Annotated in this window: 41 protein-coding genes; 22 read left to right on the forward strand and 19 right to left on the reverse strand. The window is 73.9% G+C overall.

Annotated features, from left to right (window positions below; genetic code table 11):
• Positions 1-426: 426 nt before the first annotated feature.
• The 6 genes from ACZ5WG_RS40035 to ACZ5WG_RS40060 all read right to left on the reverse strand — a co-directional run bounded on the left by ACZ5WG_RS40035 (position 427) and on the right by ACZ5WG_RS40060 (position 8,390).
• Positions 427-1,293, reverse strand: coding sequence for an ECF transporter S component (locus tag ACZ5WG_RS40035; protein WP_468729574.1), 867 nt, complete (start codon positions 1,291-1,293; stop codon positions 427-429).
• Positions 1,290-3,392 (reverse strand): ABC transporter ATP-binding protein, encoded by a 2,103-nt coding sequence (locus ACZ5WG_RS40040; protein WP_468729575.1) that lies wholly within the window; start codon positions 3,390-3,392, stop codon positions 1,290-1,292. The genes ACZ5WG_RS40035 and ACZ5WG_RS40040 overlap by 4 nt, the downstream gene beginning before the upstream one ends.
• Positions 3,389-4,486, reverse strand: coding sequence for an energy-coupling factor transporter transmembrane component T family protein (locus tag ACZ5WG_RS40045; protein WP_468729610.1), 1,098 nt, complete (start codon positions 4,484-4,486; stop codon positions 3,389-3,391). The genes ACZ5WG_RS40040 and ACZ5WG_RS40045 overlap by 4 nt, the downstream gene beginning before the upstream one ends.
• A 578-nt stretch (positions 4,487-5,064) precedes the next feature.
• Positions 5,065-5,706 carry an SCO2322 family protein gene (locus ACZ5WG_RS40050; RefSeq protein WP_468729576.1) on the reverse strand — a complete coding sequence of 214 codons (642 nt, stop codon included), beginning with the start codon at positions 5,704-5,706 and terminating at the stop codon, positions 5,065-5,067.
• Complete coding sequence (locus ACZ5WG_RS40055; protein ID WP_468729577.1) at positions 5,706-6,941, reverse strand: prenyltransferase/squalene oxidase repeat-containing protein; 1,236 nt, start codon at positions 6,939-6,941, stop codon at positions 5,706-5,708. The genes ACZ5WG_RS40050 and ACZ5WG_RS40055 overlap by 1 nt, the downstream gene beginning before the upstream one ends.
• A 315-nt stretch (positions 6,942-7,256) precedes the next feature.
• The gene (locus ACZ5WG_RS40060) at positions 7,257-8,390 is read right to left on the reverse strand and encodes an MBL fold metallo-hydrolase (RefSeq protein ID WP_468729578.1); all 1,134 of its coding nucleotides are present in this window, start codon (positions 8,388-8,390) and stop codon (positions 7,257-7,259) included.
• Between the two features lie 214 nt (positions 8,391-8,604).
• Here ACZ5WG_RS40060 and ACZ5WG_RS40065 point away from each other — a divergent pair, with 214 nt between their 5' ends.
• Together ACZ5WG_RS40065 and ACZ5WG_RS40070 are read left to right on the forward strand one after the other, a co-directional pair.
• Complete coding sequence (locus ACZ5WG_RS40065) at positions 8,605-10,068, forward strand: aldehyde dehydrogenase (RefSeq protein ID WP_468729579.1); 1,464 nt, start codon at positions 8,605-8,607, stop codon at positions 10,066-10,068.
• Complete coding sequence (locus ACZ5WG_RS40070; RefSeq protein WP_053785199.1) at positions 10,068-10,301, forward strand: ferredoxin; 234 nt, start codon at positions 10,068-10,070, stop codon at positions 10,299-10,301. Before ACZ5WG_RS40065 ends, ACZ5WG_RS40070 begins: the two co-directional genes overlap by 1 nt.
• 77 nt (positions 10,302-10,378) lie before the next feature.
• Here ACZ5WG_RS40070 and ACZ5WG_RS40075 read toward each other — a convergent pair whose 3' ends face one another.
• Positions 10,379-11,050 (reverse strand): TetR family transcriptional regulator, encoded by a 672-nt coding sequence (locus ACZ5WG_RS40075; RefSeq protein WP_468729580.1) that lies wholly within the window; start codon positions 11,048-11,050, stop codon positions 10,379-10,381.
• A 260-nt stretch (positions 11,051-11,310) separates the two neighbouring features.
• Between ACZ5WG_RS40075 and ACZ5WG_RS40080 the strand changes: the two genes are divergently transcribed.
• Genes ACZ5WG_RS40080 through ACZ5WG_RS40090 form a run of 3 tightly spaced genes read left to right on the forward strand, consistent with a single transcriptional unit; the run spans position 11,311 to position 14,499 of the window.
• Complete coding sequence (locus ACZ5WG_RS40080; protein ID WP_468729581.1) at positions 11,311-12,627, forward strand: glycosyltransferase family 4 protein; 1,317 nt, start codon at positions 11,311-11,313, stop codon at positions 12,625-12,627.
• Between the two features lie 58 nt (positions 12,628-12,685).
• Positions 12,686-13,420 carry a class I SAM-dependent methyltransferase gene (locus ACZ5WG_RS40085; RefSeq protein ID WP_468729582.1) on the forward strand — a complete coding sequence of 245 codons (735 nt, stop codon included), beginning with the start codon at positions 12,686-12,688 and terminating at the stop codon, positions 13,418-13,420.
• A complete protein-coding gene (locus ACZ5WG_RS40090; protein WP_468729583.1) occupies positions 13,417-14,499 on the forward strand; it encodes a prenyltransferase/squalene oxidase repeat-containing protein in 1,083 nt (360 codons plus the stop codon). Before ACZ5WG_RS40085 ends, ACZ5WG_RS40090 begins: the two co-directional genes overlap by 4 nt.
• Before the next feature lie 79 nt (positions 14,500-14,578).
• On the opposite strand, the gene ACZ5WG_RS40095 is transcribed toward ACZ5WG_RS40090, so the two are convergent.
• A complete protein-coding gene (locus tag ACZ5WG_RS40095; RefSeq protein WP_468729584.1) occupies positions 14,579-14,881 on the reverse strand; it encodes a hypothetical protein in 303 nt (100 codons plus the stop codon).
• Between the two features lie 287 nt (positions 14,882-15,168).
• On the opposite strand from ACZ5WG_RS40095, the gene ACZ5WG_RS40100 reads away from it, so the two are divergent.
• Positions 15,169-15,663 carry a hypothetical protein gene (locus ACZ5WG_RS40100; protein ID WP_468729611.1) on the forward strand — a complete coding sequence of 165 codons (495 nt, stop codon included), beginning with the start codon at positions 15,169-15,171 and terminating at the stop codon, positions 15,661-15,663.
• Between the two features lie 89 nt (positions 15,664-15,752).
• Positions 15,753-16,172, forward strand: a complete 420-nt coding sequence (locus tag ACZ5WG_RS40105; RefSeq protein WP_468729585.1) for a hypothetical protein — start codon at positions 15,753-15,755, stop codon at positions 16,170-16,172.
• Here the strand turns inward: ACZ5WG_RS40105 and ACZ5WG_RS40110 are convergent.
• From ACZ5WG_RS40110 to ACZ5WG_RS40135, 6 genes are all read right to left on the reverse strand, one after another.
• On the reverse strand, positions 16,169-17,179 hold the full coding sequence (locus tag ACZ5WG_RS40110) for an LLM class F420-dependent oxidoreductase (protein ID WP_468729586.1): 1,011 nt from the start codon (positions 17,177-17,179) through the stop codon (positions 16,169-16,171). The two genes, ACZ5WG_RS40105 and ACZ5WG_RS40110, sit on opposite strands and share 4 nt — an antisense overlap.
• Before the next feature lie 148 nt (positions 17,180-17,327).
• Entirely contained in the window at positions 17,328-18,143 is an 816-nt protein-coding gene (locus ACZ5WG_RS40115) for a hypothetical protein (RefSeq protein ID WP_468729587.1), read from the reverse strand.
• Positions 18,144-18,279: 136 nt separating this feature from the next.
• A complete protein-coding gene (locus ACZ5WG_RS40120) occupies positions 18,280-19,230 on the reverse strand; it encodes an N-acetylmuramoyl-L-alanine amidase (RefSeq protein ID WP_468729588.1) in 951 nt (316 codons plus the stop codon).
• A 213-nt stretch (positions 19,231-19,443) separates the two neighbouring features.
• On the reverse strand, positions 19,444-20,085 hold the full coding sequence (locus ACZ5WG_RS40125) for a class I SAM-dependent methyltransferase (RefSeq protein ID WP_468729589.1): 642 nt from the start codon (positions 20,083-20,085) through the stop codon (positions 19,444-19,446).
• A gap of 229 nt (positions 20,086-20,314) precedes the next feature.
• Entirely contained in the window at positions 20,315-21,319 is a 1,005-nt protein-coding gene (locus ACZ5WG_RS40130; RefSeq protein ID WP_468729590.1) for a polyprenyl synthetase family protein, read from the reverse strand.
• A gap of 74 nt (positions 21,320-21,393) precedes the next feature.
• Positions 21,394-21,858: an ATP-binding protein gene (locus tag ACZ5WG_RS40135; RefSeq protein WP_468729591.1), complete on the reverse strand. Its 465-nt coding sequence runs from the start codon at positions 21,856-21,858 to the stop codon at positions 21,394-21,396.
• Positions 21,859-21,942: 84 nt separating this feature from the next.
• On the opposite strand from ACZ5WG_RS40135, the gene ACZ5WG_RS40140 reads away from it, so the two are divergent.
• The 8 genes from ACZ5WG_RS40140 to ACZ5WG_RS40175 all read left to right on the forward strand — a co-directional run bounded on the left by ACZ5WG_RS40140 (position 21,943) and on the right by ACZ5WG_RS40175 (position 31,793).
• Positions 21,943-22,791: a helix-turn-helix domain-containing protein gene (locus ACZ5WG_RS40140; RefSeq protein ID WP_468729592.1), complete on the forward strand. Its 849-nt coding sequence runs from the start codon at positions 21,943-21,945 to the stop codon at positions 22,789-22,791.
• Positions 22,751-23,011: a DUF397 domain-containing protein gene (locus ACZ5WG_RS40145; RefSeq protein WP_468729593.1), complete on the forward strand. Its 261-nt coding sequence runs from the start codon at positions 22,751-22,753 to the stop codon at positions 23,009-23,011. The genes ACZ5WG_RS40140 and ACZ5WG_RS40145 overlap by 41 nt, the downstream gene beginning before the upstream one ends.
• 2 nt (positions 23,012-23,013) lie before the next feature.
• Complete coding sequence (locus ACZ5WG_RS40150; RefSeq protein ID WP_468729594.1) at positions 23,014-24,543, forward strand: serine/threonine-protein kinase; 1,530 nt, start codon at positions 23,014-23,016, stop codon at positions 24,541-24,543.
• A complete protein-coding gene (locus ACZ5WG_RS40155) occupies positions 24,543-26,105 on the forward strand; it encodes a serine/threonine-protein kinase (RefSeq protein WP_468729595.1) in 1,563 nt (520 codons plus the stop codon). The genes ACZ5WG_RS40150 and ACZ5WG_RS40155 overlap by 1 nt, the downstream gene beginning before the upstream one ends.
• A 35-nt stretch (positions 26,106-26,140) precedes the next feature.
• Positions 26,141-27,790: a serine/threonine-protein kinase gene (locus tag ACZ5WG_RS40160; RefSeq protein WP_468729596.1), complete on the forward strand. Its 1,650-nt coding sequence runs from the start codon at positions 26,141-26,143 to the stop codon at positions 27,788-27,790.
• A gap of 82 nt (positions 27,791-27,872) precedes the next feature.
• Positions 27,873-30,005, forward strand: a complete 2,133-nt coding sequence (locus tag ACZ5WG_RS40165) for an acyl-CoA dehydrogenase (RefSeq protein WP_468729597.1) — start codon at positions 27,873-27,875, stop codon at positions 30,003-30,005.
• Positions 30,006-30,019: 14 nt separating this feature from the next.
• Complete coding sequence (locus ACZ5WG_RS40170; RefSeq protein WP_468729598.1) at positions 30,020-31,234, forward strand: lipid-transfer protein; 1,215 nt, start codon at positions 30,020-30,022, stop codon at positions 31,232-31,234.
• A 43-nt stretch (positions 31,235-31,277) separates the two neighbouring features.
• On the forward strand, positions 31,278-31,793 hold the full coding sequence (locus ACZ5WG_RS40175; protein WP_468729599.1) for a YcxB family protein: 516 nt from the start codon (positions 31,278-31,280) through the stop codon (positions 31,791-31,793).
• Positions 31,794-31,991: 198 nt separating this feature from the next.
• On the opposite strand, the gene ACZ5WG_RS40180 is transcribed toward ACZ5WG_RS40175, so the two are convergent.
• Together ACZ5WG_RS40180 and ACZ5WG_RS40185 are read right to left on the reverse strand one after the other, a co-directional pair.
• Positions 31,992-32,420 carry a hypothetical protein gene (locus tag ACZ5WG_RS40180; RefSeq protein WP_468729600.1) on the reverse strand — a complete coding sequence of 143 codons (429 nt, stop codon included), beginning with the start codon at positions 32,418-32,420 and terminating at the stop codon, positions 31,992-31,994.
• A 117-nt stretch (positions 32,421-32,537) separates the two neighbouring features.
• Complete coding sequence (locus ACZ5WG_RS40185; protein WP_468729612.1) at positions 32,538-32,954, reverse strand: response regulator; 417 nt, start codon at positions 32,952-32,954, stop codon at positions 32,538-32,540.
• Positions 32,955-33,213: 259 nt separating this feature from the next.
• Here ACZ5WG_RS40185 and ACZ5WG_RS40190 point away from each other — a divergent pair, with 259 nt between their 5' ends.
• Genes ACZ5WG_RS40190 through ACZ5WG_RS40200 form a run of 3 tightly spaced genes read left to right on the forward strand, consistent with a single transcriptional unit; the run spans position 33,214 to position 36,129 of the window.
• Entirely contained in the window at positions 33,214-34,068 is an 855-nt protein-coding gene (locus ACZ5WG_RS40190; RefSeq protein ID WP_468729601.1) for a MaoC/PaaZ C-terminal domain-containing protein, read from the forward strand.
• 25 nt (positions 34,069-34,093) lie between these two features.
• On the forward strand, positions 34,094-35,173 hold the full coding sequence (locus ACZ5WG_RS40195; RefSeq protein WP_468729602.1) for a Zn-dependent alcohol dehydrogenase: 1,080 nt from the start codon (positions 34,094-34,096) through the stop codon (positions 35,171-35,173).
• Positions 35,174-35,187: 14 nt separating this feature from the next.
• The gene (locus ACZ5WG_RS40200; protein WP_468729603.1) at positions 35,188-36,129 is read left to right on the forward strand and encodes a 3-oxoacyl-ACP reductase; all 942 of its coding nucleotides are present in this window, start codon (positions 35,188-35,190) and stop codon (positions 36,127-36,129) included.
• Here ACZ5WG_RS40200 and ACZ5WG_RS40205 read toward each other — a convergent pair.
• Together ACZ5WG_RS40205 and ACZ5WG_RS40210 are read right to left on the reverse strand one after the other, a co-directional pair.
• A complete protein-coding gene (locus ACZ5WG_RS40205) occupies positions 36,126-36,716 on the reverse strand; it encodes a hypothetical protein (RefSeq protein WP_468729604.1) in 591 nt (196 codons plus the stop codon). The two genes, ACZ5WG_RS40200 and ACZ5WG_RS40205, sit on opposite strands and share 4 nt — an antisense overlap.
• On the reverse strand, positions 36,713-36,994 hold the full coding sequence (locus tag ACZ5WG_RS40210; RefSeq protein ID WP_468729605.1) for a hypothetical protein: 282 nt from the start codon (positions 36,992-36,994) through the stop codon (positions 36,713-36,715). Before ACZ5WG_RS40210 ends, ACZ5WG_RS40205 begins: the two co-directional genes overlap by 4 nt.
• Positions 36,995-37,065: 71 nt before the next feature.
• Here ACZ5WG_RS40210 and ACZ5WG_RS40215 point away from each other — a divergent pair, with 71 nt between their 5' ends.
• On the forward strand, positions 37,066-38,244 hold the full coding sequence (locus tag ACZ5WG_RS40215) for an ROK family transcriptional regulator (protein ID WP_468729606.1): 1,179 nt from the start codon (positions 37,066-37,068) through the stop codon (positions 38,242-38,244).
• Between the two features lie 87 nt (positions 38,245-38,331).
• Here the strand turns inward: ACZ5WG_RS40215 and ACZ5WG_RS40220 are convergent, their stop codons facing one another.
• Positions 38,332-39,390 (reverse strand): hypothetical protein, encoded by a 1,059-nt coding sequence (locus ACZ5WG_RS40220; protein ID WP_468729607.1) that lies wholly within the window; start codon positions 39,388-39,390, stop codon positions 38,332-38,334.
• A gap of 294 nt (positions 39,391-39,684) precedes the next feature.
• On the opposite strand from ACZ5WG_RS40220, the gene ACZ5WG_RS40225 reads away from it, so the two are divergent.
• The 3 genes from ACZ5WG_RS40225 to ACZ5WG_RS40235 are packed head-to-tail and all read left to right on the forward strand — an operon-like array spanning position 39,685 to position 42,664.
• Positions 39,685-40,542, forward strand: a complete 858-nt coding sequence (locus tag ACZ5WG_RS40225) for a Nif3-like dinuclear metal center hexameric protein (RefSeq protein WP_468729608.1) — start codon at positions 39,685-39,687, stop codon at positions 40,540-40,542.
• Entirely contained in the window at positions 40,539-41,282 is a 744-nt protein-coding gene (locus tag ACZ5WG_RS40230) for a zinc ribbon domain-containing protein (RefSeq protein ID WP_468729613.1), read from the forward strand. Before ACZ5WG_RS40225 ends, ACZ5WG_RS40230 begins: the two co-directional genes overlap by 4 nt.
• Positions 41,282-42,664, forward strand: coding sequence for a bifunctional RNase H/acid phosphatase (locus ACZ5WG_RS40235; RefSeq protein ID WP_468729609.1), 1,383 nt, complete (start codon positions 41,282-41,284; stop codon positions 42,662-42,664). The genes ACZ5WG_RS40230 and ACZ5WG_RS40235 overlap by 1 nt, the downstream gene beginning before the upstream one ends.
• Positions 42,665-42,804 lie beyond the last annotated feature (140 nt).

Genomic DNA, 42,804 nt, shown 5'->3' on the forward strand with positions numbered 1-42,804 from the left:
CTTGGAGGCGGCGATGCGACGGATGACAGCGTTGGACACGGATGAACCTTCCGCAGGGGACAAGGGCGGTCGCCGCATGTCGAGGACATGCGTGAACCACTCACACGATGGAGAGGGGTTCGTCGGGCGGGGGGCGAAGGCCCCGGCCGCCGTAGCGACAACACCAGTTAGCCAGGTCCCCGAGGCTCTGGCAACGACCCCGATTACTAGCCGTCCTCGCAGCCGGGGGCCCTCGGGCCCGGGGCGGGGGCATCGGCGTTCTTGCTGGTGAGATCCGGTTTCCGGGTGGTGGGAGGCGGCCTGTGAGGGCTACTACCCCGCGTCGTATGTGACGTGGGTCCTATGGGGTGAGTCACCGGGGCGAGGCCCAAATGTCACTTTCTGTGGTGGTTCATTACACGAAATGGTGTGTGCGCCGGGCCACTTTCAACCCGAACCGAAGGAAACGGGCGCCTCGAACGCCGCTTTTCGCACCGCTCGCCGCAGCGCCTTCAGCAGCGTGCCGCCGACCGCGAGGGTCAGTACGACGGTCAGCACGGCCCGGCCCAGGTCCCAGCCCAGCGAGGTCGCCGCGCAGTACGCGAGGAAGCGGGCCAGGTTGGCGGCGACCGGATCCCCCGGGTGGAAGGAGACGCCCTGGCCCATGCCCTGCAGGAGCACCCAGCCCTGCAGGTTCATGATCGTGCCGTACGCGAACGAGCCCACGAAGCCGTACGCCGCCAGCATCAGCAACTCCGCCCGGCCCCGGATCCTCCCCCGAGCTCTCGGCTCCGCTCGAGCAGGGGGGACCCCCATCGCGCCGGGCAGCAGCCCGGCGCCCAGCGAGAACCAGCCCATCGCCAGCATCTGGAACGGCATCCACGGTCCGACCCCGCCGGTGAGCAGGGCCGAGGCGAACATCGTGACCGAGCCGAGGACGAAACCGAAGCCCGGGCCGAGGACGCGGCCGCTGAGCACCATCAGGAAGAACATCGGCTCCAGGCCGGCCGTGCCGGCGCCCAGCGGCCTGAGGGCGGCCCCGACCGCGGCGAGTACGCCGAGCATCGCCACCGCCTTGGCGTCCATGCCCTGGTCGGCGATGGTCGCGACGACGACGGAGACGAGGAGGGGGAGCAGCGCCGCGAAGAGCCAGGGGGCGTCCTGGGAGTGGGCGAGGCCGGACTGGCGGTCGGCGAGGAGCGGCCAGCCGAAGGCCGCGATGCCGATGAGGGTGACGAGGATCAGGGCGGCGGCGGCGCGGGGGCCGATGCGGAGGGGGCGGGCCGTGCCGGTGGGGCGGGAGGGGTGGTTCACGGGGTGCCCCCGTCGGCGGGCGGGGTGGGGTACGGGGTGCTCCCGGTTGCGGGCGGGGTGGGGTACGGGGTGCTCCCGGCTGCGGCGAGGGCTCGGGCGACCTGCGTCACCGTGAGCCAGTGGCCCGGGGCCAGGATCTTGGCCACCTGGGGGGCGAAGGCCGGTGAGGACACGACGACCTCGGCGGTCGGGCCGTCCGCGACGATCTCGCCGCCGGCCAGGATCACCACCCGGTGGGCCAGCTCGGCGGCGAGCTCCACGTCGTGGGTGGCGAGGACGATGGCGTGCCCGTCGGCGGCGAGGCCGCGGAGGATCTCGATCAGGCGGGCCTTGGCGGCGTAGTCCAGACCGCGGGTGGGCTCGTCGAGCAGGAGCAGCGCGGGGCGGCCGGTGAGTACGAGGGCCAGGGCGAGGGCCAGGCGCTGGCCCTCGGAGAGGTCCCGGGGGTGGGTGTCGTCGGGGACGTCCGGGAGCAGGGCGGAGACGAGGTCACGGCAGGTGCCGGGGGCCGCGCCGGCGTCGGCGTCGGCGGCGGAGCACTCGGCGGCCACGGTGTCGGCGTAGAGGAGGTCGCGGGGCTCCTGCGGGACGAGGCCGACGCGGCGGACCATCTCACGCGGGGCGGTGCGGTGGGGGGTGCGGCCGCCGACGGTCACCGTGCCGGTGGTGGGGGCGAGCGTGCCGATGAGGGTGGCGAGCAGGGTGGACTTGCCGGCGCCGTTGCGGCCCATGAGGGCGATTGTCTCGCCGGGGGCCACGGAGAGGTCGATGCCGTGGAGGACCTCGGCGCGGCCGCGGCGGAGGGAGAGGGCGGCTGCCCTGGCCACGGGTTGCGGATTGCCGCTGCCGCCACGGGTGCCTGTGCCGGCACCGGCTCCCGTCGCGGGCGCGGGCGCGGGCGCGGTCGCGCTGTCGGTTCGGGTACCGGTGGCGGGTCCGGGCCCGGTGGTGGTCCCGGTCGTGGTCCCGGTCGCGGGGCCGGGGGTCGGCTCGCTCCGGCGGAGCAGGAGGTTCAGGAGGCCGGGGCCGCTGCGCGGGGCTCCTTCCCCACCCCGCCCCTTCCCGGTCCTGGGGCTCCGCCCCAGACCCCGCGCCTCAAACGCCGGCGGGGCTGGATGGTGTGGCGGGGCCGGGGCCGGGGCCGGAGCCGGCGGGTGGGAGGGGGCGCTGCCGCCGGCCTCCGGCGCCTCGAACGCGGGCTGGGCCGGTGGCATGGTCTCCGACCCGTCGGCCTCCGGCGCCTCGAAGGCGGGCGGGGCCGGGGGCATGGCCTCGGACGGGGTGAGGGACAGGCGGGTCAGGAGTGGAGCGGACCGGCGGCGGGCGTCGCGGATCGACAACGGGAGAGGGGACCAGCCCGCCAGGCGGCCCAGGGCCACCACCGGGGGGTGGACCGGCGAGACCGCCATGATCGAGGACGGGCTGCCGAGGACCGGCGCCGCGCCCGGGGCCGGGAGGAGCAGGACCCGGTCCGCGTACTGGACCACCCGCTCCAGGCGGTGCTCCGCCATCAGCACGGTGGTGCCCAGGTCGTGGACCAGGCGCTGGAGGACCGCCAGGACCTCCTCGGCGGCCGCCGGGTCCAGCGCCGACGTGGGCTCGTCCAGGACCAGGACCTTCGGGTGCGGGGTCAGGACCGAGCCGATCGCGACCCGCTGCTGCTGGCCGCCGGAGAGGGTGGCGATGGGGCGGTCGCGGAGTTCGTTCAGGCCCAGCAGGTCCAGGGTCTCCTCGACCCGGCGGCGCATGACGGCCGGCGCCAGGCCCAGGGACTCCATGCCGTAGGCGAGCTCGTCCTCGACCACGTCCGTCACGAAGTGCGCGAGCGGGTCCTGGCCGACCGTGCCCACGACGTCGGCGAGCTCGCGCGGCCTGTGGGTGCGGGTGTCGCGGCCTGCGACGGTGACGCGGCCCCGCAGCGTGCCCCCGGTGAAATGCGGGACCAGGCCGGAGACCGCACCGAGGAGGGTCGACTTCCCGACGCCCGACGGGCCGACCAGGAGCGTGAGCTCGCCCTCCGGGATCACCAGGTCGGCGTCGCGCAGGGTGGGCTGCGCGGCGCCGTCGTACGTGACCGACACCTGCTCGAAGCGGATCACTGCGATGCCTCCTTCGGAGGTACGGGCGCCACGAAGGCGGGGAGCAGGCCGATCAGGACCGCCGCCGCCGGCCACAGCGGGAGCGTGGGCGCCACGAGGGGGACGACGCCGGGGAGCAGCGCGTCCGGGTCGACGGCCGCGGCGTGGACGAGGACGGCGGCGACCGCCGCACCCGACCCGGAGACCACCCACGCACGCCACCCCCAGCGGTCGGGCCGGTAGCGCGTCCGGATGCTGCGCCGGCCGCCGAGGCGCAGGCCCGCGAGGGCCAGGAAAAGGCCGATGAGCAGGACCGGCAGCCCGTACGCGGCGCCCTCGGCGGCGAGCAGCCCGTACGTGCCCGCGCACATGCCGAGCAGCCCGCCGAGGGTGAGGACGTTGGTGGTGTGCCGCACGGCCGGCGGGACCTGCGCGGTACGGCCGTAGCCGCGGGCGTCCATCGAGGCGGCGACGGCGACGGAGCGCTCGAGGGCGCCCTCCAGGACGGGCAGGCCGATCTGGAGGATCGCCTTGACGCCGCCGGTGGGGCGGCCGCGCAGGCGGCGGGCGGTCCGCAGACGGGCGACGTCGGCGACCATGTTCGGCGCGAAGGTCATGGCGACGACGACGGCGACGCCGGCCTCGTAGAGGGCGGCCGGGAGGGATTTCAGCAGGCGCGCCGGGTTGGCGAGGGCGTTCGCGGCGCCGACGCAGACGAGCAGGGTGGCCAGCTTGGCGCCGTCGTAGAAGGCGAAGACGAGCTGCTCGGCGGTGACGCGGCCGCCGATGCGGATGCCCTGGGCGGCCCAGGCGGGGAGCGGGAGCTCGGGGAGGGTGAGCAGGACGTGCGCGCCGGGGATCGGGGAGCCGAGCAGTACGGAGAAGAGGAGGCGGAGCCCGATGACGAAGAGGCCGAGCTTGAGGAAGGCGCCGTAGGAACGGGCCCAGGGAGCGGAGGTCCGGCGGGCGGCCACGACGTAGCCGGCCACGCCGACGATCAGGCCGAGGAGAAGGGGATTGGTGGTGCGGGAGGCAGCCGTGGCGAGGCCGAGCGCCCAGAGCCACCACGCCCCCGCGTGCAGGGCGTTCCCCCGACGGGCCTGAGGCGCCGCCACTCGGCGGACCCGGCTTTTCTCGTACGTCGGCCAGGACCCGGGGTCGCCCGCCCCGGCGGGCCCGAGCCCGGCCGGGGTCCCGTCGCCGACTGCGGGCCGGCAGGTCCGGCGCCCGCCCGCACCGCCCGGGCGTGCGGCCCCGTCCGCCTCCGGGCTCCGGGGCCGGAACGGACCGCGATCGGCACCGGACCATGCGGTGGCCGGGCGCGCCTGCGCGACCGACGGCCGGCCGTCGGTCGCCGACGACGGCCCCTCGACTGCCACCGGACGGCCCGGGCCGAGGCCCCCGGCGGAGCCGTCCTCCGTCGGGTGCGGGGTGGCGGCCGGTGCCGGTATGGCTCGGACCGGCTGCCCGGCGGTATGCGAGGTTGCCGAGCGGGAGCCCTCGGCGGAGCCGTCCTCCGCAGGGCGCGGGGTGGCGACCGGTGCCGGTGCGGCCGGGGTCGGACCGTCTGCGGCGGGCGGGTCCGCCGGGCGGACACCGCCGGCGGAGTCGGCCGCCGCCGGTGGCGGGGTGGTCCGGGGCGGCCGCCCCGGGGTCGTCGGCTGGGCCGGGTTGAGCCCGTCGGCGGGGGGTGTCATCGGCGGCGGCGGGACTGCCAGATCGCGGCTGCCGCCAGGGCGGCCACCGCCGCCAGGCCTGCCAGCAGGCCCGTCGAGGGGCCTCCGCCCTCGGGCGCGGTGTGCGTCGGCTCGGATTCCGCGTCGGCGATCTGTTCGCCGCAGCCCTGCTTCGGGTAGCCCGACACCGCGCACAGCAGCGCCGCGCTGTTGTAGCGGAGCGGCTTGGCGACCGCGGCCAGGGCCTCGGCCGCCGTGGCGTCCGGGGCGACCTGGGCGCAGGCCGTGCGCGGGGTGTCCTGCGGCGGATTGTCGCCCGCCGGGGCGTCCGCCGGGACGCCGAAGTCGACCACCACGGCGATCCGCTTGCGGCCCTCCACGGCCGCAGTGGCTGCGCAGACCGACGCGAAGTCGGCCGCCGCGCGCGGCTTCGCCGCCTCGGCCGCCGCGTCCTGACTCACCGCGAAACGGAAGCCCAGGGCCGCACCGTCCGCCGGGCGGGCCGTCGAGGGGCCCTGCGTGGCGTACTGCCACTGGCCTCCCGGGCCCTCCCAGAACGACCAGTAGCGGTAGCCCGCCGCCAGCGCGGGCGAGGTCGCCAGGAGGGTGAGGAGGATGCCGGACACGAGGGCCGGCAGGGTCAGGCTGCGGCGGCGCATCAGAGCTGGTTCTTCTTCCGGCGGCCGCTCAGCAGGACGCCGATGCCCATGCCGGCCGCCAGGCCCGCGCCCACGATCCACCACACGTTCTGGTTCGACGACTTCGAGTCCGCCTCGGGCTTCGGCGCTGCCGACTCACCCGTCTGCGGGGCCGGGCCCGTTGCGTTCAGGGCCGTCACCAGGTCCGTGCCGCCGAACGACTTCGGGTCCGTGCCCGTCGCGTGTGCGGCCAGCACCAGGGTGCCCAGTGCCGCGGGGCTGCCCTTGGCCCAGTCCGCCGAGTTGGCCTTCAGCCACTCCAGCGCGCCCGCCGCCGACTGCGTGTGCCCGGCCGCGGCCAGGGCGATCACCGCGTCGGCGGTGTTGCCGGTGTCCGCGGTCGGCTGGTCGGCGCCCGGGGTGACGGCCGTGAGGTGGCCGTCCTTCTTCAGCGTCTCGGCCAGGTAGCCGGCCGCGCCCTGGGCGGCGGTTGCCGGGTCGGCGGCTGCCGGGCAGGCCAGTGCGGCTGCGGGGGTGTCCGTCGGGGCAGGGGGCACGACCGACCCCTGGCCGAGGCCGGCCAGGACCGCGGCGGCCGTGGCGTCGGCGTTGGCCGGGAGCTTGCCCTCGGCCGGCTGGTACCCGAAGGCACCCCGGTCGGCGGCCGGCTCGGCGGCGCAGCCCAGCTGGAAGGCGAGCAGGCCCTCGTACGCGGACTTGCCCGCCTTCGACTTCACCTCGGCCGGCGTCTCGCCCGCCACGGCCAGCGCACTGATGACGAGGGAGGTGGAGTTGCCCTCGCTCGGGGTGCCGGGGACGAAGGCCCAGCCGCCGTCCTCGTTCTGGACGGACTTCAGCCAGTCCACGCCCTTCTTCACCGCCGCGTCCTGGCCGCCCAGCGCCTGCAGAGCCTGCACGGCCATCGCGGTGGCGTTCGTGTCGAACATCGTCTTGTCGTCGCAGGCAGCCCCCGCGTCCGAGCGGAAGGAGGCGAAGCCGCCGTTCGCGCACTGCTGGCCGACGAGCCAGGCAACGGCCTCCTTGGCGGGCTTGACGCCGACCGTGTGCTGGGCCAGCAGCGCGAAGGACTGTCGCCACACGCCGTCGTACGTCGGGTCGTTCTTGCCGTACAGCCCGGACGGGATCACCGGGGCCGGCGGGGCGGACGGGGAGGGCGCGGCGAGGGCTGCGGGGGCGGCGCCCACGCAGAGCACGGCGGAGGCGGCGAGCGCGGCGGCGCTGCGGCGGACGTTCATGGGGGCGGGTGCCTCTCGTGCTGGGGAGCAGGAGGCAGGCGCGCGCAGGGCACCGGGCTCCGGCTCCGTTTACCTCGACGGTGCCGGCCGCCGGGGGCCCCGGCGGCGCGAGCCGCGCACCTCGCGTACGGGGCGGTCCGGCTCCCCGCCCGGCAGGGCCGGGGCGGGTCACGGTTGCGGGTCAGCGCCGGAATCGCACCGGCTTCTTCCCGTACGGAAGGGTGGACGACGGGCTTACTGTACCGGCCCGTAGCAGTCCGGACGGGTGGCGTCCGGCCGCAGCGCCCCTTACCGCCGGGGCAGGCGGTCCCGCCGTCACAGTGCGCGGTACGCGACCGGGTCGCTGCCCGGGACGGCCTCGGCCCTGCCCTGTTTCACCAGCCGCCGCAGGTGGGCCTCCGCTTCGGAGACGGCGATGTTGCGGGAGCCGTACGGGATCTGCTCCCAGGGCCGGTTCCACTCCATGCGCTCCGCCAGCCTCCACGGGGTCAGCGGTTCGGCCAGCAGCTCCCACAGCCCGGTCAGCCGGTCCTCGTGGTGGCGCAGCAGTTCGCGGACCCGGGCCGGGGCGTCGGTAAAGGCGTGCTGGTGGGCCGGGAGCACCTCGGCGGGGTCGAGGCGGCCGATCCGCTCGAGGGAGTCGAGGTAGTCGCCGAGGGGGTCGGTGACCCGGGTGACCCCGAATTCGTCGGGGGACTCGTACAGTCCGATGTGCGGGGAGATCCCGGGCAGCAGGTGGTCCCCGGAGAAGAGGCGGCCGTTGCCGGGGAGGTCCGCCGGGTGCCGTTCCTCCAGGTGCAGGCAGACGTGGCCGGGGGTGTGCCCCGGGGTCCAGATGGCGCGTAGCCGCCGGCCGGCGAGGGGGAGCAGCTCGCCGGGGACGATCTCCCGGTCGGGGACCGCGGCCCGCAGGCCGGGCAGGGTGCGCAGGCGGCCGCTCGCGCGGGCCGCCCGCAGGGGTGCGACGTGCTCCTCGGGGGCTCCGGCGGCGGCGAGCTTCCCGCTCATGTAGTCGAACCAGACGCCGGGCTCGGCGGAGCGGGTCCGTACGACGACCTCGGTGTCGGCGGCGTGCATCGCGATCCAGGCGCCGGAGGCCTCGCGGACCCGGCCGGACAGGCCGTGGTGGTCGGGGTGGTGGTGGGTGATGACCACGCCGTGGACGTCGGCGACCGCGATGCCGAGGGCGCCGAGGCCGGCGACGAGGGTGTCCCAGGACTCGGAGTCGTCCCAGCCGGTGTCGACGAGGACGGGGCCGCGGTCGGTGTCGAGGACGTGGACGAGCGTGTGGCCGAGCGGGTTGTCGGGGATCGGGACCTTGATGCCGTGGACGCCGCCGCCGTGATCGGTGACCTGCGGGGTGACGGCCGGGGTGACGGCCGGGGTGACGGGGCGCGTGGCCCCGGGTCCGGTGGGCGGTACGGCCTGCGGCGGCGTGTCCTGCGGCATGAGGGCTCCCTGTCCGTGCCCGGCCGCGCCTGCGCCGCCCGGCTCACTCTCACGAGAACGTGTTGCAGTAGTCGCCCAAGTCGACCATCTGCGGCCCGTTCTGACTAGTCGTAACCGCCCGTTGGATCTTCCGGGCCGTTCCGTCCTGGCCGTGGACTCCTAGAACTAGAACTGGTATCAGTTCGGGAACGCCAAGCCGCAGGAGGCAGCAGCCATGACCGAGCTCGTGGAACACGGACACCTGTTCATCGGCGGGGAGTGGACGGATCCGCTGGGCACCGACACGATCGAGATCGTCTCCCCCCACACCGAGCAGGTCATCGGCAGCGTCCCGCACGCCTCCCGCGCGGACGTGGACCGCGCCGTCGCCGTCGCCCGCCGGGCCTTCGACGAGGGTCCCTGGCCCCGGATGTCCCTGGACGAGCGGATCGCCGTCGTCACCCGGATCAAGGACGCGATCGCCGTCCGGCACGAGGAGATCGCCCGGTCGATCAGCTCCCAGAACGGCTCCCCGTACTCCTGGAGCATCCTCGCGCAGGCGCTCGGCCCGATGATGGTCTACGACGCCGCGATCCAGGTCGCGCGCGCCTACCCGTACGAGGAGCACCGCCAGGGGGTGCTCGGGCCGATCCTGGTGCGCCGGGAGCCGGTGGGCGTGGTCGCGGCCGTCATACCGTGGAACGTGCCGCAGTTCGTGGCGGCCGCCAAGCTCGCGCCGGCGCTCCTGACGGGGTCGACGGTGATCCTGAAGCCGTCCCCCGAATCGCCGCTCGACTCGTACATCCTCGCCGACATCGCGCGGGAGGCCGGGCTGCCGGAGGGCGTGCTGTCGATCCTGCCCGCCGACCGGGAGGTCAGTGAGTACCTGGTCGGCCACCCCGGCGTCGACAAGGTGGCGTTCACCGGCTCGGTCGCGGCCGGCCGGCGCGTGATGGAGGTCGCCGCCCGCAACCTGACCCGGGTCACGCTCGAACTCGGCGGCAAGTCCGCCGCCGTGATCCTGCCGGACGCCGATCTGGATTCCACGATCGCCGGGATCGTCCCGGCGGCCTGGATGAACAACGGGCAGGCCTGCGTGGCCCAGACCCGGGTGCTCGCCCCGCGCAGCCGGTACGAGGAGGTCGCCGAGGCGCTCGCGGCCGCGGCCGGGGCGCTGGTGGTCGGCGACCCGCTGGACCCGGCGACGCAGCTCGGGCCGCTGGTGGCCAGGCGGCAGCAGCAGCGGTCGCTGGACTACATCCGGATCGGCCAGGAGGAGGGCGCGAAGGTCCTGGCGGGCGGCGGCCGCCCGGCCGGGCTGGAGCAGGGCTGGTACGTGGAGCCGACGCTGTTCGGGGACGTGGACAACTCGATGCGGATCGCCCGCGAGGAGATCTTCGGGCCGGTCGTCTGCCTGATCCCGTACGGGGACGAGGCGGAGGCGGTACGGGTCGCCAACGACTCGGAGTTCGGACTGAGCGGCAGCGTCTGGACGGGGGACGTCGAGCACGGCATCGACTTCGCGCGGCAGGTGCGGACGGGCACGTTCAACGTGAACACCTTCAGCCTGGACATGCTGGGGCCGTTCGGCGGCTACAAGAACAGCGGTGTGGGGCGGGAGTTCGGGCCCGAGGGGCTGAGCGAGTACCTGGAGCACAAGATGATCCACCTGCCGGCGGGCTACGCGGCGGGTGCCTGATGGGTGACCGCTGGGTGGTGGAGGTGGACCGGGGGGTCTGCATCGGCTCGGGGATGTGCGTGAACCACGCGCCGGAGGGCTTCGCGCTGGACTCGGCGCGCCAGTCGCATCCGCGGGATCCGGAGACGGACGCGAACGAGCCGGTCCTGGCGGCGGCGGAGGGCTGCCCGGTGGAGGCCATCATGATCACCCTGGCGGCCACCGGCGAGGCGGTGTTCCCCCCGGAGGAGTGACCCGAGGGGTGCCGAGCGGCGGCGGCGCGGCGGCGGACACCGGCCGCCGCCGGGGCCGCCGCGCACGTACGGCGGGATCAGGCCTTTCGCGCGGTCCCGGCAGCACCGGCAGCACCGGCGGCCCCGCCGGCAGCCGGCGGCGCCGTCATGTCGATCAGGCGGCAGACCGTCTCGATGTCGATCTTGACCTGGGCGATCGAGGCGCGCCCCGAGAGCCAGGTGATCAGTGCCGAGTGCCAGGTGTGCTCGATCACCCGGACCGCGGAGAGCTGCTCCGCCGTCGGCGGGGCGTCCAGGCCCATCGCGTCCAGGATGATCGCCGTGGTCAGCCGGGACACCGTGTCCACCTCGGGGCTCACGCTCCGGTCCGCGAACGTCAGGGCGCGGACCATCGCATCGGCGAGCTGCGGCTCCCGCTGCAGTGCGCGGAAGGCCCGCATCAGCGTCTCAGCGACCCGCGCCGCCGGGTCCTCGCCCGCCGGGGGCCGCTTGCGGAGCGTCGTGTGCATGTGCTGGAGCTGGTCCTGCATCGTCGCGACGAGCAGGTGCACCTTGGACGGGAAGTACCGGTACAGGGTGCCCAGCGCGACCCCGGCGGCCTCCGCGACCTCCCGCATCTGGACGGCGTCGAAACCGCCCCGGCTGGCCAGCTGGGCGCTGGCGTGCAGGATCCGGCGGCGGCGCGCCTCCTGGCGCTCCGTCAGGGGAGGGGAGGCCGTCGTGGCGACGGCTTTCGCATCCGCTGTCATCTGTCCCGTTCCATGGCGTTCCGTGTCGTTGCGGTGCTGATTTCCGGGCTGTTCACATCGTGATCGGCAGGCGATCGGCCGGTGATCGACAGCCAGCATGTCAGGCGCCGGAGCCGTGGCGTGAATCACCTGCTCCGCCTCTTACGGTGTGGTTTCCGGCCGGTAGATTCAATGGTCTTCGACGGATCAAGTCTGAAACTTGTTCTACATTATGCGAGCGGTTACGCTCCGGCGAAAGTGCAGGGAGAAGGGGGCCGAGAGTGACCGCTGAGGCCATGGTGACGAGCCCTTTCGCGGGTTCCGCCACCGACGGCGACCGCCCGTTGCGCATCGCACTCCTCACCTATAAGGGGAACCCGTTCTGCGGCGGCCAGGGCGTCTACGTCCGGCACCTCTCGCGGGAGCTCGTGAGGCTGGGGCACTCCGTCGAGGTCATCGGCGCGCAGCCGTACCCGGTCCTCGACACCGGCGCCACGCTCACCGAGCTGCCGAGCCTCGACCTGTACCGCCACCCCGACCCGTTCCGTACGCCGAAGCGCGACGAGTACCGGGACTGGATCGACGCGCTCGAGGTCGCCACCATGTGGACCGGCGGATTCCCCGAGCCGCTGACCTTCTCGCTGCGTGCCCGGCGCCACCTTGCCGCCCGCGCGGGCGACTTCGACGTCGTCCACGACAACCAGACGCTCGGCTACGGCCTGCTCGCCGACCTCGGCGCCCCGCTGGTCACCACCATCCACCACCCCATCACCGTGGACCGGCAGCTGGACCTGGACGCCGCGCAGGACCGCAAGAAGCGGCTCTCCGTCCGGCGCTGGTACGGCTTCACGCGCATGCAGGGGCGCGTCGCCCGCCGGCTGCCCTCCGTGCTGACCGTCTCCGGCTCCTCCAAGCAGGAGATCGCCGAGCACCTGGGCGTGCGCGACGAGCGCATCCACGTCGTCCACATCGGCGCCGACACCGACCTGTGGTCGCCCGACGCGTCCGTCGCCGAGGTGCCGGGGCGGATCGTCACCACCTCCAGCGCCGACGTCCCGCTCAAGGGCCTCGTCCACCTCGTCGAGGCGCTCGCGAAGCTGCGGACCGAGCAGCCCGACGCCCACCTCGTCGTCGTCGGCAAGCGGGCCGAGAAGGGCCCCGTCGCCCGCGCCATCGAGACGTACGGGCTCCAGGACGCGGTCCGCTTCGTCAAGGGCATCACCGACACCGAGCTCGTCGACCTGGTGCGCAGCGCGCAGGTCGCCTGCGTGCCCTCGCTGTACGAGGGCTTCTCGCTGCCCGCCGCCGAGGCGATGGCCACCGGCACCCCGCTGGTCGCCACCACCGGCGGTGCGATCCCCGAGGTCGCGGGCCCCGACGGCGAGACCTGCCTCGCGGTGCCGCCCGGCGACGCGGGCGCGCTGGCCGCCGCGCTGGGCCGCCTGCTGGGCGACCCGCAGCTGCGGGCCCGCCTCGGCACCGCCGGACGCGAGCGGGTGCTGTCCCGGTTCACCTGGGCCAGAGCCGCCGAGGGCACCGCCGCGCACTACCGCGCCGCCATCGAGCAGGCAGCCGGCCGCACCCGCCGCGCGCGGTGACCTTCCGCCTTTTCCACACCACCCCCGATCACCCCCGCGACCGCGAAGGCAGGACCCCGTGCTGACCGTCGATTTCTCCCGGTTCCCGCTCGCCGCAGGCGACCGTGTGCTCGATCTGGGCTGCGGCGCCGGCCGGCACGCCTTCGAGTGCTACCGGCGCGGCGCCCAGGTGGTCGCAGTCGACCGCAACGGCGAGGAGATCCGCGAGGTCGCCAAGTGGTTCGCCGCCATGAAGGAGGCCGGTGAGGCCCCGGCAGGCGCCACCGCCACCGCCATGGAGGGCGACGCGCTGGCCCTGCCCTTCCCCGACGAGTCCTTCGACGTCGTCATCATCTCCGAGGTGATGGAGCACATCCCCGACGACAAGGGCGTGCTCGCGGAGATGGTCCGCGTCCTCAAGCCGGGCGGCCGCATCGCCGTCACCGTGCCGCGCTACGGCCCGGAGAAGATCTGCTGGGCGCTCTCCGACGCGTACCACGAGGTCGAGGGCGGCCACATCCGCATCTACAAGGCCGACGAGCTGCTCGGCAAGATGAAGGCCGCGGGCCTCAAGCCGTACGGCACGCACCACGCCCACGGGCTGCACTCCCCGTACTGGTGGCTCAAGTGCGCGTTCGGTGTGGACAACGACCAGGCGCTGCCGGTGAAGGCGTACCACAAGCTGCTGGTCTGGGACATCATGAAGAAGCCGCTGGCCACACGGCTCGCGGAGCAGGCGCTCAACCCGCTCATCGGCAAGAGCTTCGTGGCGTACGCGACGAAGCCGCACCTCCCCGTCGGCGCGGCGAAGTGAGCTCGCCCGGGCGCACCGAACGCCTGGTCCTGGACGGGGTGCTGACCGCCGAGGAGGCCGCCGGGACGGTGGCCGGCATCCTCGCCGCGCAGCGCTCCGACGGGGCCATCCCGTGGTTCCGCGGGCACCACCTCGACCCGTGGGACCACACCGAGGCCGCGATGGCGCTGGACGCGGCCGGCGAGCACGAGGCGGCGGAGCGGGCCTACGACTGGCTGGCCCGGCACCAGAACGCCGACGGCTCCTGGTACGCGGCCTACGCCGACCGGCCGGACGGGGTGGACACCGCCGAGCCGCAGGACGCGAGCCTGGAGAGCAACTTCGTCGCGTACATAGCCGTGGGGGTCTGGCACCACTACCTGGCCACCGGCGACGACCCGTTCCTGGACCGCATGTGGCCCGTCGTCTTCGCGGCGACCGAGTTCGTGCTGGGGCTCCAGCAGCCGGGCGGCGAGATCGGCTGGAAGCGGGAGGCCGATGGCACGCCCGTCACGGACGCGCTGCTCACCGGCTCCTCCTCGATCCACCAGGCACTGCGGTGCGCGCTGGCGATCGCCGAGCACCGCGAGGAGCCCCAGCCGGACTGGGAGCTGGCGGCGGGGGCCCTCGGGCATGCGATCCGGCGGCACCCGGAGCGGTTCCTGGACAAGTCCCGCTACTCGATGGACTGGTACTACCCGGTGCTGGGCGGCGCGCTCACCGGCACGGAAGCGAGGGCGCGGATCGAGGAGCGCTGGGACGAGTTCGTCGTCCCGGACCTCGGAGTGCGCTGCGTCCTGCCGAACCCGTGGGTGACGGGCGGGGAGTCCTGCGAGCTCGCCCTCGCCCTGTGGGCGACGGGTGAGTCGGACCGGGCGCTGGACATCCTGCGCTCCATCACGCACCTGCGCGCCGACAACGGCATGTACTGGACGGGCTACGTCTTCGAGGACAAGGCGGTGTGGCCGGTCGAGCAGACGACCTGGACGGCCGGGTCGCTGCTGCTGGCCGTGGCCGCGCTGGGCGGCGACGAGGCCACCGGAGCGGTGTTCGGGGGGCTGGAACTGCCGTCCGGACTCGAGCCGGACTGCTGCGGTTAGAGGGTGTCCGGCGCAGAGCCGGACGGATGCGAGCGGGGCAGGCCGCCACGGAGGCGGCCTGCCCGTAGGTGGCCCGCGGTCAGCGGCGGTAGAGCCGGCCCGCGATGAGGTGGCCCAGGACGAGGTATGCCACGGCCGCCACGCCGTAGCCCACCACCACCTGGACCCATTCCCGGTCGAAGGTGAACAGGTCGTAGGACCAGCCGGCCAGCCAGCCGGCGGCGTCGTGGATGAACTCCACCAGGCCGTTGCCCCGGTTGGCGTCGAGGAAATAGAGCAGGATCCACAGGCCGAGCGTGAAGGCCAGCACGTCCGCCACCGCGGCGACGACCCGGCCGGCCTGAACGCCTCCGCGGGCATGTACTCCGGTGTGTGTGCGCATGCACCGCGTGTTGCCCCGTCGGGGTGAAGCAAACCCGAATGGGTCATCCAAGTGGCGCAGTGCCGGGGCCCGGGTGACGCTGCGGGAGACACCTCACTCCCCGGAGGCTCACCGTGTCGAAACCCAGCGTGTCCATATCCGGTACCACCCGGTTCCGCCGCGCCTTCACCGCCCTGGTCCTGTCCGGTGCGCTGCTCGCCGGCGCCACCGCCTGCGGCAGCGAAGGCGCCAGCAGGGGCCGGGGCGAGGACGTGGCCCTGTCCGTGCCCGCGGCGCCGGCCGCCGAAGTGGGGGCGCCCGAAGCGTGGCGGGCGGCGGAAGCGGCGGAGGTCGCAGCACTCGCCGAGCCCTCGCCCAGCACCTCCGCCGAGAAGCAGAAGTTCGCCAAGGCGCGCTTCGTCGCCAACGCGGGTCTCGCGGCCGGGGCGACGTACCAGTGGATCATCAAGCCGTACCGCGCGGGCAAGTTCAAGAAGGGCGCCAAGGGCCGTACGTTCGCGCTCATCAAGGCGGGCCTCGCGGGCGCCTTCGCGTACAACCGGCTGAAGGCGGCGGTGGACAACGCCAAGGGCGACCCGCTGCTGTCGAAGGCGGTGGCCCCGCTGACGGCGGGCATCGCCTCCCTCAAGGGCCTGGGCAGCAAGCTGCGCAAGGGCGATGCGGGCGACGGCGACATCAGCTCCTACGAGGACGTCATCAACGGGGTCAAGGACGCCGGCAAGAGCGCGGGCGCCACGGTGACCGACAAGGTCCCGAGCGCCGGCCAGCTCAGCGGTGGATAGGCCTCCGGATCCCACGGGCAGGCCGGACGGGCAGCGTCGCCCGTCCGGCCTGCCGCCCTGCCCGTCCGGCCGCCTGCTTCAATGGGCGGATGATCGAGTTCCTGGCCGTTGCGGCCGCCGCCGTCGGCGTCGGGTGGCTCGTCCGGCGCAGGCACCGGCAGCGGGTCACCGCCGGGAGCCCGGACGGGGTCCCGGACGGGCTCCCGTGCATGGCCCGGCACCCGGCAGGCGCGGGCCGCTGGCGGATGGGCCGGGTGTTCCCCGGACCGGGCGGGGCCCGCTGGGTGCCCCGGCGCGGTGAGCCCGTACCGCTGCCCGACGGCCGGGCCACCGGGGTGCGGGCGCCGTCCGTGAAGGAGGGCATGTCCATCAACCCCGGATCGCGGATCGTGCTCTGCACGTACGGGACCGGCGCGGGCGGCGAGGACGGCGGGAGCATCGAGATCGCCGTCATGCCGCTGGACCTGCGGGAGCTCCTGGAAGCCGTCCCGCAGGCCGAGGCGGGTTAGCCGTTGAGTTCGGCCAGGACGCGCAGGGTGTGCGGGTCAGGGGCCGTCAGGAGGAGGTCGGTGACCGGGCCCTCCCGCCACAGGTCGAGGCGTTCGGCGATCCGCTCGCGCGGCCCGATCAGCGAGATCTCGTCCGCGAAGGCGTCCGGGACGGCGAGCACCGCCTCCTCCCGGCGCCCGGCCAGGAACAGCTCCTGGATGCGGCGGGCCTCCTCCTCGTAGCCCATCCGCGCCATCAGATCGGCGTGGAAGTTGCGGGCCGCGTGGCCCATCCCGCCGATGTAGAAGCCGAGCATCGCCTTGACGGGCAGCAGCCCCTCGGCGACGTCGTCGCAGACCTTGGCCCGGGCCATCGGGGCGATCATGAAGCCTTCGGGAACGTCGGCCAGGGAGGCCTGGTAGACGTCGGTGCGGGTCGGCGACCAGTACAGGGGCAGCCAGCCGTCCGCGATCCGGGTCGTCTGGGCGATGTTCTTCGGGCCCTCCGCGCCCAGCAGGACCGGCAGGTCCGCGCGCAGCGGGTGGGTGATGGGCTTCAGTGGTTTGCCGATGCCGGTGCCGTCCTCCCCGCGGTACGGGTGCTGGTGGAAGCGGCCGTCGAGCGCGACGGGGGCCTCGCGTCGCAGCACCTGTCGGACGACGTCGACGTACTCGCGGGTCGCGGTGAGCGGGCTCGAGGGGAAGGGGCGCCCGTACCAGCCCTCGACCACCTGGGGGCCGGAGAGGCCCAGGCCCAGCATCATCCGGCCGCCGGAGAGGTGGTCCAGGGTCAGGGCGTGCATGGCGGTGGCGGTGGGGGAGCGGGCGGCCATCTGTGCGATGGCGGTGCCGAGGCGGATCCGCGAGGTGTGTGCGGCGATCCAGGTGAGCGGGGTGAAGGCGTCCGAACCCCAGGCCTCGGCGGTCCACACCGAGTCGTAGCCGAGGTTCTCGGCCTCGGTGGCGAGGTCGAGGTGGGCCGGGTCGGGGCCGCGGCCCCAGTAGCCGAGTGCGAGTCCGAGGCGCATGTGCGTCCCCTCCGCGATGCCGTGGTGGCGCCGTGCGTGCCGCGCCACAGCCATATCTGACGATGCGTCAGGTGACTGTAGGGCAACGGCCCCCCGCCCGGAAGGGCGGGGGGCCGTCGGGGCGCTGCACCGGCCGTCGGGCGCGGGGTCAGCCGCGCTGGATGCCCGAGGTGTCGTTCAGGACGCCGCGGCGGCCGTCCTGGGTCTGCGCGATCAGCGTGGCGGAGCCGCGCTGATCCACCGCCAGGTACCAGGTGCCCGGCGCGAGTTCGGCGATCGGGGTGGGCGAGCCGTCCTCGGGGAAGAGGGGGCGGGCCACCGGCACCGCGAACCAGAACGGGGTGAAGTCCCCCGCCGGGGCGGGCGCCTGGTCCTGCGGAGCCGGAGCCGGTGCCGGAGCCGGGGTCGGGGTGCCGCCGTACGGCGGGACCGGCTGCGGGGTGGCCCCGTACGGCTGCGGCTGCTGGCCGCCCGGGTAGCCGTACCCGGCTCCGGGCTGGGGCTGCGCCCCGTACGGCGCGGGGGCGACGGGCTTGGCCTCCGGCACCAGCGCGCCGGCGAGCGCCGGGACCTTGCTGCCCGCGACGGCCACACCGGCCAGCGCGAGGGTGGCCAGGAAGGCGATGATGCAGCCCGCGCCGAGGTCGGCGCCGCTCGGGCTGGTGATCAGGGACCAGAGGGAGGACCAGGCGGCCGCAACCGCGAGAACCGTCCCCCACGCGGCCAGGGGCAGGCCCGCGAGCTTGCGGGTCTCCGGCTGGAAGCGGGCCGCGATGATCAGGCCGGCCGCGATGAAGCCGAGCAGGAAGATGGTGGGGAGCGCCAGACGGTAGACGTCGGTGTCCCACACGCTCGGCAGGTCGAGGCCGGTCGCGGAGTAGAAATCGAGGAACGAGGCGATGAACAGCAGCGCCGCTGCTCCGATCACCACGCCGTCGCCTCGAGTGAGGGAGCGGATGTTCACGTCTTAGGTGTCCTTCTCGGTCTCGGTCGTCTCGTGGTGCCGCGGTCGCACGTGCAGGAGCGCGGGGCGGGCGGGACCATGGTACGGAGGTTCCCCGCGGCCGAGAGGATCGGGGCGGCAGGCTGTCCCGGTGGGACTACCCGCCCAAGAAGCCGACGATGCCGTCCGCGATGCCCTGGGCGGCCTTCTGGCGCCACTCCGGACTCGTCAGCAGCGCCGCGTCCTTGGCGTCACGCATGTTGCCGCATTCGATGAACACCTTTGGCTGCGTCGAGAGATTGAGTCCGCCGAGATCGTCGCGGACGACCAATCCGGTGCCGCTGCCGAGGTAGTTGGCGGGGGCGGAGCCGGTGGTCCGGGCGAAGTTCGAGGCGATCCGCTCGCCGAGGTCACGCGACGGGCCGACGATCTTGGCGGTGTCCGCGGCGCCGCCCTTCACCTTGGCCGGGAGGATGATGTGGTAGCCGCGGTTGCCCTCGGAGACGCCGTCCGCGTGGACCGAGACCACGGCGTCGGCGCCGGCCTCGTTGCCGATGCGGGCGCGCTCGTCGATGCAGGGGCCGAAGGGGCGGTCGGCCTGGTGGGTGAGGACCACCTTCAGGCCCTTCGCCTCCAGGACGGTCCGCAGCCGGCGGGACACGTCGAGGGTGAAATCGGCTTCCATGTAGCCGGAGTTCGTGGTGGTGCCGGTGGTGTCGCACTCCTTGCGGTTGGTTCCGATGTCGACCTTCTTGTCGATCTCGGAGGTGTGCTTGAAGTTGCCGGTGTTGTGGCCGGGGTCGATGACCACGGTCTTGCCGGCGAGCGGACCCTTGGCGGGGCTCTTGGCGGGGTCATCGGCGGGGGCGGAGCTCGGGGTGGCCGCCGCGGCGTCCGTGGGGGAGGCGGCCGGCATCACGATCCGCGGCGGGCGGGCGTCGTCCGCCCCCGCCCCGGTCGTCACCTGTACGAGGACCCACCCCGCCAGGGCGGTCGGGGCGAGCACGGCGGCTCCGACGGCGAGCCCGGAGCGGCGTGCGAACCACCGCCGCTCCGGGCTGACCGAGGAGGCGGACTCGGGGGATGGGGGACTGTCGTCGTAGGGCACGTCGCGATGCTAGACCGGCCGCCGGCCGCCGGCGCGGACCGTGGGCCATCCGGGGGCGTGGTGTGGTTATCCCCTTATATTCCTGGATGTATCGAATGGTCCTGGCAGGCCGCCGACAGCCCGGCCTGCGGGTTCCCGAGCGCCCGGGGTGGTGGCGCCGGGGTGGTGGCGCCGGAGCGGCGGCCGGGCCGTCGGGGCCCGGCCGCGCCGCCCTCAGATACCGGGGGCGATGCGGCGCAGGACGCGCAGGGAATCGGTCACCGAGACCTCCTCGAAGGCGCCGGAGGCCAGGGCGCGCAGGTAGATCCGGTACGGGGCCTGGCCGCCGTCGGCCGGGTCCGGGAACACGTCGTGGATGACGAGCGTGCCCCCCTCGGCGACGTGCGGGGCCCAGCCCTCGTAGTCGCCCGTGGCGTGCTCGTCGGTGTGGCCGCCGTCGATGAAGACGAGGCCGAGCTTGCCGCCCCAGGCCGCGGCGACCTGCGGGGAGCGGCCCACGATCGCGATGACGTGGTCCTCGAGGCCCGCCCGGTGGAGGGTGCGGCGGAAGGTCGGGAGGGTGTCCATCAGCCCCACCTCCGGGTCCACCACGGTCGGGTCGTGGTACTCCCAGCCGGGCTGCTGCTCCTCGCTGCCGCGGTGGTGGTCGACCGTCATGGCGGCCACCCCGGCCTCGCGGGCTGCGTCGGCCAGCAGGATGGTGGAGCGCCCGCAGTACGTGCCGACCTCGAGGAGGGGCAGCCCCAGCGCCGCTGCCGCGGCGGCGGCCTCGTACAGGGCCAGGCCCTCGCGTACGGGCATGAACCCCTTGGCGGCCTCGAAGGCGGCGAGGGTCTCCGGCTTGGGGGTGGCCATGCGTTCCTCCGAGGGGGTGGGGCGTGTTGCGGTGGGCTTGGGCGGCCCATGGTGCCTTACCGGCTGGTAGGGCACCATGCCGGGGCCCTCCGGGGTGGGGGTGGGGTGCCGCTGCGCGGGGCCGTCTCCCCGCCCCGCCCTTTCACCGCTTCCCGGGGGCACCGCCCCCGGGCTCCCGCGCCTCAAACGCCGGCGGGGCTGGGTTTGCCGGCGGGCCCGGGACGGCGACCTACGCGGAGACCGGGACGAGGTGCGTCCGCAGGAGCATCTGCGCCGCGTGGTCCACGAGATGCCGCAGGCCCGGTACGTGGTGCTCGTCGCCGTCCAGGGTGGTGAGCAGGCGCTGCGCCTCGGCGCGGTACGCGTCGAGGTCCGCGGTGTACCGGTCGAGCACGGCCGGCGCGAGGAGGAGGCGGGTCAGCTCGGCGCGCGCGTCCTCGGAATTCCGCGCGGCGGCGCACCAGCCGAGGACTTCCTTCCGGGCCCGGGGCGTCGGGGTGTCGTCGAGGACGCACGTGAGGAGATAAGTGACCGTCCCGTTGAGGAGGTCCTCATTGCGGCCGGACAGGATGTCTTCCTGATCGTTGAACAACTGCCACAGGATGCCGAATATGTAGCCGAACTCCCGCCACAGTTCTACTCTTTCGTCACTCGCGCCCGACAATATCGCTGCCATCGCCGTGATCATCGAGAACGGCCCGCCGGATTTCCCGCGGTAGGCCTCGATCACCGAGTTCCGGGTGGCGCCGTCGGCATCTCCGTCGATGTCGGCCAGCTGCCCCTCGGTGCCCACCACCCAGCCGGTCGCGATCTCGGCCGTCAGCGCGCCCTGGACCGCCGCCGACACCGGGAGGGACCGGATGATCTGGATCGGGAGCACCGACCCGCTGAGCACCGAGGCCAGCAGCGCCTCGTTCTGGCTCAGGCTGTCGGAGGCGGTCGTGCCGTGCCCGTCGGCCAGGTCGTCGAGGTAGCAGGCCGAGGTCCACCACAGCACGTGCACGGCGGACAGCGGGACGGCCGGTCCGGGATCACCCGTCTCGATGGCGTGCACCATCATCGGGAGCACGGACAGCGGATGCCTCAGTTTTTGGTGCCGGAGGAGTCTGCTCACCGCGCTCCGGGCGGCGCTCGTACCCGAGGCCGGGGCGAGCCGTAAGAGGGCGGTCGCCAATTCCGCCTCGATGTCCAAGGACACTTGCCGGTGCAGGTCCACGTACGTAACGCAATTCACAGGCGATTTCCTTCCTGAAGTGAAATGGGGTCGGCATGAACGCCCCAGATTGGATCATTTGGTACTGAGGGGATCTAGAGCGATTTCCGGACTTGGCCGGTTTCGGTCCGCGCCGGTTCGGTGCGGGGTCCGTCACATTCGAACCACACCGTTTTCCCGGTATCCGTCGGCTCCGCACCCCAGCGGTCGGTCACTGCCTCGACCAGACGCAGCCCGCGCCCCCCGTCGGCGAGCTCCCCGCCCTCGCCGCGCGCCACGCGCACCGGGCTCGGGCAGTCGTCCGTCACCTCGACCCGCAGCCCGCCCGGCCCGCACAGGATGAGCACCGAGCAGGCCCGGCCGGGAACGTGCCGGACGACGTTCGAGACGAGCTCGGTCAGCGCCAGCTCGGCGGCGTGGGTCAGCCCGGCCAGTCCCCAACTGCCCAGGTAGATCCGCAGGATGCGCCGCATGTGCCGGGCCGAGTGCTCACTCACGGTGAAGCCCATGCGGTAGCTCTCGCCAAGTCCGGCTGCTGAATGCTCAGTTACGTGATTCACGTCACCAGGGTGGGGTGGTGTGGTTACGCTCGGCTACGGACCGAAACGAACGCCGCAAGGCGTGTACTTGGGGGTGACCGCCTCATGGTCAACATCCGCGATCTCGATCCCAGCGCGTCCCCGCTGGACTACTACGGCGCGGAACTGCGCCGGCTGCGGGAGGAGGCCAAGCTGAAACAGTGGCAGCTCGGGGACATCGTCTTCTGCACGGCCTCGCTGATCGGCCAGATCGAGACGGCGCGGAAAGTCCCGACGCGGGACTTCTCGGAACGGGTCGACGCGGCGCTGGGGACGGGAGGGGAACTCTCGCGGCTGGTGGGGCTGGTGCTGAGGAGTCAGCTGCCGCACTGGTTCCAGCCGTACGCGGAGATGGAAGCGAAAGCGGCGTACATCTACTCCTACCAAGCGCAGCTGGTGGATGGCCTGCTGCAGACGGAGGCGTATGCGCGGGCCGTGCTGGGGGTGCGGAGTGGGGAGGATCTCGATGCCAAGGTGGCCGCCCGGATGGAGCGGCAGCGCATCCTCGACCGCGCTAACCCGCCACTGATGTGGGTGGTGATGAGCGAGGCCGTGCTGTATCAGGAGATCGGTGGTCGGGAGGTCATGCGGAACCAACTCGCCCATTTGTTGGACCTGCGGAGGCGGGAGTGGGTGAAGGTGCAGATCTTGCCCTTCGAGGCCGGCGCCCATGCGGGGCTGATGGGCTCGTTCAACCTCCTGCGGTTCGAGGACGACCCGGACATTGTCTATACCGAGGACTTTGTCCAGGGCCATATGACGGCCAATCCGCAGGCTCTCAGGGAGGGTTCGCTCCGTTACGATCATTTGCAGGCCGCCGCTCTCTCCGTGGAGGACTCGGCGGCACGGATCGCCCGCGTAATGGAGGAGCGTTATGGACACCAAGCAGAACCTGACGGGCGCAAGGTGGCGTAAGTCCTCGTACAGCGGTGACACGGGTGGCCAGTGCGTCGAGTGCGCCCCCCTCGGCGCCGCCACCTGGCGCAAGGCTTCGTACAGCGGCGACACGGGTGGCGACTGCGTCGAGGTTGCCTCGCAGCCCTGTCGGATCGCCGTCCGGGACTCCAAGAACCCTGAAGGCCCCGCCTTCACCGTGAGTCCCGCCGCCTTCGCTGCGTTCGTCGGCGCCCTCTAGGAGTGGAGCAGCACATAGGGCCGTTCCGGACGGTCGCGGTGCTCGGCCAGGGCGGGATGGGCCGGGTGGTGCTGGGGGTGGGGCCGGACGGGCGGTACGTCGCGGTCAAGCAGGTGCATGCCGAGCTGGCCGAGGACGAGGGGTTCCGGGCGCGGTTCCGCCGCGAGGTGGACGCCTCGCGGCGGGTGGCCGGCGGCTACACCGCGGCCGTGATCGACGCCGACCCGGACGCGGAGACGCCGTGGCTGGCCTCGCAGTTCGTGCCGGGGCCCTCGCTGAGCCAGGCGGTGGACGCCGCCGGGCCGCTGCCCGAGGAGGCGGTGCGCCGGCTGGCCGCCGGGCTCGCGCACGCCCTGGCCGACGTACACCGGGCGGGGCTGATCCACCGGGACCTCAAGCCGTCCAACGTGCTGCTCGCGGAGGACGGCGTACGGGTCATCGACTTCGGCATCGTGCGGGCGGTCGGCGACCAGACGCGGATCACGCACGACGGCTCGCTCATCGGCTCGCCCGCGTACATGTCGCCCGAGCAGGTCCTGGGGCAGGAGCTCACCCCGGCCAGTGACGTGTTCTCGCTCGGAGCGACCCTCGTCATGGCCTGTACGGGCAAGGCGCCGTTCGCCGGGAGCTCGGTGCCGCGGATCCTGCACCAGGTCGTGCACGCCGAACCGGACCTGAGCGAGGTGCCGCCCCGCCTGCGCGAGGTCATCGCGTGGTGCCTCGCCAAGGACCCGGCCGACCGGCCGACCCCGCGCGAGCTGCTGAGCAGAGTCGGCGGGCTGACGCCGTCGGCGCGGCCGTGGCCGGAGGCGGTGAACACGCTGATCCACGACCAGCTGGTCGTGATGGGCGCGCTGCTGCGCCGGGCCACGGGTCCTGAAACGGCTCCCGAAACGGCTCCCGCAGCGGTCCCCTGGTGGCGTCGCCGCTGGCCCCGGCCGTTGATCGTGGCGGTTGCCGCGGCGGGCGTCGTGGCCGTGGCCGGGCTGACCGTGGGGCGGCCGTACCTCGTGGATACCTACCGCGACTTCATATCGGATGTCCGGTCGGCAGGGCTGGCGCAGAAGCAGGACAAGTACCCGGCGATGCCCCCGTCCTGTGAACAGGTCCGGGACAAGGTGCGCGTGCCGTCCGGTTTCGACAAACCGGACGGGTTCGGGCCGGTCGAGGAGTCCGGCTCGGCCTATGCCCGCTGCACCTGGACCAACCGGACCGGTGACGAGATGGAAGCGGAGTGGACGTTCTTCTCGACCGAGAAGGGGGCGGGCACCGGGGCCGAGCGGGCGAAGAAGCGCTTCGAGTTCTTCCACGAACCCGGCAAGACCCGGCGTGACATCGACCTCGGGTTCGCCGACGAGGGTCTGTGGGAGCCGCCTCCCAAGGACGACAGGTTTCCGAACTGCCGTCTGTACGTACGGGACGTCAACATGATGCTCCACGTCTCGGTGACGGGCCCCCGCTACCCGACCGGCAGATGTGAGGCCGTCACGCGGGGGCTCGCCGCCTCGGTCGTGGAACGGGTGGGGAAGTGATGAGACCGCTCCAGGAGTCCGATCCGGCCACGGCTGGGCCGTACCGGTTGCTCGCCGAGCTCGGCCGGGGCGGTATGGGCCGCGTGCTGCTCGGCGCCGCACCGGACGGGCGGCTCGTCGCCGTCAAGCAGGTGCACGCCCGGCTCGCCGACGACGACGGTTTCCGGGTCCGGTTCCGGCGCGAGGTCGCCGCCTCGCGGAAGGTGTCCGGCGCCTTCACGGCCGCGGTCCTGGATGCCGACGCGGACGCGGACGCGCCGTGGCTGGCCTCGGTGTTCGTGGCCGGGCCCTCGCTGGGGGCCGCGGTGGAGAGCGCCGGGGCGCTGCCCGAGGAGGCGGTGCGGAGGCTCGCCGCCGGGCTGGCGACGGCCCTCGCCGAGATCCACCGGGCGGGGCTGGTGCACCGGGACCTCAAGCCCGACAACGTGCTGCTCGCCCGGGACGGGGTGCGGGTGATCGACTTCGGGATCGCGCGGGTGGCCCGGCCCGGCGAGATCACCGAGCTGACGCGGGCCGGGACGGTGATCGGCTCGCCCGCGTTCATGTCGCCCGAGCAGGCCGAGGGCGGCGAACTGACCCCGGCGAGCGACGTGTTCTCCCTCGGGTCCGTCCTGGTGCTGGCCGCGACGGGGCGCAGTCCCTTCGCGGCGGCGACGGTGGCGCTGACCCTCTACAACGTCGTGCACACCGAACCCGATCTCCTCGGCCTCCCGCCCGGTCTGCGCGGGCTCGTCACCCGGTGCCTGGCCAAGGATCCGGCGGCCCGGCCGTCCCCGGCCGAGATCCTGGGCCTGACCGGCGCGGCCGACGGCACGCGGTGGCCGCCCGCGGTCGAACGGCTGGCCGCCGCCCAGCAGGAGGAGATCGACGGGCTGCTCCGGGACCCGGACGGCACGGCTCGCGCGCTCGGCGGCCCGGACGTGGACCCGGACGCGGCGACCGCGACCGCGGCGGCGGCGGTCCGCCCGGAGCGGGCCCACGCGCCGCGCGGCCGGCGGCCGCGCCTGCGCCCGCGGAACCTGCTGCTGGCTGCGGGCGTCCTCGTGGCGGCCTGGGCCGGGGTGACGTACGGGTTGCGCGCGCTGGAGGAGCCGCCGCAGGCGGAGGCGGACCGGTACCTGAGCGTGCCGCTCTGCACGGAGGTGGCCGGGAAGCTCCCGCTGCCGCAGCAGGAGTTGCGGCCGGCCGACGACAGCGAGTCGCCCGTGAAATCGTACATGGGCTGCAGCTGGCGGGCGGCCTTCGAGGCGGTCGCCGGCGAGGAGGAGCCGAAGCCGCACGCGTCCGTCAGCTGGTCCGTGGAGCGCAGCGGCCGCGTCCCGGGCAGCGGGGCGGAGCGCACGCGGTTCAACCTGGGCAGTGGGCGGCCCGAGACCGGTCTCGGGGCGGGGGACGGCGCGCGCTGGTCGACTCCGATGACCGCGCAGACCTGTGCGCTGGGCGTGAGCGACGGCAACCTCCTGGTGCGGGTGGCCCTCGGCGGTCCGCAGCATCCCGCCGCGACCTGCGAGAGCGAGGCGAAGGAGATCGCCCGGGCCGCGCTGGCGGCGACGCCTCGCTGAGCGCGTGCCGAGTGGAGAGATTGGGACGGGGTGGGATGGAAGACCTGGGGCCCTCGGGGCCGAAGCACGTGGGGCCGTTCGACGTGCTCGGAGTGCTGGGGCAGGGCGGCATGGGGCGGGTGCTGCTGGCGGCAGGGCCGGACGGGCGGCTCGTCGCCGTCAAGCAGGTGCTCGCGCACTACGCCGACGACGAGGGCTTCCGGGCCCGGTTCCGGCGTGAGGTCACGGCCTCGCGCAAGGTGTCCGGCGCCTACACGGCGGCGGTGATCGACGCCGACGCGGACGCCGCGACGCCCTGGCTCGCCTCGGTGTTCGTGGCCGGGCCGTCCATGGGCGCCGTCGTCGGGGCGGTCGGGGTGCTGCCGGAGGACGTCGTACGGCGCCTCGCGGCCGGGTTGGCGTCCGCCCTGGCGGAGATCCACCGGGCCGGGCTGGTGCACCGGGACCTCAAGCCCGACAACGTGCTGCTGGCCGAGGACGGCGTACGGGTCATCGACCTGGGCATCGCGCGGACGACGGAGCCCGGCGCCGAGGGCGACACCGGGCTGACGCGGACCGGCTGGGTCGTCGGCTCGCCCTCGTATATGTCGCCCGAGCAGGCCGAGGGCAAGCCGCTCACCCCGGCCAGCGACGTGTTCTCGCTCGGCTCGGTGCTGGCCATGGCGGCGACCGGCCGCAGTCCGTTCGCCGGACCCTCCGCCCTCAAGACGCTCTACGACGTGGTGCACGCCGAGCCCGACCTGAGCGCCGTTCCGCCGGGGCTGCGCGAGGTCGTCGCGAGCTGCCTGGCCAAGGACCCGGCCGCCCGGCCGTGCCCGGCGCGGTTGCGCGAGCTGATCGGTCCGGTGGCACCTGCGGGCCGGCAGTGGCCCTCCGCCGTGTACGGGATGATCGCCGCGCAGCGGGCGGACATCGACCGGCTGCTCGACGGCCAGGGCCGCGGCCACCCTGACGGCGACGGCCCCGCCGAGCCCTCGGCGCCGCCCGTCCCGGCCCCCGTACCCCGACCCGCACCCGAGCCGCAGAGGGGTCAGGCGATTGCGGACACGAAGGAGCCCCCGCCGCGCGTCCCGCGGATCCCGTCCGTCCCGCCCACACCGGCCGTCCCCCCGGACACCCCCCGCTCCCGCAGCCCGTGGCGCGCTCCGCGCCGGATCGCGGCCCTGGCGGCGGCCGGTGTCCTCCTCGTGGCCGGTACCGGGGTCGCGCTGTACGTACGGGACCGGGTCACGGCCCCCGTCGCCTACACGGCCGTCCCGACCTGCCAGGCGGCGGCACGAGGGAACCTGCCCCTGGCGTCCGCGCGGCCGTCCGACTTCAAGGAGTACGAATCGAGCACCGGCGTGCAGGTGGAGTGCACCTGGGACGGGCTCATGACCGCCGCGTCGCCGGCCGGGCTGGTCCGGTGGGACCTGAGCCTCGGCGGGGACGCGGATGTCAACGCGCGTACCCAGAAGGGGCGTTTCCAAGTGGCGGCGGCCGGTCAGCGCGAGGCGCCCCGCCTCGGGTTCGGCGCCGAGGCCTACTGGGGCGCCCCCAGTGCCGACCGGACTTGTGTCCTTGCCGTGCGCGAGGGCAACCTCTCCGTCTGGGTGGGCCTCTACGCGAAGCCGTACCCCAAGGGCAACTGCGAGACGAAGGCGAAGGAGGTGGCCCGCGCCGCGCTGAAGGCCGCGACCCGCTGATCCGGCACTGCCGGAGAACACCGCCGAAGAACACCGTTGTCTGACCTTCCGTCAGAATGGAACGTGTTCTAATCTGCCGCGCATGGGCATCGGAATCACTGGGGAACAGCGGGAGTTGGCCGGGGCCGTACGCGGCTGGGTGGCGCGGGCCGTGCCGCCCGAGGAGGTGCGCAAGCTGCTCGACACCCCGCCGCAGACCGGGGTGCGGCCCGCCTACTGGGACGCGATGGCCGCGCAGGGGCTGCTCGAGCCGCACCTGGAGGGCGGCACCCTGCTCGACCTGGCCGTCGTCGTCGAGGAGGCCGCCCGGGCCGCGCTGCCCGGGGCGTTCCTGCCGAGCGCGCTGGCCTCCGTACTGCTCGACCGGGCCGGGTCCGAACCCCTCGGCGGGCGGGTCGGCGCGGTCGCCCTCGGCCCGGGGACCCTGACCGCCGTCGCCGTCGAGGGCGGCGGGTACCTGCTCGACGGCGGCGCACCCCCCGTGCTCGGCGCCGGGGAGGCCGACCTCGTCCTGCTCGCCGCCGAGGCCGCGCACGGCACGTGCTGGTTCGCCGTGGACGCCGCCGCACTGGACATCCGTACGCACGAGAGCGCCGACCCGACCCGGCCCACCGCCGAGGTGCGGGCCCGCGCCGTCACCGTGCCGCCCGGCCGCCTCCTCGGCCTGGACGCGGCCCTGGTCCGTGACCTGGCCTGCGCCCTGTTCGCCGCCGACGCCTGCGGCACCGCCGCCTGGGCGGTGCACACCGCCGCCGAGTATGCCAAGGTGCGCGAGCAGTTCGGCCGGCCCATCGGGCAGTTCCAGGGCGTCAAGCACCTGTGCGCCGACATGCTGGTACGCCTCGAACAGGCCCGCGCCCTGGCCTGGGACGCCGCCCAGGTGATGGACGGGCCGGCCCCGGTGCGCTCGCTCGTCGCCGCACTGGCCGCCGGGAGCGCGCTCGACGCCTCCTACTCCTGCGCCAAGGACTGCATCCAGGTCCTCGGCGGGATCGGCTTCACCTGGGAGCACGACGCGCACGTCCACCTCCGCCGGGCCGTCGTCGCCCGCCAGCTCCTGGGGCCCGGCGACGGGCACCGCGTACGGGCCGTCCGGCTGGCGGCGGCCGGAGCCCGGCGCGAGCTGCGCCTGGAACTGCCCGCGGAGGCGGAGACCCACCGCGCGAAGGCCCGTACCGCCATCGAGGACGCGCGCGGACTCGACCCGGCGGCCGCCCGGCGGATCCTGGCCCCCACCGGGTACGCGGCCCCGTACCTGCCGCCGCCCTACGGGCTCGGCGCCGGGGCCGTCGAGCAGCTCGTCGTCCAGCAGGAACTGCGCGCGGCCGGGGTCGGGCTCGCCGACCTCGGGATCGCCACCTGGGTCGTGCCCTCGCTGCTCGCCTACGGGACCGACGCGCAGCGGGAGCGGTACCTGCCGGCGACCCTGCGCGGGGACGTCAGCTGGTGCCAGCTGTTCTCCGAGCCGGGGGCGGGCTCGGACCTGGCCTCGCTGCGGACCAGGGCGGAGCGGACGGCGGACGGCTCCTGGAAGGTGAACGGCCAGAAGGTGTGGACGAGTTCCGCGCACAGCGCCGACTTCGGGATCCTGCTGGCCCGGACCGACCCGGCCGCCCCCAAGCACAAGGGGCTCGGCTACTTCGTGGTCGACATGAAGAACACCCCGGGGATCGACGTGCGCCCGCTCAAGGAGATCACCGGCGAGGCACTCTTCAACGAGGTCTGGTTCGACGACGTCGTGCTGCCCGCGGACGCCCTCGTCGGCGCCCCCGACGGCGGGTGGAAGGTCGCCCGCAACACGCTCGGCAACGAGCGGGTTCACATGGCCGACCAGATGACCTTCGACACCGGGCTGGAGGCGCTGATCGCCCGCTCGGCGGAACTCGACGGTGCGTACCGGGCGCGGATCGGGGCGCTCACCGCCGAGGCGCACGCCCTGGCCTGCATCGGGCTGCGCACCACGCTCCAGCAGGTGTCGGGGCTGGAGCCGGGCGCGGGTGCGTCCGTACGCAAGCTCGTCCAGACCCCGCACCAGCAGCGGACCGCCGAGCTCGCGCTCGAACTGCTGGGCCCGGCGGGCGCGGTACGGGAGGGGGCGGGGGAGCGGGCGGTGCACGGGATGCTCATGTCCCGCTGCCTGACCATCGCCGGGGGCACCACGCAGGTCCAGCTCAACGTCGTCGCCGAGCGCATCCTCGGCCTCCCCAGGGACTGAAGGGCAGCAGGGACATGAAGTCGTACATCGTGGGCGTCGGCATGACGAAGTTCGAGAAGCCGGAGTCGAGGGACTGGCAGTACTGGGACATGGCGAAGGAGGCCGGGACCGCTGCGCTGGCGGACGCGGGGATCCCGTACGAGGAGGTCGAGCAGGTGCCGGTGGGGTACTGCTTCCAGGCCTCCACGGCCGGACAGCGGGCCGCGTACGAGCTGGGGCTGAGCGGGGTCCCGGTCTACAACGTGAACAACAACTGCGCGACGGGGTCGACGGCGCTGATGATGGCGCGGCAGTTCGTGCAGGGCGGGATCAGCGACTGCGTGCTGGCGCTGGGCTTCGAGAAGATGAAGCGGGGCGCGCTGGGGGGCGGGGCGGACGGGGGTGCCCGCGGCGGAGCCGCTGATGATTCCTTCAAGACCTCGCCGGTGGCCCGGCACTACGGGATCATGGCCGCCGGGCACGGCTTCGAGATGTCGCCGCCGACCGCGCAGATCTTCGGGAACGCGGCGCGCGAGCACATGGAGCGCTACGGGACCACGGCCGCGCAGCTGGCGGCGGTGGGGGCGAAGAACCACCGGCACTCGGCGAACAATCCGAACGCGCAGTTCCAGGACGTGTACACGGTGGAGGAGATCCTGGCGGCGAAGCCGATCCACGAGCCGCTGACGAAGCTGCAGTGCTCGCCGACGTCGGACGGGGCGGCGGCGGCGGTGGTGGTGTCGGAGCGGTTCGTGGTCCGGCACGGCCTGCACGACAGGGCGGTGGAGATCGTCGCGCAGGCGATGACGACGGACACGGAGGCGTCGTTCGCCTCGGGCTCGTGCATCGACGTGGTGGGCAAGCCGATGACGGCGGCGGCGGGGCGGCAGGTGTTCTCCTCCTCGGGACTCGGCATCGAGGACGTGGACGTGATCGAGCTGCACGACTGCTTCTCGATCAACGAGCTGCTGACGTACGAGGCGCTGGGGATGTGCGAGGAGGGCGCCGCCGGGAAGCTGGTGGAGAGCGGGGCGACGACGTACGGCGGGCGGTGGGTGGTCAACCCCTCCGGGGGCCTGATCTCGAAGGGCCATCCACTGGGCGCCACCGGTCTGGCGCAGGCCGCGGAACTGGTCTGGCAGCTCCGCGGCACCGCCGGCCCGCGCCAGGTCGAGGGCGCCCGGGTGGGCCTGGCCCACAACATCGGGCTGGGCGGCGCGGCGGTGGTGACCCTGCTGCGCCGGGGCTGACCCCTTCCGCGGCTCCGGGGGCGGAGGGATAGGCTCCGCCCCCGTGAGCGACATACGCGAAACGTCCTTCAGCATCACCGGCAACGTGACCCGGGACGAGTACAACGAGGCCGCCAAGGCCGCCGGGCTGTTCCGGAGGGGGCGGGCGGTGGCCGCTCTCGGCACGGTCCTCCTGGCCGCGGCGAGCGTGTCGCCGTCCCCGGACGGCCTGACCGTGCACCCCGTCTCCCTCGGCATCGCGGTGGCGTACGGCCTGGTCGTGCTGCTGGTCCTGCCGCGGCTGACGGTGGCCCTGGGCTTCCGCTCCGGCCGGTCCGCCGAGCAGAAGCGGGCCGTGGTGGACCAGGAGGGCATCACGGCGTTCCACGGCGGGGAGTCGCTGCAGCTCGCGTGGGACGAGGTCCGCTGGTACCACGAGACGCCGCGGCTGCACGTGTTCGTGGGCCGCTCACGCCGCCGGACCTGCCTCCTGGTGCTGCCCAAGCGCCTGTTCACGGTCCCGGGCGAGAGCGACCTCCTCGCCGCCCTCGCCCACTCGCGCGCAGGCGACCGCTCCTAGGTCGTGTCGTCAAAGTCCCGTCTGGCTGGCGGGGGCTGGCACGCACGCTCGCCGCGTTGTCGTCGGTCAACGACGCTCCGCGTCGCTTCCCTCCTCCGCCTTGCGATCGCACGCACCAGCCCCCGCCAGCCCCGCCCTTCCGGGCGGCCGACGCTACTTTGACGACACTCCCTAGCGCCCCGGCCCGCCCCTGCCCGGTCAGAGCTTTTCGACGTCCTTGTGCACCACGTCGGAGCCGGGGTGGTCGGCGGTCAGGCGCACCTTGAGCGGGTGGCCGGCCGGCGCCTTGATGATCCGGTCGGGGTTCTCCTCCAGGCCGATGCCGTGGCAGGAGGGCTCGCTGGTCAGGTTGGACCAGCCGTTCGGGTCGTGCGGGTCGTTCCACGACACCCAGGCGCAGTCGCGCTCGCCGCTGGTGATGCTGACCGAGATGATCCTGACCGAGTTCACCGCGCCGTCGACGCGTTCGTAGAGCACCGTCCCGGTGTTGTGGTGGAGGCCGGTGCCGGCCTCCAGGGGGACCGTGAGGACCGGGCCGGCCGGGGTGTCGGCAGCGGCCGGAGCCGTTCCTCCGGCGAGTGTGGCGGCCACCAGGACGACGGTGGCGGGCAGGGCGGATACGCGCATGATTCCGTCTCCACGAAGCTAGGTTGAGGGAGCCTCATCCTGGTCCAGTACGTGGACCGGCGCTGCGGCGGAATCCGTCAATTCGGTGGCCGGGATCGACCGCCCCGCCCGCCCGCGCTAAGGCTCGAGCGTCGGGTCGGTGACCGCCTCGCCCGTCACGGCGCGGCGGACGGCGTCGGCCAGCGCTCCGGGAGGGCCGTCCCGCAGCACCACCCCCGCCGCCCCCGAGGCGAGCGCCCCCTCGACCAGGCCCGGCCGGGCCGACCCGGCCAGCAGCAGCACCCGGCACTCCGGGGCCTCGCCGCACACCGCCGCCACCTCCGCGAGCACGTCAGGCCGGTCCGCGTCCACCAGCGCCACCGCCGGGCGGGCCGTCAGCGCCGCCGCGCCCACGTCCGCACCGGACGCGACCAGGGCGACCACATCGAGGTCCGGCTCCAGCCCGAGCAGGACCGCCAGAGCGCCGGCCGACGTGCCCGGCCCCTCCGCCAGCAGGACCCGCAGCGACCTCGTCGTGCGGAAATTCCGGGGCATCTCGTCCACCCCGTCACCCTAAGCGGCCTCCCCGAGGCTCCGGCAACACGCCCCGCCGAACGTCATCCTGACGTGGAGTCAGGAGTCTTCCCAACTGCTGGGGCGTGCGTTATACATTCCTTCACCGGCTCGACCTAGAACGCGTTCTAGAAGACGGCCGGTCCCGCAAACGACCTCGGTGCGGCCGACGGTGCGGACGACCGCACCGAGGTCTTCCATGCAGAAACAACGGGAACCGAAACAAGGAGCAGCATCCTCAATGCCGATCGATGCCGCCAGGGCCCTCGCCGCAGACCCCCGCCAGGGGGACATCGCCTGGGACCACAAGGACATCCAGCTCTACCACCTCGGCCTCGGCGCGGGCATCCCTGCCACCGACCCCGACGAGCTGCGCTACACCCTCGAGTCCAGACTTCACGTACTCCCCAGCTTCGCGACCGTCGCCGGTGCCGGGATGGCCATGATGGGCGGCCTCGCCGCCCCCGGGATCGAGGTCAACCTCGCCAACGTCCTGCACGGCGGCCAGTCCATCGAGCTGCACCGGCCCATCCCCGTCAAGGGCAGCGCCACCTCCTCCGCCAAGGTCGCCGCCCTCTACGACAAGGGCAAGGCCGCGGTGATCGTGCTGCGCACCGAAGTCGCGGACGCCGACGGGCCGCTGTGGACGAGCGACGCCCAGATCTTCGTACGGGGAGAAGGCGGGTTCGGCGGCGACCGCGGACCCTCCGTCAAGACCGAAATGCCCGAGCGGGCGCCCGACCGGGTCGAGGAGCGGCACATCCGCGAGGAGCAGGCGCTCCTGTACCGGCTCTCCGGCGACTGGAACCCGCTGCACGCCGACCCCGAGTTCGCCAAGCTGGCCGGCTTCGACCGGCCGATCCTGCACGGCCTGTGCTCGTACGGGATGACCCTCAAGGCCGTCGTCGACACGGCGCTCGGCGGGGACGTCTCGCGGGTCCGCGCCTACCGCACGCGCTTCGCCGGGGTCGTCTTCCCGGGCGAGACCCTGCGCATCCGGATGTGGGAGGAGCCCGGGCAGGTCCGGGTCTCGGTGACCGCCGTCGAACGGGACGACGCGCCGGTCCTCGCCGACACCGTCGTCGAACACGCGTAACGCCCGACCACGAAGGAGCCGCACCGTGCGCGCAGCACTGCAGAGCGAGATAGGCCAGGACAAGCTCGAGGTCGTCGACGACATGGAGACCGCGGGCTTCGGCCCCGGCAAGGTCCGGATCCGCATCAAGGCCACCGGCCTGTGCCACTCGGACCTCTCCGCGATGAGCGGCGTGCTGCCGCAGCCCGCCCCCTTCATACCCGGCCACGAGGGCTCGGGCGAGATCGTCGACGTCGGCGACGGGGTCACCACCCACGCCATCGGCGACCGGGTCCTCGTCTGCTGGCTGCCGCCGTGCGGGCACTGTCCCGCCTGCAAGCGCGGCCAGGGCCACCTGTGCCTGGAGTCCTTCGCGAACGTGGCCACGCCCAACTTCCGCCGCACGGGCGGCGGGGACATCTTCGGCTTCGCCGGCACCGGCACCTTCGCCGAGGAGATGGTGGTGCCCGCCGCGTGCGCCGTACCGATCCCCGACGACCTGCCGTACGACATCGCCGCACTGATCGGCTGCGGGGTGACCACCGGCCTCGGCGCGGCCATCAACACCGCCAAGGTGGAGGCCGGGTCCTCGGTCGCCGTCATCGGCTGCGGCGGCGTCGGCATCTCCGTCATCCAGGGCGCCAAGGTGCAGGGCGCGGCGCAGATCGTCGCCGTGGACCCGGTGGCCTCGCGGCGCGAGGCGGCGCTGCGCTTCGGTGCGACCGAGGGGGTCGCGCCGGAGGCCTTCGCCGACGCCAGGAACCGGATCACGGCCGGCGAGGGCTTCGACTACGTCTTCGAGGTCGTCGGCAAGTCCGCGACCACGCAGACCGCGTACGAGATGACCCGGCGCGGCGGCTCCGTCGTCGTGGTCGGCGCGGGCGCGCTCGACGACAACTACTCGATCAACATGTTCTCGCTGTTCTTCGACGAGAAGAAGATCCTGCCGTCGATGTACGGGGGTGGGGACGTGCTCCGCTCGTACGAGCGCACCATCGCGCTGTGGCGGGCGGGCCGGGTGGACCTGGCGGGCCTGATCACCCACCGGGTGCACCTCGCCGAGATCAACGACGCCCTCGACCAGATGCGTACGGGTGTCGCCCTGCGCACCTGCATCGAACTCTGAGAGGAATCCGCCAGATGTCACTGCCACTTGAGGGGCTCTGCGCCCTCGTCACCGGCGCCGGCCGCGGGCTCGGCCGGGCCGAGGCGATCGAGCTCGCGCGGCTCGGCGCGAGCGTGGTCGTCAACGACTTCGGCCAGAGCGGACGCGACGGCTCCGGGGAGGCCTCGGCCGCCCCGGCGGAGGAGGTGGCCGCCGAGATCCGCGCCGCGGGCGGGCAGGCGGTGGCGCACCTCGGCGACGTGGCCGACTTCGAGCAGGCGCGCGAGCTGGTCGAGCTGGCGGTGGACAGCTTCGGGAAGCTCGACGTCCTGGTCAACAACGCGGGCATCCTGCGCGACCGGATGATCTTCTCCATGTCGGAGGAGGAGTGGGACTCGGTCATCCGGGTCCACCTCAAGGGCCACTTCAACACCACGCACTTCGCCTCCGTGCACTGGCGCGAACGCTCGAAGGCGGCGGGCGGGCCGGTCTACGGCCGGATCATCAACACCTCCTCCGAGGCCTTCCTCGGCGGCTCGGCCGGCCAGCCGAACTACGCGGCGGCCAAGGGCGGCATCGTGGGCCTGACGACCTCGACCGCCCTGGCCCTCGCCAAGTACGGGGTGACGGCCAACGCCATCTGCCCGCGCGCCCGGACCCGGATGACGGAGGACGTGTTCGCGGGCTTCCAGGTCCCGGAGGAGGGCAAGCTCGATCCGCTGGCCCCCGAGCACGTCTCCCCGCTGGTCGGCTACCTGGCCTCGCCGGCCTCGGCGAGGGCCAACGGGCAGCTGTTCGTCGTGCACGGCGGGATCGTGGTCGTGATGGACCGCCCGAAGGTGGCCGCGAAGTTCGACACGGGCAAGGAGGCCTTCTCCTACGAGGAGCTGGACGAACTGCTCACCCCGCACTACGACTCCCGCCCGGCGAACGAGACGTTCGCCGCGGTGGAGGTCCTGGGCCTCAAGCACGGCTAAGCGGGGCGGAGGGCGCGCTTGTAGTACCGCCACGGGAACCACCCCACGCCGACCGGAATCCAGCCCTCCGATTCCATCCGCCGGTGTCGCGCGAGGGAGGGGAGCGTCACCCGGCAGTGCTCCCAGGGGTGGCCGGACGCCTCCACCTCGTGGAAGAAGGGGCCGTAGCCGACCAGGTGCCAGCCGTCACGGCCGGCCTCCTCCAGGGCGGCCATCTCGTTGAACGCGGTCAACCCGCCGAGGGTGCGGCGCTTCGGGGCGTCCGGCCCCCCGACGGGCGGCGCCGACTGGCCGGCGCCCGCGGCCTTGGCCGCGAAGCGCTGCTGGGCGGCCTGCCGGCTCACTCCCAGGACGCGGCCCACCGTGTCCCAGCTGTGGCCGGCGGCCCTGGCGCCCTGGACGGCCTCGCGCAGCAGCCGGCTCGCCTCCTCGGCTCCGACGCGCGAGGCGTCCACCAGGCGCAGGTAACCGTGTGCGTCGTGCTCGAGCGAGTCGGCCAGTCCCTCGGGCGCGCCGAGGACGGCTGCGGCGATCCCTTCCCGGATCCGGGCGGTCTCCACCGGGTGGAGCAGCGGTTCGTTGCTCATCGGCGCAGTCCGGCGAGGGGTTCGAGGGCGTCGAGGACTTCCTCGTCGCGGCGCACCTGCTCGGCGTCGCGGGCCGCCGCTCGGGCGGACAGGCCGGCCGTGCAGGCGATGAGCGCGAGGCCCGCGGCGGTCAGGGCGGCGGTGGCGGAGGCGCCGAACCGGTCGCCGAACATGACCGTCGTGGCCGGCAGGCTCACGGCGAGCGGCAGTGCGACAGCCATGGACGCGGTGGCGGGAAAGGCGACCCGGTGCCGGGCCTTCGAATTCAAGATCGACATGCGTCAAGGAAACCTTGACAGGCTCGAGTTGTCAAGAATTCCTTGACGGTCGGCTGCGCGAGAATGGCCTGATGACCAGCAGTGACGAGGGCGCCGAGCAGCCCTGGAACCCCCGACGGCAGCGCAGCGCCAACGAGCGGCTGCTGTGGGACCGGCTGCGGTCCGGCGGGGCCGCCTCGCGGGCGCAGCTCGCGCGCGAGACGGGGCTGTCCAAGCCCACCGTCTCCAGCGCGCTCGCCGCCCTCGAACAGGCCGGCCTGGTCCGGGAGGCCGGTACGCACGCACCCGAGCGGGGCCGGATCGCCGTGCTGTACGCCCCCGATCCGACGGCCGGTTACGCCCTCGGGCTCGACATCGGCCGGAGCTGGCTGCGCGTCGCGCTGGCCGACCTCGACGGCACCGTCGTCGCCCGCTCCGACGTCCGCAACCAGGCCCGCACCGCGAACAGCATGGCCGACCTCGCGGTGTCCGCCGCCCGCGGGCTCGTCGCCGACTCCGCACTGGACCCGGGCAAGGTCACCCAGGCCGTCGTCGGCACGCCCGGCGTCTACGACGAGGACGAGCGCCGGGTCCGGTACGCCCAGCAACTGCCCGGCTGGGGCCGCCCGGGGCTGCTCGACCGGATCCGCGACGGGCTCGGCCTGCCCGTCGCCGTCCAGAACGACGCCAACCTCGCGGCGCTCGGCGAGTACACGTACGGCGTCGGCGCGGGCAGCCGGCTCTTCGTCTACGTCATGATCGGGACCGGCCTCGGCATGGGCATCGTCAACGAGGGCCGGCTGTTCACGGGGGCGCACGGTGGGGCCGGCGAGATCGGCTTCCTGCCGTGGGCGGGCCGCCGGGAGCCGGAGCCCGGGGCCGACAGCATGGAGGACGCCGTCTCGGCCGAGGCCGTGGTCCAGACGGCCCGCGCCCACGGGATGACCGGGCCCCTCACCGCCAAGGACGTCTTCGACGCCGCCCGGGCGGGAGACGCGGCCGCCGCCCGGGCGGTGGAACTCGAGGGGGAACGCCTCGCCCACACCGTCGCGGCGGTATCCGCAGTCCTCGACCCCGACCTCGTCGTCCTCGGCGGCGGGGTCGGCCACAACGCCGACCTGCTGCTGCGCACGGTCAGGCAGACGCTGCGCACCCTCACCCCGCTGCGGCCGAAGGTGGCGCCCAGCGGCCTGGGGGAGGACGCGGTCCTGCTGGGCGCGGTGGCCACGGCGCTCGACGCGGCCCGCGACCTGGCCTTCGAAGGCCGCTGAGCGTTCGGAAAGCCCCTGAGCCTTCGGAGGGAGGGCGCCGAGCCCCGGAAGGCCGCGGGCCTGTGGCGCTCCGTTACAGCGGAGCCGTTACAGCGGAGCCTGCTGCAGCGGTACGGGCCGCGCCGCCGCCGGCGGGTCCAGCCTGACCGGGGGCGGCGGGGCCACCGGCAGGGTCAGGCTCGTGATCCCGCACAGGACCTCGGGGGTGGCGTACGGGAGGTGCAGACGGCCCTCCCGGCTCCACAGCCCCGTGCCGAGCCAGCCGTAGGGCGCCCCCAGGCGGAAGACGTGCCGGTCGGCGGGCCGCCACAGCCCGATCCCGCCGTCCTCCAGCCGGAGCGCGACCCCGCAGGTCTCCGGCATCAGGGCCTGGCCCGGCTGCACCGCGAACGGGGTGCCCGCCTCCCCGCGCAGGCACTCCGGGAAGCGCACCGGGAGGGAGCTGCCCAACACCCCCCAGCCCAGGCGCGGTTCGCCCGGGGCGTCCGAGCGGATCAGCAGCAGCCCGCTGTCCGGGTCGGCCAGCAGCAGCCGGTCGTCGCTGTGCTCCGCGATCTGGAGCAGCGGGGACGTCTCGCCGCCGCGGCCCAGGTCCACCGCGACGGCCTTGGTGGTGCCGTCCAGCTCGCGGTCCAGCGCCAGCATCCGGCCGCTCCGGTCGAGCCAGACGCCGCCGGAGCACCGGCCCGGGATCCGGGCGACCGGCCCGAAGGCGCCCCCGGTCACCTGCCAGACCGTGGTCCCGGCGTCCGAGGCGGCCAGGGCGAAGGCGCCGCATCCGTCCGGCGACGGCGGCAGCAGGGACACCCGTACGCCGTCGTGCCCGGGCTCCACCGAGCCCAGCGGGAGCTCCCCGGTCCGCGGCCCGGCCGCGGCGCCGCCCGTCGGGTACAGCAGCGCGAAGGCGTGCCGCTGCGCGACCCGACGGTGGATCAGCACCCGCCCGTCGGCCAGCGCCAGCACCTCGCTGTCGGCCTCCTCGGGCTGCGCGAGCGGCAGCGGCACCGCGTAGGGCTCGGGCCCGGCCAGCGTCCAGCGCTCGGGGTAGCGGGCCTCGCCGTCCCCGGCGAGCCGGGCCGCGTACGACCCGTCCGCGGCGATGGTGAACGGGGCCGTCGTCGTGATCTCGATGGCACAGACAGTCATCCGAGGGTCACCTCCGGTGAGGAAGCTAGTTTTCGCACGTCGACCCGAACAGCACGACCTCACCCGCTTCACACATACGGGTGGCCGCCCGGCGGTTCGGCTGAGGTGGCGGGGGCGGTTGTGCTGTGCGGTACCGGGGCGTTCGGGGTGGCCGAGTCGGTCAGGTTCACCCGGCCGACCTCGCGGCCCTCGTGCTCCCGTGCTCCCGTACTCCCGGAGCAGACGTACGAGGTCCCGGGCGGCCGGGACCCCGTACGGACTCTGCCGCTCCCGTACGGACGGTAGCCTTGGCCTGTGCCACGTCTCTCTGAAGTCATCGCCGCGCTGGACGCTCTCTGGCCCCCCTCGCGGGCCGAGCAGTGGGACGCCGTCGGAACCGTCTGCGGCGATCCCGACGCCGAGGTCTCCCGGGTCCTGTTCGCCGTCGACCCCGTGCAGGAGATCGTCGACGAGGCCGTGAAGCTGGGCGCCGACCTGGTCGTCACCCACCACCCCCTCTACCTGCGCGGCACCACCACCGTAGAAGCCGGAACCTTCAAGGGCCGCGTCGTGCACACGCTGATCAAGAACGACATCGCGCTGCACGTCGCCCACACCAACGCGGACACCGCCGACCCCGGCGTCTCCGACGCCCTCGCCGGCGCCCTCGACCTGCGGATCACCGGCCCGCTGGTCCCCGATCCGAGCGACCCCGAGGGCCGCCGCGGACTCGGCCGGATCTGCGAGCTGGACCACCCCGAGACCCTGCGCGAGTTCGCCGCCCGCGCCGCCGCCCGGCTGCCGCAGACCGCGCAGGGCATCCGCGTCGCCGGCGACCCCGACATGCCCGTCCGCACCGTCGCCGTCAGCGGCGGCTCCGGCGACGGCAACTTCGCGGCCGTCCGCGCCGCCGGCGTGGACGTCTACCTCACCGCCGACCTGCGCCACCACCCCGTGTCCGAGGCCCGCGAGCAGAGCCCGCTAGCCCTCGTCGACGCCGCGCACTGGGCCACCGAGTGGCCCTGGTGCGAGCAGGCGGCAGCGCAGCTCGACGCGATCTCCGAGCGCCACGGCTGGGGTCTGCGCACCCACGTCTCGCGCACGGTCACCGACCCGTGGACGGTGCACGCGCCGTCCGTCACACCCCCTTCTATCTCTGGAGCCCCCAACTGAACGCCGAGCCCGCCGACCAGATCCGACTTCTCGACGTCCAGGCCCTGGACGTCCGGCTGTCTCAGCTCGCCCACAAGCTCAAGTCGCTGCCGGAGCACACCGAGGTCGAGTCCCTGAGCAAGGACCTGACGCAGCAGCGCGACCTGCTCGTGGCGGCCCAGACGCAGGCGAGCGACGCCGCCCGCGAGCAGACCAAGGCGGAGCAGGACGTCGACCAGGTGCGCCAGCGCGCGGCCCGCGACCAGCAGCGGCTCGACTCCGGCGCCGGCATCTCGGCCCGCGACCTGGCGAACCTGCAGAGCGAGGTCGTCTCCCTCGCCAAGCGCCAGGCCGACCTGGAGGACGTCGTCCTCGAGGTGATGGAGCGCCTGGAGGGCGCGCAGGAGCGGGTCACCGAGCTCACCGAGCGGGTCTCCGCCCTCGAGGCCAAGCTGACGGACGCCACCGCCCGCCGTGACGCGGCGACCGGCGAGCTCGACGCCGAGGCCGCGAAGGTCACCAAGGACCGCGAGGTCATCGTCGCCTCGATGCCGGCCGACCTGATGGCCCTGTACGAGAAGATCCGCGTCAAGCAGGGCGGCGTCGGCGCAGCCCGCCTCTACCAGCGCCGCTGCGAGGGCTGCCGCCTGGAGCTCGACATGGCCGAGGTCAACGAGATCAAGGCCGCGGCCCGCGACCAGGTCGTACGCCACGAGAACTGCGGCCGCATCCTGGTCCGTACGGCCGACTCGGGCATCTGATGCCGCAGTTTGTCGTGGAGGCCGACGGCGGCTCCCGGGGCAACCCGGGGCCCGCCGGCTACGGCGCGGTCGTCCTCGACCCGGCGACGGGCGAGACGCTGGCCGAGCGCGCCGAGTACATCGGCGTCGCGACGAACAACGTGGCCGAGTACAAGGGGCTGATCGCCGGTCTCAAGGCCGCCCGCGAGCTGGCCCCGGACGCCGTGGTCCGGGTCCGCATGGACTCCAAGCTGGTCGTCGAGCAGATGTCGGGCCGCTGGAAGATCAAGCACCCGGACATGAAGCCCCTCGCGGCGGAGGCGGCGACGATCCTGCCCCGTGCGCAGGTCACGTACGAGTGGATCCCGCGCGAGCGGAACAAGCACGCGGACCGGCTCGCCAACGAGGCGATGGACGCGGGCAAGCGAGGCGCGCAGTGGGAGCCGGCGGCTTCCTCGGCGGCCCTGGACAGCTCGGCGGCCCGCGCCCTGGCCACCCCGCAAGGCCCTCCGGGGGATGCGGCGAAGGGAGCGGCGGCGGTCCGCGCGGCCCTGGCATCCGCCTCCGGCGGGAGCGCCGGGGCCGGTACGGCCGAGGTCGCGGACCCGCGCACAGGCCGCGCCGAAGCGGGCGGCGCCGACGCCCTGTCCCGGGAAGCCGTGGCGCTCGCGCCCGGCCGGGCCCCCGCGCCCGGCGCCACGGCCCCGGGACACGTCCCCGCCCCGGCGGCCACCCCGGCCCAGGCCCCGACCGCCACGCCGGGCTGGGGCCCCGACATGGGGACCCCGGCGACCTTCGTACTGCTGCGCCACGGCGAGACGGCCCTCACCCCGCAGAAGCGCTTCTCCGGCAGCGGCGGCGCCGACCCGGAACTGTCCCCGGCCGGCCGCCGCCAGGCTTCGGCGGTGGCCGAGGCGCTGGCCGCGCGCGGCACCGTCCAGACGGTCGTCAGCTCCCCGCTGCGCCGCTGCCGGGAGACCGCGCAGGCCGTCGCGGACCGCCTCGGGCTGGAGGTCACCGTCGAGGAGGGCCTGCGCGAGGTGGACTTCGGCGCCTGGGAGGGCCTGACCTTCGCCGAGGTGCAGGAGCGCTTCCCGGACGACCTCCAGGCCTGGCTGGACTCCCCGAGGGCGGCCCCGACGGGCGGCGGCGAGAGCTTCGCGGCCGCCACCCGCCGGATCTCGGCGACCCGGGACCGGCTGCTGGCCGCGCATGCGGGCCGCACGGTGCTGCTGGTCACGCACGTGACCCCGGTCAAGATGCTGGTGCGCCTCGCGCTCGGCGCCCCGCCGGAGTCGCTGTTCCGGATGGAGCTCTCCGCAGCCTCCCTCTCGGCGGTGGCCTACTACGCCGACGGCAACGCCTCGGTCCGCCTGCTCAACGACACGTCCCACCTGCGGTAGGCCTCGCCGGCCGGAACGCAGCAGTCACGGAAGCGGCGAGGCCCGCCGCACCGGTGCCGGCCGACTGCTGCGGGAGCGTGTGCGTGGCGGCGTAGAAGCTTTCCGTCTGTCCGTAGGCGTTGACGACACGGACGTCGGGC

Source organism: Streptomyces sp. NPDC032745 (genome assembly GCF_055579465.1).

Coding starts and splice junctions, on each gene's coding strand:
- ACZ5WG_RS40145 (WP_468729593.1), top strand. CDS start 22,751: ATGGACACCAAGCAGAACCTGACGGGCGCAAGGTGGCGTAAGTCCTCG.
- ACZ5WG_RS40160 (WP_468729596.1), top strand. CDS start 26,141: ATGGAAGACCTGGGGCCCTCGGGGCCGAAGCACGTGGGGCCGTTCGAC.
- ACZ5WG_RS40210 (WP_468729605.1), bottom strand. CDS start 36,994: ATGTCGATCTTGAATTCGAAGGCCCGGCACCGGGTCGCCTTTCCCGCC.
- ACZ5WG_RS40200 (WP_468729603.1), top strand. CDS start 35,188: ATGTCACTGCCACTTGAGGGGCTCTGCGCCCTCGTCACCGGCGCCGGC.
- ACZ5WG_RS40060 (WP_468729578.1), bottom strand. CDS start 8,390: ATGCCGCAGGACACGCCGCCGCAGGCCGTACCGCCCACCGGACCCGGG.
- ACZ5WG_RS40165 (WP_468729597.1), top strand. CDS start 27,873: ATGGGCATCGGAATCACTGGGGAACAGCGGGAGTTGGCCGGGGCCGTA.
- ACZ5WG_RS40055 (WP_468729577.1), bottom strand. CDS start 6,941: ATGAACGTCCGCCGCAGCGCCGCCGCGCTCGCCGCCTCCGCCGTGCTC.
- ACZ5WG_RS40190 (WP_468729601.1), top strand. CDS start 33,214: ATGCCGATCGATGCCGCCAGGGCCCTCGCCGCAGACCCCCGCCAGGGG.
- ACZ5WG_RS40180 (WP_468729600.1), bottom strand. CDS start 32,420: ATGCGCGTATCCGCCCTGCCCGCCACCGTCGTCCTGGTGGCCGCCACA.
- ACZ5WG_RS40235 (WP_468729609.1), top strand. CDS start 41,282: ATGCCGCAGTTTGTCGTGGAGGCCGACGGCGGCTCCCGGGGCAACCCG.
- ACZ5WG_RS40105 (WP_468729585.1), top strand. CDS start 15,753: ATGATCGAGTTCCTGGCCGTTGCGGCCGCCGCCGTCGGCGTCGGGTGG.
- ACZ5WG_RS40065 (WP_468729579.1), top strand. CDS start 8,605: ATGACCGAGCTCGTGGAACACGGACACCTGTTCATCGGCGGGGAGTGG.
- ACZ5WG_RS40220 (WP_468729607.1), bottom strand. CDS start 39,390: ATGACTGTCTGTGCCATCGAGATCACGACGACGGCCCCGTTCACCATC.
- ACZ5WG_RS40095 (WP_468729584.1), bottom strand. CDS start 14,881: ATGCGCACACACACCGGAGTACATGCCCGCGGAGGCGTTCAGGCCGGC.
- ACZ5WG_RS40205 (WP_468729604.1), bottom strand. CDS start 36,716: ATGAGCAACGAACCGCTGCTCCACCCGGTGGAGACCGCCCGGATCCGG.
- ACZ5WG_RS40050 (WP_468729576.1), bottom strand. CDS start 5,706: ATGCGCCGCCGCAGCCTGACCCTGCCGGCCCTCGTGTCCGGCATCCTC.
- ACZ5WG_RS40185 (WP_468729612.1), bottom strand. CDS start 32,954: ATGCCCCGGAATTTCCGCACGACGAGGTCGCTGCGGGTCCTGCTGGCG.
- ACZ5WG_RS40075 (WP_468729580.1), bottom strand. CDS start 11,050: ATGACAGCGGATGCGAAAGCCGTCGCCACGACGGCCTCCCCTCCCCTG.
- ACZ5WG_RS40170 (WP_468729598.1), top strand. CDS start 30,020: ATGAAGTCGTACATCGTGGGCGTCGGCATGACGAAGTTCGAGAAGCCG.
- ACZ5WG_RS40125 (WP_468729589.1), bottom strand. CDS start 20,085: ATGGCCACCCCCAAGCCGGAGACCCTCGCCGCCTTCGAGGCCGCCAAG.
- ACZ5WG_RS40155 (WP_468729595.1), top strand. CDS start 24,543: ATGAGACCGCTCCAGGAGTCCGATCCGGCCACGGCTGGGCCGTACCGG.
- ACZ5WG_RS40070 (WP_053785199.1), top strand. CDS start 10,068: ATGGGTGACCGCTGGGTGGTGGAGGTGGACCGGGGGGTCTGCATCGGC.
- ACZ5WG_RS40215 (WP_468729606.1), top strand. CDS start 37,066: ATGACCAGCAGTGACGAGGGCGCCGAGCAGCCCTGGAACCCCCGACGG.
- ACZ5WG_RS40140 (WP_468729592.1), top strand. CDS start 21,943: ATGGTCAACATCCGCGATCTCGATCCCAGCGCGTCCCCGCTGGACTAC.
- ACZ5WG_RS40110 (WP_468729586.1), bottom strand. CDS start 17,179: ATGCGCCTCGGACTCGCACTCGGCTACTGGGGCCGCGGCCCCGACCCG.